Annotated in this window: 51 protein-coding genes and 1 tRNA gene (2 of these 52 running past the window's edge); 21 read left to right on the top strand and 31 right to left on the bottom strand. The window is 72.5% G+C overall.

The features are described 5' to 3' along the window. The 6 genes from ABH941_RS02545 to ABH941_RS02520 all read left to right on the top strand — a co-directional run. Positions 1–324, top strand: the final stretch of a protein-coding gene (locus ABH941_RS02545) for an ArnT family glycosyltransferase (RefSeq protein ID WP_370126866.1). It extends 1,647 nt beyond the left edge of the window; the window shows 324 of its 1,971 coding nt (coding positions 1,648–1,971); its start codon lies beyond the left edge, outside the window; its stop codon occupies positions 322–324. Between the two features lie 78 nt (positions 325–402). Further along, the gene (locus tag ABH941_RS02540; RefSeq protein ID WP_370126865.1) at positions 403–1,713 is read left to right on the top strand and encodes a DUF6716 putative glycosyltransferase; all 1,311 of its coding nucleotides are present in this window, start codon (positions 403–405) and stop codon (positions 1,711–1,713) included. Continuing rightward, on the top strand, positions 1,710–2,996 hold the full coding sequence (locus ABH941_RS02535; protein ID WP_370126864.1) for a cytidylyltransferase domain-containing protein: 1,287 nt from the start codon (positions 1,710–1,712) through the stop codon (positions 2,994–2,996). The genes ABH941_RS02540 and ABH941_RS02535 overlap by 4 nt, the downstream gene beginning before the upstream one ends. After that, positions 2,993–4,015, top strand: coding sequence for an N-acetylneuraminate synthase family protein (locus ABH941_RS02530; protein WP_370126863.1), 1,023 nt, complete (start codon positions 2,993–2,995; stop codon positions 4,013–4,015). Before ABH941_RS02535 ends, ABH941_RS02530 begins: the two co-directional genes overlap by 4 nt. After that, positions 4,012–5,058, top strand: a complete 1,047-nt coding sequence (locus tag ABH941_RS02525; RefSeq protein ID WP_370126862.1) for a hypothetical protein — start codon at positions 4,012–4,014, stop codon at positions 5,056–5,058. Before ABH941_RS02530 ends, ABH941_RS02525 begins: the two co-directional genes overlap by 4 nt. A gap of 1 nt (position 5,059) precedes the next feature. Then, positions 5,060–5,971, top strand: a complete 912-nt coding sequence (locus ABH941_RS02520) for an ABC transporter permease (RefSeq protein WP_370126861.1) — start codon at positions 5,060–5,062, stop codon at positions 5,969–5,971. 152 nt (positions 5,972–6,123) lie between these two features. Here ABH941_RS02520 and ABH941_RS02515 read toward each other — a convergent pair whose 3' ends face one another. The 4 genes from ABH941_RS02515 to ABH941_RS02500 form a co-directional block, all read right to left on the bottom strand. Continuing rightward, positions 6,124–6,789 (bottom strand): response regulator, encoded by a 666-nt coding sequence (locus tag ABH941_RS02515; RefSeq protein WP_370126860.1) that lies wholly within the window; start codon positions 6,787–6,789, stop codon positions 6,124–6,126. Then, the gene (locus ABH941_RS02510; protein WP_370126859.1) at positions 6,786–7,982 is read right to left on the bottom strand and encodes a sensor histidine kinase; all 1,197 of its coding nucleotides are present in this window, start codon (positions 7,980–7,982) and stop codon (positions 6,786–6,788) included. Before ABH941_RS02510 ends, ABH941_RS02515 begins: the two co-directional genes overlap by 4 nt. Positions 7,983–8,075: 93 nt before the next feature. After that, entirely contained in the window at positions 8,076–9,335 is a 1,260-nt protein-coding gene (locus tag ABH941_RS02505; protein WP_370126858.1) for a geranylgeranyl reductase family protein, read from the bottom strand. Positions 9,336–9,346: 11 nt separating this feature from the next. Beyond that, positions 9,347–10,192: a DUF4184 family protein gene (locus tag ABH941_RS02500; protein WP_370126857.1), complete on the bottom strand. Its 846-nt coding sequence runs from the start codon at positions 10,190–10,192 to the stop codon at positions 9,347–9,349. A 316-nt stretch (positions 10,193–10,508) separates the two neighbouring features. On the opposite strand from ABH941_RS02500, the gene ABH941_RS02495 reads away from it, so the two are divergent. From ABH941_RS02495 to ABH941_RS02485, 3 genes are all read left to right on the top strand, one after another. Next, a complete protein-coding gene (locus ABH941_RS02495) occupies positions 10,509–11,030 on the top strand; it encodes a DUF1990 family protein (RefSeq protein ID WP_370126856.1) in 522 nt (173 codons plus the stop codon). Between the two features lie 71 nt (positions 11,031–11,101). Beyond that, positions 11,102–11,686 carry an RNA polymerase sigma factor gene (locus tag ABH941_RS02490; RefSeq protein ID WP_370126855.1) on the top strand — a complete coding sequence of 195 codons (585 nt, stop codon included), beginning with the start codon at positions 11,102–11,104 and terminating at the stop codon, positions 11,684–11,686. Next, positions 11,683–12,309: a hypothetical protein gene (locus ABH941_RS02485; protein WP_370126854.1), complete on the top strand. Its 627-nt coding sequence runs from the start codon at positions 11,683–11,685 to the stop codon at positions 12,307–12,309. The genes ABH941_RS02490 and ABH941_RS02485 overlap by 4 nt, the downstream gene beginning before the upstream one ends. Here the strand turns inward: ABH941_RS02485 and ABH941_RS02480 are convergent. The 6 genes from ABH941_RS02480 to ABH941_RS02455 form a co-directional block, all read right to left on the bottom strand. After that, positions 12,273–13,295: an NUDIX domain-containing protein gene (locus tag ABH941_RS02480; RefSeq protein ID WP_370126853.1), complete on the bottom strand. Its 1,023-nt coding sequence runs from the start codon at positions 13,293–13,295 to the stop codon at positions 12,273–12,275. The two genes, ABH941_RS02485 and ABH941_RS02480, sit on opposite strands and share 37 nt — an antisense overlap. A 74-nt stretch (positions 13,296–13,369) precedes the next feature. Next, positions 13,370–14,314, bottom strand: coding sequence for an ROK family protein (locus tag ABH941_RS02475; protein ID WP_370126852.1), 945 nt, complete (start codon positions 14,312–14,314; stop codon positions 13,370–13,372). 53 nt (positions 14,315–14,367) lie between these two features. Further along, positions 14,368–15,771: an acyl-CoA synthetase gene (locus ABH941_RS02470; RefSeq protein ID WP_370126851.1), complete on the bottom strand. Its 1,404-nt coding sequence runs from the start codon at positions 15,769–15,771 to the stop codon at positions 14,368–14,370. Between the two features lie 114 nt (positions 15,772–15,885). Then, positions 15,886–16,857 carry an electron transfer flavoprotein subunit alpha/FixB family protein gene (locus ABH941_RS02465; RefSeq protein WP_370126850.1) on the bottom strand — a complete coding sequence of 324 codons (972 nt, stop codon included), beginning with the start codon at positions 16,855–16,857 and terminating at the stop codon, positions 15,886–15,888. A 53-nt stretch (positions 16,858–16,910) separates the two neighbouring features. Next, complete coding sequence (locus tag ABH941_RS02460) at positions 16,911–17,696, bottom strand: electron transfer flavoprotein subunit beta (protein WP_370126849.1); 786 nt, start codon at positions 17,694–17,696, stop codon at positions 16,911–16,913. 257 nt (positions 17,697–17,953) lie between these two features. Then, the gene (locus tag ABH941_RS02455; protein ID WP_370126848.1) at positions 17,954–18,370 is read right to left on the bottom strand and encodes a TlpA family protein disulfide reductase; all 417 of its coding nucleotides are present in this window, start codon (positions 18,368–18,370) and stop codon (positions 17,954–17,956) included. Positions 18,371–18,572: 202 nt separating this feature from the next. Between ABH941_RS02455 and ABH941_RS02450 the strand changes: the two genes are divergently transcribed. The 3 genes from ABH941_RS02450 to ABH941_RS02440 all read left to right on the top strand — a co-directional run bounded on the left by ABH941_RS02450 (position 18,573) and on the right by ABH941_RS02440 (position 21,046). Next, positions 18,573–19,046 carry a DUF4395 domain-containing protein gene (locus ABH941_RS02450; protein WP_370126847.1) on the top strand — a complete coding sequence of 158 codons (474 nt, stop codon included), beginning with the start codon at positions 18,573–18,575 and terminating at the stop codon, positions 19,044–19,046. Between the two features lie 150 nt (positions 19,047–19,196). Further along, entirely contained in the window at positions 19,197–19,970 is a 774-nt protein-coding gene (locus tag ABH941_RS02445) for a lysophospholipid acyltransferase family protein (protein WP_370126846.1), read from the top strand. 77 nt (positions 19,971–20,047) lie between these two features. After that, positions 20,048–21,046: a YbhN family protein gene (locus ABH941_RS02440; protein ID WP_370126845.1), complete on the top strand. Its 999-nt coding sequence runs from the start codon at positions 20,048–20,050 to the stop codon at positions 21,044–21,046. Positions 21,047–21,068: 22 nt separating this feature from the next. On the opposite strand, the gene ABH941_RS02435 is transcribed toward ABH941_RS02440, so the two are convergent. The 6 genes from ABH941_RS02435 to ABH941_RS02410 form a co-directional block, all read right to left on the bottom strand. Beyond that, a complete protein-coding gene (locus ABH941_RS02435) occupies positions 21,069–21,359 on the bottom strand; it encodes a YiaA/YiaB family inner membrane protein (RefSeq protein WP_370126844.1) in 291 nt (96 codons plus the stop codon). Between the two features lie 84 nt (positions 21,360–21,443). Further along, positions 21,444–22,037 carry an ATP/GTP-binding protein gene (locus ABH941_RS02430; protein ID WP_243876015.1) on the bottom strand — a complete coding sequence of 198 codons (594 nt, stop codon included), beginning with the start codon at positions 22,035–22,037 and terminating at the stop codon, positions 21,444–21,446. A gap of 40 nt (positions 22,038–22,077) precedes the next feature. After that, on the bottom strand, positions 22,078–22,584 hold the full coding sequence (locus ABH941_RS02425; RefSeq protein WP_370126843.1) for a DUF742 domain-containing protein: 507 nt from the start codon (positions 22,582–22,584) through the stop codon (positions 22,078–22,080). A 19-nt stretch (positions 22,585–22,603) separates the two neighbouring features. Continuing rightward, positions 22,604–23,035 carry a roadblock/LC7 domain-containing protein gene (locus ABH941_RS02420; RefSeq protein ID WP_133997865.1) on the bottom strand — a complete coding sequence of 144 codons (432 nt, stop codon included), beginning with the start codon at positions 23,033–23,035 and terminating at the stop codon, positions 22,604–22,606. After that, positions 23,007–25,742 carry a nitrate- and nitrite sensing domain-containing protein gene (locus tag ABH941_RS02415; protein ID WP_370126842.1) on the bottom strand — a complete coding sequence of 912 codons (2,736 nt, stop codon included), beginning with the start codon at positions 25,740–25,742 and terminating at the stop codon, positions 23,007–23,009. Before ABH941_RS02415 ends, ABH941_RS02420 begins: the two co-directional genes overlap by 29 nt. Positions 25,743–25,815: 73 nt before the next feature. Continuing rightward, a complete protein-coding gene (locus tag ABH941_RS02410; RefSeq protein ID WP_370127065.1) occupies positions 25,816–26,616 on the bottom strand; it encodes an MHYT domain-containing protein in 801 nt (266 codons plus the stop codon). A 206-nt stretch (positions 26,617–26,822) separates the two neighbouring features. Between ABH941_RS02410 and ABH941_RS02405 the strand changes: the two genes are divergently transcribed. Next, positions 26,823–27,584: a MerR family transcriptional regulator gene (locus tag ABH941_RS02405; protein WP_370126841.1), complete on the top strand. Its 762-nt coding sequence runs from the start codon at positions 26,823–26,825 to the stop codon at positions 27,582–27,584. A 67-nt stretch (positions 27,585–27,651) separates the two neighbouring features. Here the strand turns inward: ABH941_RS02405 and ABH941_RS02400 are convergent, their stop codons facing one another. Next, positions 27,652–28,521: a hypothetical protein gene (locus tag ABH941_RS02400; protein WP_370126840.1), complete on the bottom strand. Its 870-nt coding sequence runs from the start codon at positions 28,519–28,521 to the stop codon at positions 27,652–27,654. Positions 28,522–28,676: 155 nt separating this feature from the next. Here ABH941_RS02400 and ABH941_RS02395 point away from each other — a divergent pair, with 155 nt between their 5' ends. Beyond that, the gene (locus ABH941_RS02395) at positions 28,677–30,245 is read left to right on the top strand and encodes an MFS transporter (RefSeq protein WP_370126839.1); all 1,569 of its coding nucleotides are present in this window, start codon (positions 28,677–28,679) and stop codon (positions 30,243–30,245) included. An 84-nt stretch (positions 30,246–30,329) separates the two neighbouring features. Here ABH941_RS02395 and ABH941_RS02390 read toward each other — a convergent pair whose 3' ends face one another. Both ABH941_RS02390 and ABH941_RS02385 read right to left on the bottom strand, forming a co-directional pair. Beyond that, positions 30,330–30,794 carry a phage tail protein gene (locus ABH941_RS02390; RefSeq protein ID WP_370126838.1) on the bottom strand — a complete coding sequence of 155 codons (465 nt, stop codon included), beginning with the start codon at positions 30,792–30,794 and terminating at the stop codon, positions 30,330–30,332. A gap of 33 nt (positions 30,795–30,827) precedes the next feature. Then, positions 30,828–32,255: an ATP-binding protein gene (locus ABH941_RS02385; RefSeq protein ID WP_370126837.1), complete on the bottom strand. Its 1,428-nt coding sequence runs from the start codon at positions 32,253–32,255 to the stop codon at positions 30,828–30,830. An 85-nt stretch (positions 32,256–32,340) separates the two neighbouring features. On the opposite strand from ABH941_RS02385, the gene ABH941_RS02380 reads away from it, so the two are divergent. From ABH941_RS02380 to ABH941_RS02365, 4 genes are read left to right on the top strand one after another with little or no spacing between them, the layout of a single operon-like run. Further along, the gene (locus ABH941_RS02380; protein ID WP_370126836.1) at positions 32,341–32,982 is read left to right on the top strand and encodes a maleylpyruvate isomerase N-terminal domain-containing protein; all 642 of its coding nucleotides are present in this window, start codon (positions 32,341–32,343) and stop codon (positions 32,980–32,982) included. Between the two features lie 46 nt (positions 32,983–33,028). Continuing rightward, positions 33,029–34,192, top strand: coding sequence for an exonuclease SbcCD subunit D (locus ABH941_RS02375; RefSeq protein ID WP_370126835.1), 1,164 nt, complete (start codon positions 33,029–33,031; stop codon positions 34,190–34,192). Beyond that, positions 34,192–37,179: an AAA family ATPase gene (locus ABH941_RS02370; RefSeq protein WP_370126834.1), complete on the top strand. Its 2,988-nt coding sequence runs from the start codon at positions 34,192–34,194 to the stop codon at positions 37,177–37,179. Before ABH941_RS02375 ends, ABH941_RS02370 begins: the two co-directional genes overlap by 1 nt. A 35-nt stretch (positions 37,180–37,214) precedes the next feature. Then, positions 37,215–38,882, top strand: coding sequence for a glycoside hydrolase family 13 protein (locus ABH941_RS02365; protein ID WP_370126833.1), 1,668 nt, complete (start codon positions 37,215–37,217; stop codon positions 38,880–38,882). A 159-nt stretch (positions 38,883–39,041) separates the two neighbouring features. Here the strand turns inward: ABH941_RS02365 and ABH941_RS02360 are convergent, their stop codons facing one another. Next, positions 39,042–41,459, bottom strand: coding sequence for a Tex family protein (locus ABH941_RS02360; protein ID WP_370126832.1), 2,418 nt, complete (start codon positions 41,457–41,459; stop codon positions 39,042–39,044). Positions 41,460–41,764: 305 nt separating this feature from the next. Here ABH941_RS02360 and ABH941_RS02355 point away from each other — a divergent pair, with 305 nt between their 5' ends. Continuing rightward, positions 41,765–43,033 (top strand): peptidase S8, encoded by a 1,269-nt coding sequence (locus tag ABH941_RS02355; protein WP_370126831.1) that lies wholly within the window; start codon positions 41,765–41,767, stop codon positions 43,031–43,033. Positions 43,034–43,094: 61 nt separating this feature from the next. Here ABH941_RS02355 and ABH941_RS02350 read toward each other — a convergent pair whose 3' ends face one another. Beyond that, positions 43,095–43,949 (bottom strand): thioesterase family protein, encoded by an 855-nt coding sequence (locus ABH941_RS02350; RefSeq protein ID WP_370126830.1) that lies wholly within the window; start codon positions 43,947–43,949, stop codon positions 43,095–43,097. Positions 43,950–44,036: 87 nt separating this feature from the next. Between ABH941_RS02350 and ABH941_RS02345 the strand changes: the two genes are divergently transcribed. Beyond that, a complete protein-coding gene (locus tag ABH941_RS02345; protein WP_370126829.1) occupies positions 44,037–44,849 on the top strand; it encodes an SDR family NAD(P)-dependent oxidoreductase in 813 nt (270 codons plus the stop codon). Between the two features lie 12 nt (positions 44,850–44,861). On the opposite strand, the gene pgi is transcribed toward ABH941_RS02345, so the two are convergent. Genes pgi through ABH941_RS02330 form a run of 3 tightly spaced genes read right to left on the bottom strand, consistent with a single transcriptional unit; the run spans position 44,862 to position 48,443 of the window. Then, a complete protein-coding gene (pgi, locus tag ABH941_RS02340; protein ID WP_370126828.1) occupies positions 44,862–46,523 on the bottom strand; it encodes a glucose-6-phosphate isomerase in 1,662 nt (553 codons plus the stop codon). 43 nt (positions 46,524–46,566) lie between these two features. After that, a complete protein-coding gene (locus ABH941_RS02335) occupies positions 46,567–47,787 on the bottom strand; it encodes a sensor histidine kinase (RefSeq protein ID WP_370126827.1) in 1,221 nt (406 codons plus the stop codon). Further along, entirely contained in the window at positions 47,784–48,443 is a 660-nt protein-coding gene (locus tag ABH941_RS02330; RefSeq protein ID WP_370126825.1) for a response regulator transcription factor, read from the bottom strand. Before ABH941_RS02330 ends, ABH941_RS02335 begins: the two co-directional genes overlap by 4 nt. Before the next feature lie 424 nt (positions 48,444–48,867). Here ABH941_RS02330 and ABH941_RS02325 point away from each other — a divergent pair, with 424 nt between their 5' ends. After that, complete coding sequence (locus tag ABH941_RS02325) at positions 48,868–49,707, top strand: SigB/SigF/SigG family RNA polymerase sigma factor (RefSeq protein ID WP_370126824.1); 840 nt, start codon at positions 48,868–48,870, stop codon at positions 49,705–49,707. A gap of 87 nt (positions 49,708–49,794) precedes the next feature. On the opposite strand, the gene ABH941_RS02320 is transcribed toward ABH941_RS02325, so the two are convergent. The 7 genes from ABH941_RS02320 to ABH941_RS02290 all read right to left on the bottom strand — a co-directional run. After that, positions 49,795–51,321, bottom strand: coding sequence for a DEAD/DEAH box helicase (locus ABH941_RS02320; RefSeq protein ID WP_370126823.1), 1,527 nt, complete (start codon positions 51,319–51,321; stop codon positions 49,795–49,797). Between the two features lie 170 nt (positions 51,322–51,491). Beyond that, positions 51,492–51,565: transfer RNA gene (locus tag ABH941_RS02315), tRNA-Met, on the bottom strand. A 47-nt stretch (positions 51,566–51,612) separates the two neighbouring features. Then, complete coding sequence (locus ABH941_RS02310; RefSeq protein WP_370126822.1) at positions 51,613–52,470, bottom strand: MerR family transcriptional regulator; 858 nt, start codon at positions 52,468–52,470, stop codon at positions 51,613–51,615. A gap of 95 nt (positions 52,471–52,565) precedes the next feature. Next, positions 52,566–53,810 carry a Dyp-type peroxidase gene (locus tag ABH941_RS02305; RefSeq protein WP_370126821.1) on the bottom strand — a complete coding sequence of 415 codons (1,245 nt, stop codon included), beginning with the start codon at positions 53,808–53,810 and terminating at the stop codon, positions 52,566–52,568. Continuing rightward, positions 53,807–54,988 (bottom strand): EfeM/EfeO family lipoprotein, encoded by a 1,182-nt coding sequence (locus ABH941_RS02300; RefSeq protein WP_370126820.1) that lies wholly within the window; start codon positions 54,986–54,988, stop codon positions 53,807–53,809. The genes ABH941_RS02305 and ABH941_RS02300 overlap by 4 nt, the downstream gene beginning before the upstream one ends. 48 nt (positions 54,989–55,036) lie before the next feature. After that, entirely contained in the window at positions 55,037–55,933 is an 897-nt protein-coding gene (locus ABH941_RS02295) for an alkaline phosphatase family protein (RefSeq protein WP_370126819.1), read from the bottom strand. A 208-nt stretch (positions 55,934–56,141) separates the two neighbouring features. Next, on the bottom strand, positions 56,142–56,578 hold the 3' portion of the coding sequence (locus tag ABH941_RS02290; RefSeq protein ID WP_370126818.1) for a hypothetical protein. 178 nt of this gene lie beyond the right edge of the window; only the last 437 of its 615 coding nucleotides appear in the window; the start codon falls outside the window, past its right edge — the gene reads right to left on this strand; it ends in the stop codon at positions 56,142–56,144.

Genomic DNA, 56,578 nt, shown 5'->3' with positions numbered 1-56,578 from the left:
CACCGCAACGGCGCCGAGTACCTGATGGCCGTGTGGAGCTGGGAGCAGGCCACCCCCTACATCCTCGCCAAGGACGCGCCCGTGCTCGCCGTGGGCGGGTACACCGGCCTGGCTCCCACGCCCACCACCATCGAGCTGGCCAAGCTGGTCGACGCTGGAAAGCTCCGCTACGTGCTGCTGAAGCACAGCGGCCACGAAACCGCCCCGCGAGCCGCCGTCAGTACCTGGGTGCACACGAATTGCACACTTGTCCCGGCTGTCAACTACGGCGGGCGTTCCACAGCGAGTTCAACGGATCTGTACAGCTGCACAAACAGGATCTAGGCGTATCCACAGACTTGGAAATGCCCCTGCCAGCCGTTCTTAACAATTTATAAAGAATGCATCCATACCTTCATGGGCATGCCGATGATCAATCCGCCGCGGCGCGTCGCCGTACTGGCCGACTCGGACAGCCGTTGGAAGTGGGGGGCCGCTCTGGCCCGCAGAATCGCCGCTGAGGCGACGCTGGACGCCTACTTCCTGAACGGCCGTGCCACGCCCACCGAACGGCAGCTCGCCGAGGTCGGCGTCGTCCCCGACTCGTCCTGCGAGGTGACCATCGCCGAGTTCCTCGCCGACCCCCGGGTCGGCGAGGCGGACGTCCTGATCCTCGCCCTGGTCGGCGGGGGCGCGCAGGCGCTGCTGCACGGGACGGCGCGGGCCTGGTCCGCACTCCCCAGACGGCCCGTCGTGATCACCGGCTACGTCGGTGTCGTCTACGAGAAGCTCACCGACGGGCTGCTGCTCAGGGCCGGGTCGGACATCGTGCTCGCCAACACCACCGCGGACGCCGAACGCTTCCGGGAGGTACTGGCGGGCGTCGGCGCCGATCCAGGCAGCGTGGTGGAGACCGCCCTGCCGTTCCTCGGCGGTGCACAGTACGTACCGGCCCCCGAGGAGCGCCGGTTCACGGTGTGCTTCGCCGCGCAGCCCTCGGCGCCGCGCAGCCGGTCGGCCCGGCGGCAGCTGCTGGAACGCGCCGCCCAGCACGCCCGGCGCTACCCGGACCGCGACGTCCTGGTGAAACTGCGCAGCCTACCCGGTGAGCAGACCACCCACGTCGAAGACTTTCCTTACCAACGGCTGCTGCATGAACTCACCATCCCGGCGCCGTTCAACCTCGACCTGGTGTACGGACACATGAGCGAGGTGCTGGACCGCACCGACCTGTTGGTCACGGTGAGCTCCACAGCCGCGCTGGAGTCCCTGCACCGCTCCATCCCCACCGCGGTGCTCACCGACTTCGGCGTCCGCGAGCCGCTGGGCAACCACTACTTCATCGGTTCCGGCTGCCTCGCCTCCTGGGACGAGCTGGACACCGGGATCGTCCCGGTCCCCGACCAGCGGTGGCTGCGGCGGCACGGCGTGCTGTCCGACGAGCCCTACCGGGCCCTGCGGGAACGGATCAGCGAACTCCGCGGCCTCCCGGAGATGCCCTCGCTCGTCCCCTACTACTCCGAGTCACGGGCCAGCGGTTACCAGCCGGCCCTGCTGCGGCGCTACGGCCTGGATCCCAAGGGCGCACCGCTGGTCGAGGCGCCCGCACCGGACCAGCGCGCCGGCGCGCTCAACCGAATCGTCCGCCGCACCGTCCGCCGTTCCGCCCGCAGCTGCTACCGGCTGGGCGCACAGCGGGTGGCGCCCGTCATCCGCCGCTGGGGGCAGCTGTGACTCCTGATCAGCCCGACAAGCAGCCCGAGGGCCGACGCGACGTCCGGCCCGACGTCCTGGTGGTGATCCCCGCCCGCGGGGGCTCCAAGGGCGTCCCGGGGAAGAACCTCGCGCCGGTCGGCGGCGAGCCGCTGGTGGTCCGCGCGGTCCGGGCCTCGCTGCGGGCGCACCGCACCACCCGGGTCGTGGTCTCCACGGACGACGTCGGGATCATGACCGCCGTTGGGGCCGCCGGAGCCCAGGTGGTCCGGCGCCCGGCCGACATCGCCGGCGACACCTCCAGCAGCGAGAGCGCGGTGCTGCACGTCCTGGACGAGCTGGCCCGCGCGGAGGTCCCGGACCCGGAGGTGGTGGTGCTGGTGCAGTGCACCAGCCCGTTCCTGACGCCGGAGGAGATCGACGGCGTGGTCGCGGCCGTGCTGGACGACGGGGCCGACTCCGCCCTGACGGCAGCGCCGTTCCACGGCTTCCTCTGGCGGACCGACGGCGCGGGCTCCGGTTCGCGGCGGTCCAGTCACGGCGTGAACCACGACCAGGCCCACCGGCCCCGACGGCAGGACCGCCCGGAGGACCTGTTGGAGACCGGAGCCGCCTACGCGATGCGCACCGACGGCTTCCGGGCCGCCGGCCACCGCTTCTTCGGCAGCGTCGCGCTGGTGCGCACCGATCCCGCCCGGGTGCTGGAGATCGACGAACCCGACGACCTGGCCCGGGCCCGGGCACTGGCCCCGCTGTTCACCGCCGCGACCGCCGCCGACCCGACCGTCCAGGAACAGGAGTTGGCCGCCCCCGTGCGGCTGCCCGGCCGGGAGGACATCGACGCCGTGGTGCTGGACTTCGACGGCACCCAGACCGACGACCGGGTCTGGATCGACGCCGACGGCCGGGAGACCGTGGCCGTGCACCGCGGCGACGGTCTGGGCGTGGCCCGGCTGGTACGCGCCGGGCTGACCGTGCTGATCCTCTCCACCGAGGCCAACCCGGTGGTGTCGACCCGGGCCCGCAAGCTCAATGTCCCCGTCCTGCAGGGCATCGCCCGGAAGGACCAAGCCCTCGCCCTGTGGGCCGAGACCCATTCGATCGACCTCAGAAGGGTCCTCTACCTGGGCAACGACGTGAACGACCTGTCCTGCTTCAGCCTTGTCGGCTGGCCCACCGCCGTCGCCGACGCACAACCGGAAGTGCTCGACCGCGCCCGCTCCGTGACGGAACGTCGCGGCGGCCATGGCGCCGTGCGCGAAATAGCCTCCTGGCTCCTTGGAAAGGAACTACTCCACCCATGATCACCAACCGCACCGACGCCAAGCCCGCAGCCTTCGAGACACCGCAGACCAAGCTCGCGGACACCACCCGGCTGCGTCCCCTCGGCGACAAACTGGCCGGCCCCGGCCAGCCCGTCTACGTGGTCGGCGAGATCGGCATCAACCACAACGGCGAGCTGGACAACGCCTTCGCACTGATCGACGCCGCCGCCGACGCCGGCTGCGACGCGGTCAAGTTCCAGAAGCGCACCCCGGAGATCTGCACCCCGCGCGACCAGTGGGACATCGAGCGGGACACCCCCTGGGGCCGGATGACCTACATCGACTACCGCCACCGGGTGGAGTTCGGCGAGGACGAGTACCGCGCCATCGACGCGCACTGCAAGAAGCGCGGCATCGCCTGGTTCGCCTCCCCGTGGGACGTCCCCAGCGTCGACTTCCTGGAGCAGTTCGACCAGCCCGCGTTCAAGGTCGCCTCGGCCAGCCTCACCGACGACGACCTGCTGCGCCGGCTGCGCGAGACCGGCCGGACGGTCATCATCTCCACCGGGATGTCGACGCCCCGTCAGATCCGGCACGCGGTCGAGGTCCTGGGCAGCGAGCGCATCCTGATGTGCCACACCACCAGCACCTACCCGGCCCCCACCGACCAGCTCAACCTGCGCATGCTGGAGACCCTGCGCCGCGAGTACCCCAATGTGCCGATCGGCTACTCCGGCCACGAGATCGGCCTGCAGACCACCCTCGCCGCAGTGGCGCTGGGCGCCGTCTTCGTCGAGCGGCACATCACCCTGGACCGCGCCATGTGGGGCTCCGACCAGAGCGCCTCGGTGGAGCCCGGCGGCCTGGAGCGCCTGGTGCGCGACATCCGGGTGGTCGAGGCGGCCCTGGGCGACGGGGTCAAGAAGGTCTACGACGCCGAGCGCGCCGCCATGGCCAAGCTGCGCCGGGTGCCGGGCAACCTCAGCACCCTGCCCCAGCAGCGCAACGGCGAGGGCAGCACCGGCCCGCAGAGCACCGAGTCGGCAGTCGCCTCGTGACCTCACCCGCGCTCGCGCTGGTGGAGAGCCCGGCCCAGCTGCTGAACGTGCTGGAGTGGGCTCTCGGCGACCGCCGCGGGGCGGACGAGGGGCCGGTGTCGGTCGCCGTCCTGCTGCCCCAGGACGAGCCGACCCGGCGTCAACTCGCCGCCGTGTCGGCGCTGGCCCGCTCCGCCGGGCTGCGGGTGAGCGCGTACGAGGTGCGCGGCCGTGCCGCCGCCCTGGCCGGCTGCTGCGCCCTGCTGGCGCCGCGGCTGGCCGGGGCCCGCCGGCTGATCCTCGGCGACCCCTTCTCCCGGCTGGTCCAGCTGCTGCTGCCGCTGTCCCCGGCCGGGGAGCTGGTCCTGGTCGACGACGGGACGGCGACCCTGGAACTGTCCGAACTGCTCCTGGCCGGGCGCCCGCTGGTCCGCTGGCACCGCAGCGGGACCGGACCTGCCTCCGGGGCGGCCGGTCGGACCACCCGCCGACTCACTCCGCGCCAGGGGCACCGGCTGGAACTCTTCACCGCGATGGGCGGTCCGCTGGCGCTCCCCCCGGGCACCGTCGCGAGCACCAACCAGTACAGCTGGGCCCGCGGCCGGTTCGGACCTCCCACCGTGGTCCCCCTGGTGGACCTGGCCGGCTGCTCACTGGTGGAGACCGGCCTGGTCACCGCCGCGCGCTATGTCGAGGGAGTGGCCGAACTGGCCCGCCGCCGAGGCGTATCCCGCTATCTGGCGCACCGCCGGGAGGCGCCGGAGAAACTGCGGCAGCTGGAGCTGGCTGCGCAGGTCGAGATCGTCCAGCCGCAGCTGCCGCTGGAGCTCGCCGTACTGACCGAGCCGATCGGCGGCACAGTGCTGAGCTTCCCGTCCACGGTCCTGCACACCCTCCCCCGGATCCTGCGGGACCACCCGGTCGAGATCACCGCCTGCGAGTCCATCCGCAGCTGGCTGCGCCCGGACGCCCCCGCGCACGCCTCGGTCTTCCTCCGGCGGGTCACCGGCGGCGCCGGGGCACCGGCAGTCAGCCCCACCGCAGCGGTCAGGAGGCCGCACTGACATGAGCAGCCAGACTCTCGACGCGGGCCCGGCCCGCCCCGAACAGCTCGCCGAGCCGACCGCCGCCGAGCTCGCCGCCCGGTACGGGCTGACCGTTCCCGGGCGGCGACCGCCGTTCCGGGAGTACGTGGCCTCCCTGATGGCCTACCGCAGTTTCACCTTCGCCTACGCCCGGGCCCGGGTGGCCAGCGTCTACTCCTCGGCGCGGCTGGGGCCGGTGTGGAACGTGCTGACGCCGCTGCTCCACATCGGGGTCTACTACTTCGTGTTCGGCTGGATGATGGACCGCAAGGCCGGGTCGGGCGAGAGCTACATCGGCTTCCTCTCCATCGGCGTGTTCGTCTTCAGCTTCACCCGCGAGGCCTTCGCGGTCGGCAGCAAGTCGGTGGCCGACCGGCTGACACTGATCCGGGCGGTGTCCTTCCCGCGGGCGCTGCTGCCGCTGGCCACGGTGGTGCAGCAGCTCATCATCCTGGGCTTCTCACTGGGGATCGTGGTCTGGATCCTGGTGGCCGTGGGTCAGATCCCCTCGTTCCGATGGCTGCAGATCCTGCCGGCCCTGATCCTGCAGACCCTGTTCAACATCGGAGCGGCACTGGTCATGGCCAGGATCGGCGCGGTGCTGCGGGATGTGCGCGAGCTGGTCCCCTGGGTGCTCCGGGTCTGGATGTACACCTGCGGTGTGATGTACAGCCTCAACAAACTGACCGCGCATGCGCCGGACTGGGTCCGGCTGATGCTGGAGTTCAACCCCGGCGCGATCTACATCGAGCTGTGCAGGCACGCGCTGCTGGACGGCTACGGGCAGACCACGCCGCACGCGTGGTCTGCGGGGCTGTTCTGGGCGCTGCTGTCGCTGGGTTCGGGGTTGGTCTTCTTCTGGCGGGCTGAGCATCGGTATGGACGGGGGTAGGTTCGGTTTTCGGGTGCGGACCGTAGCTGGCTGGTCGCGCAGTTCCCCGCGCCCCTAGGGGACTGCAACTTACCCACTGTGGATCAGTTGCAGCTACATAGGGGCGCGGGGAACTGCGCGACCAGCCAGCTACGGTCCGCACCATGGTTCCGTCACCCCAGCCACCCCGGACGGACCAACCCCGACTCATAGGCCAGCACCACCAGTTGGGCCCGGTCCCGCGCTCCGAGCTTCACCATCGCCCGGCTGACATGCGTTTTGGCAGTCAGCGGACTGACCACCAGCCGTCCGGCGATCTCGTCGTTGGACAGGCCCAGGCCGACCAGCGCGACGACCTCGCGCTCACGTTCCGTCAGCCGTGCGAGTGGCGCGGACTTCTCAGGCTCCTTGGAGCGTGCCGCGAACTCCGAGATCAGCCGGCGGGTCACCCCCGGCGACAGCAGTCCGTCACCGCCGTGGACCGCCCGCACCGCGCGGACCAGCTCGGCCGGCTCGGTGTCCTTGACCAGGAACCCGGCCGCACCGGAGCGCAGCGCCTCGAACACGTACTCGTCCAGCTCGAAGGTGGTCAGCACGACCACCTTGACCTGGGCCAGCGCCGGATCGCCGGAGATGATCCGGGTCGCGGCCAGGCCGTCCTGCCCGGGCATCCGGATGTCCATCAGCACCACGTCGGGCAGTAGTTCACGGGTCAGCCGGGTCGCGGCGAGGCCGTCGTCGGCCTCGGCCACCACCTCGATGTCGGGCTGGGCGTCCAGCAGCGAGCGGAAACCGGCCCGGACCAGCACTTGGTCGTCGGCGAGCAGAACACGGATCATGGCATCTCCAACGGCAGCTCGGCGTGGACGCGGAAGCCTGTTCCCGACGCGGCGGCGCTGACACTGCCGCCCAGCGCGGCGACCCGCTCCCGCATCCCGGTCAGCCCGCTGCCGGACCCTCCGGCCCGGGGGCCGCCGGTGGTGGAGAGCGGTCCGGGGTCCTCGATGTCGACGGTCAGCACCTCGTCGGCGAAGGCGAGTCCTACCGTCGCGGTGCGGGCCGAGGAATGGCGGATGACGTTGGTCAGCGCCTCCTGGACGATGCGGAAGGCGGCGAGCTCGACTCCCTGCGGCAGCGTCCTGGGGGTGCCGGTGGTGTTCAGGGCGACGTCCAGTCCCGCAGTACGGGCCTGCGCGACCAGCTCGTCGAGCCGGTTCAGGCCGGGCGCCGGGGTGCGTGGTGCGGCGTCGGCCCGGCCCGGGGCGCGCAGGGTGCCGAGGACCTGGCGGACCTCGCCCAGGGCCTCCTTGCTGGTCTGCTTGATCGTGGTGAGCGCGGTCCTGGCCTGCTCGGGGTCGCCGTCCAGCAGTTCCAGCGCCACCCCGGCCTGGATGTTGATCAGTGAGATGCTGTGCGCCAGCACGTCGTGCAGCTCGCGGGCGATGGCGAGGCGCTGCTCGTCCGCGATCCGCTGCTCGCGCTCGGCCCGGACCTGGCGCCGCTGCTCGCGCTGGTCGACCCGGCTCCGGATCACCTCGGCGGCCAGCACCACCAGCAGCAGCCAGGCGATGGTGCCCAGTTCCCGGGCCCAGTTGCTGCCGTGGTCCCACCGCAGCTTCCCGGTCGCCAGTGACAGCGTCAGATGGGCGAGGTAGAGCCCGGCGATGGAGATCCAGGCGGCCCTGCGGTGCCCGGCGAGGATCGCGTTGACGAAGCCGACCACGACGCTGAGGAAGATCGGCCCGTACGGGTAGCCGATCAGCAGGTAGACCACCGCGACGGCGGCGGTGCCGGCACAGGCGACGACCGGCATGCGGTTGCGCAGCAGCAGGATCAGCGGTCCGAGCAGCAGCAGCGCATAGCCGAGGTGGTCCAGCCGGTGCGCCTCCGACTGACCGTTCTGGGCCGCGCGGGTGCCGGCCACCTGGATCAGGGCCAGCCCGGCGCTGCTGAACAGCACGGCGCGGGAGGGCCGGCGGCGCCCTTCGGCGCTCCACCTGCTGCTCTCTCCACGGGCTCGGGGACGGTCCATGCCGTCACCGTAGGTCATCACCGGGCCCGGCGGCGTCACCCCCGGGCGGACAGCGGCGCTACTCCCCGGGAAGTACGCGGCACTCTCCTGGCCTCAGGAGCGGGTGAGCAGGTCGATCGTCGGGCGGCCCAGGCCGTGCGAGCGGGCCAGGCCGGCGAAGGTGGTGTGGCCCTGGGTGACCCGGGCGAAGGCCCGCCAGGCCGGGCGCAGCCCCAGCGCGGCGAAGTGGAAGGCCCGGGGGCGGCTCTCGAACGCGGTCATCAGCTTGCGGCCGATGCGCATCTCCTCACCCAGGTCCGCCTTGATGGCGAAGGCGTAGTTGAGGGCCTGCCGGCGTACGTCCACGGCGTCCGGGGCGGCGGCCAGCTTCGCGGCCCACTGTCCGGCCAGCCGTCCGGAGCGCAGCGCGTAGGAGATGCCCTCGCGGGTCCACGGCTCCAGCAGTCCGGCGGCGTCACCGGCGACCAGGATCCGCCCCTTGGCCAGCGGCGAGCCCTCGGAACGGCAGCGGGTGAGGTGGCCCGACTCGATGGACGGGGTGAAGCCGGACAGGCCCAGCCGGGCGATGAACTCCTTGAGGTAGGCGCGGGTCTCCGCGCCCTGCCCCCGGGCGGCGATGACGCCGACGGTGAGGCTGTCGCCCTTGGGGAAGACCCAGCCGTACGAGCCGGGGACGGCGCCGCCCCAGTCGAGCAGCACCCGGCCGCGCCAGACCGCGGCGACCTCGGGCGGGACCGGGATCTCGGCCTCCAGGCCCAGGTCGACCTGGTCGAAGCTGACACCGACGTGGGCGCCGATCCGTCCGGCGCTGCCGTCGGCGCCGACGACGGCCAGGGCCCGCACCGCGCGGCCGTCCTGCAGGGTGAGCACGACGCTCGCGTCGTCGTTCTGCCGCACCCCGGTGACGGTCACTCCGGTGGCGAGCACCGCGCCGGCCTTCTCCGCGCACTGCACCAGCCGCTGGTCGAACTCGTCCCGGTTGACCAGCCCGAACAGCATCCGCTTGGAGCGGCGGGTGCGCTGGTAGCGGCCGTCCAGAGCAAAGGTGATGGCATGGACGCGGTCCTTGAGCGGCAGCACGAAGCCGGGCGGCAGCGCGTCGCGGGAGGGGCCGATGATGCCGCCGCCGCAGGTCTTGTAGCGGGGCGGGGCGGCCTTGTCGAGCAGCAGCACCCGCGGCGAACGGCCGTTCCCGTCGGTGGACGACGCGGCCTCGTAGGCGGCGGAGGCGCCGGCCGGACCCGCGCCGACGACCACGACGTCCCACACTCCGCCGAGTTCTCCGGCGTCCTGTTCGCCGCTGCCTTGCTCACCCATGCCCTGGTCGCCGCTGGGGCGCTGCGTCTGCGTCACACTTCCTCATATTAGAGGGCATCGTCGCGGTGGCCCGCACCAGCCAGCCGTGCCTGCTCCGGACGGGTCGTCAGCCGGACGGCCAGTGCCACGGCGGCGGCCCCGACGGCCGCTCCGGCGCCGCCGCCGAAGGAGGCGGCGGCGACCAGGTGGGCCGGGGAGAGCCGGCCTCCGGACTTCGGCCGCTCCCTGGCGGTCCGGTGCACCGCGCCGAGGACCGCGCTCGCCGCGACGGCGGCGACCGCGCACCTTCTGACGCCGGGTCGCAGGGCGATCCTGCGCGGCTGCGGCAGCTGCTGCCGCCGCAGTGCGGCGGACCCGGACGCGGCGATCAGGCCCAGCCCGGCGGCGGAGGTGCCCCACTGGAGCGCGTGGTAGACCGGCATGCCGCCGATCTCCCGGCGCAGCGCCGGGACCAGCCGCACCCCGGCCCGTCCGTGGTGGGTGAAGGCGTCCCAGCCGACATGGCTGAATGCGCCCAGGGCCGCCGACGCGGCGAACCAGGCGGCGTCCGCCGCGTCAGTGGAGCCGGGTCCGCGCTTGCGCCGGGGGGCGGTGAGCGCGTCGGCGCGGTCGGCCCAGGGGTCGGGCAGCAGCGCGACCATCGGTTCGCGCAGCAGCCCGTGCCAGCCGGCGACCAGCCCGGCGGCGATGGCGACGTTCAGGGTGGGCACGGCCCACGGGCGGTGGGCGACATCGCCCAGGCCGTAGCTGCCGGGCAGCACGGTCTCCAGGAAGAAGGGGACGTCCGGTGCGAGCGATCCGGCGACCAGGGCCGAGGCGATCAGCGGCCCGCGACCGCGGCCTTGGCCGATGAGGGGCAGGACGGCTGCGGGATGGCTGAAGGTGAAGGGCACGGGGCCATCCTGCCGGGCCCGGACCCTTTCGTCACAATGGCACGGGGAGCGGCCAGGGCTCCCAGCAGCGTCCCGGCCACCCCGAACCTCCGCCGCCGGCCTGGTCCGCCGCAACCCGGATCCCACCGACCGCAGAGGCCTCCGCATCTCCCTGACCGTCCCCGGACTGCGCCTGATCGACGAGGCAGTGGGTACAGGACTGGCGATCCAGACAGCAGCACTGGCTACGCTGGAACCGGCCGACGCCGCAGAGCTCGACCGGCTGCTGCGGCTGCTGTTGCCCGCGTGCGAGGACTGAAGCGGAGGCCCAGGCCCGATGAGCGACTTCACCTATCCCGAGGTCGGAGCGACCCTGGAGGGCCCGCCCCTGCCCGACGGCTACGCCCTGCTGGGGCACCGCACCCCGCTGGGCACCGGACCCGAGGCCTTCGCCGCCGCCGGCGAGGCCGTGCTGAGCTGGCGGCTGCACCGCGCCGCAGGGGTGGGCATCGGTGCCACAGCCGACCGGGCCGCGCCCGGCGTCCGGGTCAGGGTGCTGCTCGGCGTCGGCCGGGTGGGGCTCGCCGCCCCCTGCGAGGTGGTGTGGACGCTGGAGGAGCCCACCCGGATCGGCTTCGGCTACGGCACCCTGGACGGCCACCCGGAGCGCGGCGAGGAGTCCTTCCTGGTCGAACTCGCCGACGACGGCGCGGTCTGGTTCACCGTCACCGCCTTCAGCCGCCCGGCCGCCTGGTACACCCGCGCGGCCGGCCCCCTGGTACCGATGTTCCAGCACCTCTACGCCCGCCGCCTCGGCCAGGTGCTGCGCCGGATCGCCGGGCAGGCGGAACGGAAGTAACGCGGTCGGGCCGGGGAGCCAAGTAGGGGTGTAGACACTCCGTCAGCCCCTACCGCTCCGAGGAGTTGCTTGTGCCCCCGGATCCGTCCCAGGCACCACCCCTGCGCGACCCCGTCGGCTTCTCCGCCTTCTACGCGGCCCACTTCGACACCGTGCTGGGCTTCGTCACCAGGCGCACCGACGACCCGCACCTGGCGGCCGACCTCACCGCCGACATCTTCGTCACCGCGCTCGAACACGTCGCCGGCTACGACCCGCGCCGCGGCGCGCCGGTCGCCTGGCTCTACGGCATAGCCCGCAATGTCCTCGCCGCGCACTTCCGCGGCAACGCCCGTGAGTCGCGGGCGGTGGCCAGGATCAACGGCCGACGGCTGCTGGACGACCAGGACATCGCCGCACTGGAGGAGCGGATCGACGCCTCCCGGGCGGCCCGGCAACTGCTCGCCGCCCATGCCGCCCTGTCCGAACCGCTGCGTGCCGTCCTCGATCTGGTCGCCGTCGACGGCCTCACCCCGGGCGAGGCCGCGCAGGCCCTCGGCATCAGCCCCACCGCCGTCCGGGTCCGCCTGCACCGGGCCCGACGGCTGTTGCGGCACGAGGCCGCGACCCTCCCCATGTTCTCCCCCGACCACCATGTCCTGGAGGCCGCACCGTGAACACCCTGACGCACTTTCAGCAGAGCCTGGACACCGAACTCCGGGAGCGCGCGGCGCTACTGCCTGCGGCGCCCGCCCCCGCCCGCCGGGCCCGCCCGCCCCGCCGGGTGCTGCTAGCGGCGGGAACGGCCGCAGCCGCCGTCGCCGTGGCGGTGGCCGTCCCGCTGACCACAGGCGGCGGCGCCGACCCCGCCTTCGCGGTCACCCAGCGCGCCGACGGGACGGTCGCCATCCGGCTGTTCAGCCCCAGCGGCATCTCCGGGCTGCAGGCGGAGCTGCGCAGGCTGGGCATTCACGCAGTGGCGCTGGAGGCCACCAGGGGCTGCAAGGAGAAGGACCCCGTGAACACTGCCGCCATGCAGAACGTGATCGTCGACCGCGTCGACCGCACCAGTCCGCTGACAATCATCCGACCGAGCGCCATCCCCCCCGACCAGACCCTGCTGATCTCCGTCTATGAAGTGGGCCCGGCCGACAAGCCTGCCGGCGTGGCCGTCAGGCTGGAGACGGTACGGCAGGTCCCGCACTGCATCCCCTGGACGGTGTCCGCGAAAGTCGGCCCGGCGACCGCGCCCCATCCACTCACTCAACCCGCCGCGGTTGGCTCCCCCGCCTCCAAATAGCCGACCCTGCACTCCCGGCGACAGCGCAGGGCTGCGTCCAGGCGGTCGCGCTTGTTCTCCGGGAGCAGCGCCGTCCATTCCTCCCGGTCCATGAACCGCCAGCCGCGCAGCTCGTCCTCGGGGAGGGCGAGCTGCTCGCGCTGCTCCGCGCTGAGCGTCCCGCCGTCGAAGACCAGCCGCAGGCCGCCCGAGCGCGGCCCCCGGTGCGGCTCCCAGTCGGTGAGCAGCAGCCGCAGCCGTGTCGCCGGGACGGCGAGTCCCAGCTCCTCGGCGACCTCGCGGACCGCGGCGTCCCGGGGCGACTCGCCCTCCTCGACCACGCCGCCGGGGAACTCCCAGCCGGGCTTGTAGACCGGGTCGACCAGCAGCACCCGGCCCCGGTCGTCGAAGAACAGCACCGCCGCTGCCACGGTGTCGCGGCTGCCGGCCACCTGCTCGACGATCCGGCAGCGGGCGGCGCCCGACCGCACCAGCTCCTGGATCCGCTCGGCCGCCTGACGTGGCGTCAGCTCCGTGGTGTCCACGGTCGCGGCGTCCTGCTCCAGCCAGGCCCTGGCCTGCCGGTAGTCCTCGATGTGGTCCAGCCGCCACTGCCGGGACTGCCGTTCGACCTCGTCACCTTCGATCCGCTTCCGCAGGATCGTTTCCTCAGCTTGGAGCAGCAGATGGTGCACCGGGATACGCCGCGCGGCCAGCGCGCCGAAGATCTCGTCGCGATAGTCCTGCCGCAGCAGGGTCATCGGCACGATCAGCGCCCCCGGCTGCTGGGCCAGCAGCGCGGCCGCGACATCGGGGACGAGGCTGCGCCAGGCGGGGAGGTCCTGGAAGTCGGAGACCGAGGCGAAGGGCTCCTCGCCCAGCACCCGGCGCAGATACACAGCCACCGTCTCCGGATCGAACACCGTGCTGTCGGGGAGGAGTTCCTGCAGCTCCCGCGCCGTACTGGTCTTCCCCGCGCCAAAAGTGCCGTTGACCCAGACGATCACTCTGCCCCCGTTCGTGGACTGCTCGGAGCATCGTACGCAGAGCCCACGGGCCGCCGTCGAGGGTGCGGGACCCGTCAGAGCCAGCCGTCCAGCCCCAGTTCCTGGGCCGCCGCGGCGGCGGCGCCCACCAGGCCCGCGTCCGTGCCCAACTCGGCCGGGCGCAGCTCCAGATGCCGGACGAAGGGCAGCGTCGCATAGTCGTGCAGGGCTTCGCGCAGTGGCGCGAACAAGGTCTCGCCGGATTTGGCGACCCCGCCGCCGATGACCACCACGTCCAGCTCGACCAGGGTCGCGGTGGCGGCGATCCCGGCCGCCAGGGCCTGCGCGGCGCGGGCGAAGGCGGCGAGCGCGATCGGGTCGCCCTCGGCGGCGGAGGCTGCGACGGCCCCGGCTGACGCGTCGTCACCGCGCGGCAGCCAGCCGTCCCGCAACGCGCGCCGGGCGATGGACGTGCCCGAGGCGATGATCTCCACGCAGCCGCGCGAACCGCAGGGGCACGGGTCGCCGTCCAGGTCGACGCTGATGTGGCCGATGTGTCCGGCGTTGCCGGTCGGGCCGGGGTAGAGCGAGCCGTCCAGGACCAGGCCGCCGCCGACGCCGGTGGACACCACCATGCACAGCGCGTTGCGGAAGCCCCGGGCGGCGCCCTGCCAGTGCTCGGCCGCGGTCATCGCCGGGCCGTCCCCGGTGAGCACCACCGGAAGGTCGCCGGCGAGGTGCTCGCGCACCGCGTCCACCAGCGGAAACCCGCGCCAGGCCGGGATGTTGACCGGGCTGACCGCGCCCTTGGGCGCGTCCACCGGCCCGGCGCTGCCGATGCCGACGCAGCGTACGGCGGACCACTCGGGGGCGGCGGCAAGCTCGTCGAGCACCTCGGTGACCGCGGCCAGCACCCGCGCCGCGTCCTCCTTGGCGGGGGTCGGCCGCTGGCACTGGGCGAGCATCCGCCCGCCGCGGTCCACCAGAGCGCCTGCGATCTTCGTTCCGCCGATGTCGACGGCTGCCACCATCTCGTCCATGCCGGGAAGTCTCTGCGGACGCGACGGCGTTTGTCCAGTTCAGCCCAGCCGGGTCAGCCCAGCTTCGCCTTGACGACCTTGCCCATCGCGTTCCGAGGCAGGTCGTCCACCAGCACCACCCGGCGCGGCCGCTTGTGGACCGAGAGCCGCTCGGCGACGAAGGCGGTCAGCTGCTCGCCCGTCACCGGCCCGGCCGGGATCACATAGGCGACGACGACCTGCCCCAGGTCGGGATCGGGCACGCCGACGACGGCCGCGTCGGCGACGGCGGGGTGGTCCCGCAGCGCCGCCTCGACCTCGCCGGCGCCGATCCGGAAGCCACCGCTCTTGATCAGGTCCACCGAGGCGCGGCCGACGATCCGGTGGAAGCCGTCCGGCCCGATCACCGCGACGTCGCCGGTGCGGAACCAGCCGTCGGCGGTGCGCGACTCCGCGTCCGCGTCGGGCCGGCCGAGGTAGCCGTCGCTCAGCATGGGTCCGCTGACCTGCAGCTCGCCCAGCGTCTCGCCGTCCTGCGGCACCGGTCCGCCGTCCTCGCCGACCAGCCGGGTACGCACCCCGGTCACCGGCACGCCGACGCTGCCGGGACGGCGCTCGCCGTCGGCCCGGGTGCTCAGCGTGATCAGCGTCTCGGTCATGCCGTAGCGCTCGACCGGGGCGTGGCCGCTGAGCGCCCGCAGCCGCTCGAACACGGTCACCGGGAGCGGCGCGCTGCCCGACACCAGCAGCCGCGCCCCGGCCAGCGCCTTGGCACTCGCCTCGTCGGCGGCCACCCGCGACCACACCGTGGGCACCCCGAAGTACAGCGAGCCCCCGGCCTCGGCGTACGCCTGCGGGGTGGGACGGCCGGTGTGGACCAGGCGGCCCCCGGTGCGCAGCGGGCCGAGCACGCCCAGGATCAGGCCGTGGACGTGGAACAGCGGAAGCCCGTGAACCAGGGTGTCCTCGGGGGTCCAGGCCCAGGCCTCGGCCAGGGCGTCCAGCCCGGCGGCGACGGCGCTCCGGCCGATGACGACGCCCTTGGGCGCCCCGGTGGTGCCGGAGGTGTAGAGAACGAAGGCCGCACCGCCCGCCGGCTCCTCCGGAGCGTCGCCGCGCTCGCCCGGATCCACCGTCAGCACCCGCGCCCCGTAAGCCTCCGTGTCGCGGTCGGCAGCGGCCACGGCGAGCAGCGGCGCCCCGGAGTCACGCAGGATGTGCTCCCGCTCCTTGGGCCCGGCATCCGGCGGCACCGGCACGACGGGCACTCCGGCCAGGAGCCCCCCGACAGTGGCGACCACGGTCTCGACCCCGGGCCGCGCCAGCACCGCGAGCGCGGGCGCGCCCGAGATCCGCGACGCGACAGCGCCTGCGGCACCGAGCAGTTGCTCCCGCGAGAGCGCCACCCCGTCGATGACCAGCGCATCCGCGCTGTCCCCGAACCGTCCGCCAAGAGCCTCAAGCAGCACTTCGCCCACCTCCCGAACCATGCAACACATAGGGGCGCGGGGAACTGCGCGACCAGCCCACTACCTGCGTAGATGGTTGGCAGCGCAGTTCCCCGCGCCCCTAAAGACCTAAAGACGAAAAGCCTAGCCCTTGCGGGACTTGATCTCCGCGGTCAGCTGCGGCACCACATTGAACAGGTCACCGACCACGCCGTAGTCCGCCAGCTCAAAGATGGGCGCCTCGGCGTCCTTGTTGACGGCGACGATGGTCTTGGAGGTCTGCATCCCGGCGCGGTGCTGGATCGCGCCGGAGATCCCGTTGGCAATGTACAGCTGCGGCGACACCTGCTTGCCGGTCTGCCCGACCTGGTTGCTGTGCGGGTACCACCCGGCGTCGACGGCCGCCCGGCTCGCCCCCACCGCCGCGCCGAGCGAGTCGGCCAGCTCCTCGACCACGCCGAAGCCCTCGGCCGCGCCGACCCCGCGGCCGCCGGAGACCACGATCGCGGCCTCGGTCAGCTCGGGGCGGCCGGTGGAGACCCGCGCCGTGCGCGAGGTGACCTTGGTGCCGGTCGCGCCCGCGCCGAAGGCGACGGTCACGGCCTCGACCGCGCCCGCGGCCGCCGCGGCCTCGGGGCTGGTCGCGTTGGGCTTGACGGTGATCACCGGCACCCCGCGGGAGACCCGCGAGGTGGTGGTGAAGGAGGCGGCGAACGCCGACTGGGTGGCGACCGGGCCGCTGTCGCCGGCGTTGACGTCCACGGCGTCGGTGATCACACCGGAACCGAGGCGCAGCGCGAGGCGGGCGGCGATCTCCTTGCCCTCACCGGAGGAGGTGACCAGCACGGCGGCGGGCTCGCCGACAGCCTTGGCGATCTGCTCCAGCGCGTCCACCTTGGGGACGACCAGGTAGTCGTTGAACTCGGCGGCGTCGGCGCTGTACACCTTCGCGGCGCCGTACTCGCCGAGCTTGGCGGCGATGTCGGCGGCGGCGGAACCGGCGCCGAGGAGAACGGCCGAGGGCTCGCCGATACGGCGGGCCAGCGTCAGCAGTTCGAGGGTCGGCTTGCGGACGGCACCGTCCACGTGGTCGACGAGGACGAGGACTTCACCCATTGCTCAGCTCTCCAGAGGAAATTCAGACGTGAAGGATGTGGTGAGCGCCGGGCTCAGATGAACTTCTGCGAGGCGAGGAACTCGGCGAGCTGCTTGCCGCCCTCACCCTCGTCCTTGACGATCGTTCCGGCGGTGCGGGCCGGACGCGCGGTGGCGCTGTCGACCGCGGTCCAGGCGCCGGCCAGGCCGACCTCGTCCGCCTCGATGCCCAGGTCGTCCAGGTCGTAGGACTGCACCGGCTTCTTCTTGGCGGCCATGATGCCCTTGAAGGAGGGGTAGCGCGCCTCGCCGGACTGGTCGGTGACGGAGACCACGGCCGGGAGGGATGCCTCCAGCAGCTCGGTGGCGGCGTCGCCGTCGCGGCGGCCCTTGACGGTGCCGCCCTCGACGCTGACCTCGGAGAGCAGGGTGACCTGCGGGACGCCCAGGCGCTCGGAGAGCAGCGCGGGGATGACGCCCATGGTGCCGTCGGTCGAGGCCATGCCGCAGACCACGAGGTCGTAGCCGGTCTTCTCGATCGCCTTGGCGAGGATCGCCGAGGTGCCGATGGCGTCGGTGCCGTGGATGTCGTCGTCGTTGACATGGACGGCCTTGTCGGCGCCCATGGACAGCGCCTTGCGCAGCGCGTCCTTGGCGTCGTCCGGGCCGACGGTGAGCACGGTGACCTCGGCGTCGCCGGAGGCCTCCGCGATCTTCAGCGCCTGCTCGACGCCGTACTCGTCCAGCTCCGAGAGGAGCCCGTCCACCGAATCCCGGTCGGTCGTGTTGTCATCCGCGAAGCGACGGTCACCGGTCGCATCGGGCACGTACTTCACACAGACAACGATCCTCAAGCTCACGGCCTGTCTCCTGTACTGGTACTGGTCACGTCGGTCTCGCAGGGAAATATTGTGGAGCACAGGTAGCCGCGTTCTTGCTACCCGCCAGTAGCTTACGCCCTGACTCGGGTCCCTTTGCCGCTCCGGCATGCTCCCAAACCAGTGGTGCACCGCCGTCGCCCCATACTCCCCCACGCAAGAGCATCAGGAGCCGCACCGCAACGCGGAGTCACTGTGACGTTGCACCTATTGACCACGGGCCCGGCAGGCCCGGACAGTCAGGCGACGGCCTCGCCCAGGGCGGCGATCACGTCCGCCCGGCGCGGCTGGCCGACCGCACGCCGTACCAGTGCGCCGTCCGCGTCCAGCACCAGCACTGTCGGGGTGCTCAGGATGCCCAGTTGCCGCACCAGCTCCAGCCGGGACTCGGCGTCGATCTCGATGTGTGCCACGCCGTCGACCATCCCGGCGACCTCGCCCAGCACCCGCTTGGTCGCCCGGCACGGCTGACAGAAGGCCGAGGAGAACTGCACCAGCGTCGCCCGCTCACCGAGCTCCGCGCCCAGCTCCACGGCGTCCAGCCGCACCCCGCCGTCCCGCCCGCGCATCCGCAGCCTTCCCCGCCCACGCATGCGCAGCAGCCCGAAGGCGCCCGAGAGCGCCAGCACCGCCAAGCACACCACCAGTCCTGTCATGCCTCCAAGCATGCCTGCTCACCACCCCGAAGTGCGCGTAGCATCTCGAAGCATGGACCCCAACGGACGGAACGAGGCCGCAGGCCTCACCCGGCGCCTGGTCATCGACCTGTGCCGGGCCGCCGCATCGCGCTGTCGCTGACCCTTCGCGACCGCCCGCCCCGGCCTGTTCCCGTCCTCGCACATCCCCCTGGAGTCCGCCATGCCCAGTCCCGCGCCCACCCCTGCCCGCATCGATCCACGCGGCCCCCGCTTCGCCGCCTCGCTCACCACCGTGGTCCTCGCCGTCGTCCTGATCACCGGCAGCGGCTGGCTGCTGGCCGCGCAGGCGGTCGTGTTCGCCCTCGGCGCCCTGGCCGGGCTCGGCCGCTCGCCGTACGGATGGCTTTTCCGGACCTTCGTCCGCCCCCGGCTCGGCCCCCCGACCGAGCTGGAGGACGCCGCCCCGCCGCGCTTCGCACAGGGCGTCGGACTGGTGTTCGCCCTGGTCGGAACGGTCGGCTACCTCTCCGGCGCGACCTGGCTGGGGCTGGCGGCCACCGGCTGCGCGCTGGCCGCGGCCTTCCTCAACGCCGCCTTCGGCTACTGCCTCGGCTGCGAGGGCTACCTGCTGCTGCGTCGCGGCCAGGACCGACTTCGGACCGTCACCGCAGGTGGGAGCGGTACTGAACAATAGAGTCGCAGAACGTAGGGTTGGAGACGGCGATGTGACCGCCGTCTCCTCAAGTGCTGGTGCTCCCCGGAGTGACACGGTGCAGTCGGGCGGGGGACGATACATCGACATACCGTCGGACCGGGCGCCAGCCCTTGGGAAGTAGGACAAACCGTGGCTGATCTCGTGTACCCGCCGATCATCGGGGCGGCGCTCACGCTTTTCCGGGCGCTCGACCTCAAGATCGACATCATCGGGGCGGAGAACGTGCCGCGGACCGGCGGGGCCGTTCTGGTCAGCAACCACGTCAGCTACCTCGACTTCATCTTCGCCGGATGGGGCGCGCTGAAGGCCGGCAAGCGCAAGACCCGCTTCATGGCCAAGGACGACGTCTTCCGGCACCGGATCTCCGGCCCGCTGATGCGCGGGATGAAGCACATCGCGGTGGACCGCTTCGACGGCCAGCCCGCCTACGAGGCCGCGGTGCAGGCGCTGAAGTCCGGCGAGGTCGTCGGCGTCTTCCCGGAGGCGACGATCAGCCGCTCCTTCGTGCTGAAGAAGTTCAAGACCGGCGCGGCCCGGATGGCCGCCGACGCGGGTGTGCCGCTGCTGCCCGTCGCCGTCTGGGGCACCCAGCGGCTGTGGACCAAGGGCCGCCCCAAGACGCTGACCCGCCGTCACACCCCGATCACCATCATCATCGGCGAGCCGATCGTGCTCACCCCCGACGACAAGCCGGTGATGGTGACCCGGCGGCTGCGCGCCGCCATGACCGAGCTGCTGGACCGCGCCCAGACCACCTACCCGGACGCCCCCAGCGGCCCCGAGGACACCTGGTGGCTGCCGGCCCACCTCGGCGGCAGCGCCCCGACCCTGGAGGTCGCCGAGGCCGAGGACGAGAAGGAGACCGCGGAGAAGGCCGCCCGCCGCGCCGCCCGCCTGGCCTGAGAACGCCGCAGAACGGTTGGGGACGGGCCTCGGACGGGTAGCTGGTAGACGCGGTCGAGGCACGGGGGACTGTTCGCATGACGGAAGCAGTGCAGCAGCAGGACACGCCGGAATCCGCCGAACCGCGGCGGCCCCGGCGGCGGTTCCGGGCGCTGCTCGCACTGTTCGGCGGGGCCGGGGCCGGCTATCTGCTGGTGCTCCAGCTCACCAGCCCCAACAACAACCCGCTGGCCGCACTGGTCCGGGCCGAGCCCGAGTGGTTCGCGCTCGCGCTGCTCTGCGCCGTCGGCGGTCTGGTCGCCGCCACCATGAGCTATGTCGGCTTCGTCCCCGAGCGGCTCGATCCGTGGCGGGCCTTCCTGCTCCAGGTCGCCGGGGGGTTCGCCAATGTGGTCACGCCCAGCGGCCTGGGCGGACTGGCCATCAGCACCCGCTTCCTGCAGCGGATCGGGATCTCATCGGGGCAGGCCGTGTCCAGCATCGGCGTCTCCCAGGCCGTGGGCCTGGCGCTGCACCTGCTGCTCACCGCGGTCTTCGGATATCTGACCAGCGTGCACTACCAGGCTTCGACGCAGGTGTCCCCGCTGCTGGTCGACGTCGTCCTCGGTGTGCTGGGCGCCGCGGCCCTGGTCGTCCTGGTCGCGCTCGCCGTGCCCCGGCTGCGGCACTGGCTGCTCGCCCGGACCGCACCGCTGCTCAGCGGCGTGCTGCCCCGGCTGCGCGATCTGCTGCACCAGCCGGGGAAGCTGGCCGTCGGCGTCGGCGGCCAGCTGCTGGTGTCGCTCGCCGCATCCGGCTGCCTCTACTGCTGCATCGTCGCGCTCGGCCACCGTGCCGACTTCGCCGCCGTCGCCCTGGCCACCCTGGTCGGCGGCGCCCTGGGCTCGGCCGTCCCCACGCCGGGCGGGATCGGCGGAGTGGAAGTCGTGCTCGCGGGGGCAGTGGCGCAGACCGCCGGGCTCTCCTACGACAACGCCCTGGTGGCCGTGCTGCTCTACCGGCTGCTGACGCTCTGGCTGCCGGTGCTCCCCGGCTGGCTGGCCTTCGTCTGGCTGCAGCGGCACGAGGGGCTCTGAGCCGGAGCTCGACGGTTGCTCGTCAGGGCGTGTCGACCCGGAACGGATCGTGTTCGGCGAGGAGCTTGTCGAGGCGGGCCCGGTCGACCCGGGAGACGACCTGGTCCTCGTCCAGCCGGTCCCGGATCACCTTGGCCAGGGTGAAGGCCGAGGTGACGACATAGAGCAGGCCGAGGGCCAGGAACGCACGGATCCAGGCGCCGGCCGACAGGTAGGCGATCCCGATCCCCATCGCGAGGACCGAGACGCCGAACGAGATGACCGCCTGCGCGTAGTAGGCGGCGGTGGTGCTGCGTCTGACGGGAGCAGTCATGCCGCCATCGTCCCCGCCGCGCTCCGTGCCGGGCATGAGTACGGATACTCAGATCTGCTTCCCGGTCCGGGATCTGATATCCGGTCAGGCCAGCAGCCGGGCCGTGTGCAGCCGGCTGGCGTGCTCCACCAGCTCGACCAGCACCCGTTTCCCGGACTCCCGCTCCCGGGCGTCGCACAGCAGCACCGGGGTCCCCGGGTCCAGGTCCAGCGCCCGGGCCACCTTCTCCCTGGCGTGCTGCCGCGAGCCCTGGAAGCAGTTGACGGCGACCACGAACGGGATGGCCCGGCGCTCGAAGTAGTCCACCGAGGGGAAGCAGTCCTCCAGCCGGCGGGTGTCGGCGAGCACCACGGCGCCGAGCGCACCGAGCGCCAGCTCGTCCCAGAGGAACCAGAACCGGTCCTGCCCGGGGGTGCCGAAGAGGTAGAGCGACAGGCCCTCGCGGATGGTGATCCGGCCGAAGTCCATCGCCACCGTGGTGGTGGTCTTCTGCTCCACTCCCCCGGTGTCGTCCACGCTGCGGCCCGCCTCGGTGAGGCGTTCCTCGGTGCGCAGCGGGCGGATCTCGCTGACCGAGCCGACCAGCGTGGTCTTGCCCACCCCGAAACCGCCCGCCACCAGGATCTTCAGGGCGAGCGGCGGTTCGCCGCCGTCGACGGTTCCGGGGGCGCGCCGCACCGGGACCTTGTCGCTGGGCTTCTGGTCGTCGGGTGTCTGGTCAGAGTGCACGGAGGCCATTGATCACTTCTCGCAGGATGCGCTCGTCGGGGAGCAGGGCGGGGGAAACCGGACGGCTGACGCGGATCAGTCCCGCGTCCAGCAGGTCGCCGAGGAAGACCCGGACGACTCCAACGGGCAGGTCGAACTCGGCGGCGATCTCGGCGACGGACTGGGTCCGGCGGCGGCACAGCTCCAGGGCGGCGGCGGGCTCGGGGGTGAGCCCGGGGACCGCGCCGTAGGGGCCCGTCCCGGCGTGGGCGGGGTGGGTCGGGTCCGCGGTGATCAGCGCGATCAGGTCGAACGGCTCACCCGCGGTCCTGGTCCGCCCCCGGGTGAGGGCATAGGGGCGCACCACCGGCCCGGCGTCGTCGTCGTACCAGCGGCTGTCGTCGCCGTGCTCGACCGGCTCCTGCTGCTCCCACCCGTGCAGCGGCTCCCAGCCGGGAGCCGGGTCCCACCCCTGCGGCGGATCCCAGCCCTGTGGGGGGAGCGGATAGTCGTCCATGTCCAGGTACCGTTCCGGGTCAGCCCGCTGCGGGGTCGTCGGCCGCGTCGGGGCCCGATCGCGGCGGGGTGTGCAGGTGCTCGCCGACCCGGCGGACCATGCGTGCCATCTCGTAGGCGACCAGGCCGATGTCGGCGTCGGCGCCGCTGAAGACGGCCAGGCAGGTGCCGGACCCGGCGGCGACGACGAAGAGGAAGCCGCTGTCGAACTCGATCATCGTCTGGTGGACGTCACCGGCCTCGAAGTGCCGGCCGGCCCCCTTCGCCAGGCTGTGGAAGCCCGAGGCGACGGCCGCCAGGTGCTCGCCGTCCTCGCGGGTCATTCCGGCCGAGAGGCCCAGCGCCAGGCCGTCCCCGGAGAGCACCACGGCGTGCCGGATCTGGCCGACCCGGGACACCAGCTCGTCCAGGAGCCAGTTGAGCTCACCGGAGTAGTTCATCGTCACGGGCATCGGTTGTCTCGCTCTCCTGCTGGATTCTCAGATGGCGCCGGGGCGGCGCGACATGGTGCGGCATCGGGGAGTTCCGGCCCCTGGTCCAGCCCTCGGCGAGGGCCGTCATGGTGGCCCGGGCGCCTTCGGGGCTGCGGGTCGTCCCGGTCGCGTCGGCGTTCCGGGCCGGACGGTCCTTGGGGGCCTCGCGCAGCTGGCTCGCCAGGCTGGCCTGGCGGACCCGGTGCGGCAGTTCGTCCTCCCCGGTGGGGGCGGCGGCCGCCGCGGGGTGGGAGGCCGGCGGCCGGGCCGGGACGGTGGCGGGACCGCGCACCTCGGCCGGACGTGGAGCCGGCTCGGCCACCGGGTCCGGCACCGGCCGCGGCACGGGACCGCCTCCGGGCCCCGCCCGACCGGGCCCACGGCCGCCCGGCACGGAACCGCTCGGCGCCGGGGCGCCCTGCGCGGACTCACGCCGCGGGGGGCCGCCCGCCGAGACCCGGCCCGGGCCGCCCTTCGCGGTCCGACCCGGCACGGAGCCGGCCGGCACCGGGCCGCTCGGCCCGGTGTGGCCCGGGTGCGAACCGCCCGGCACGGAGCCGCCGACCACCGGCGCCGGCTCGGACCGCTCGCGCGTCCGCTGCGGTGGCCGCTGCTCGGGCGTGGCGCGCCGACTCGGCCCCACCTCCTCCAGCAGGGCGTTCGGCAGCAGCACCACCGCCGTGGTCCCGCCGTAGGCGGAGGTCCGCAGCGAGACCTGGATGTCATGGCGTTTCGCCAGCCGGCTGACCACGAAGAGTCCGAACTGGTCGGTGTCGAACAGGTCGGCCTGCCGTGCGTCGGCGATCCTGCGGTTGGCCTCGGCCACCGCCTCCCGGCCCATGCCCAGCCCCCGGTCCTCGATCTCCAGCACATAGCCGGTGCCCACCTGCTCGCCGCCGAGGACCACCTTGGTGTGCGGGGGCGAGAAGCTGGTCGCGTTCTCGACCAGCTCGGCCACCAGGTGGGTGAGGTCGGCCACGGCCTTGCCGACCACCGAGGCCCCCGGCAGGTCGCGCACCTCCACCCGGGCGAAGTCCTCGACCTCGGAGACCGCCGAACGGACCACGTCCAGCAGCGGGACCGACCGGCGCCAGGCCCGTCCGGGGACCGCGCCGGACAGGATGATCACGCCTTCGGCGTGCCGGCGCATCTGGGTGGTGAGGTGGTCCAGCCGGAACAGCCCCTCCAGCTCGGCCGGGTCGTCGGCCGCCCGCTCCATCCCGTCCAGCAGCGACAGCTGACGGTGCACCAGCACCTGGCTGCGCCGGGCCAGATTGACCAGCACCCTGGCCACCCCGGCGCGTTCGATCGCGGCCCGGAGCGCGGCCCGGTGAACCGTGCTGAGCGCCTCGCCGACCTGGCCCAGCTCGTCGCTGCCAGCCCGGACCTGCGGCGCCTCGGCCTCGACGTCCACCTCGCCGCCCGCGCGCAGCCTGCCCAGCGCCTCCGGCAGCCTGCGCAGGGCCAGGTCGAGCGCGGAGTTGCGCAGCCCGACCAGCTCCTGCACCAGGTCGCGTCCGATCCGCACCGACACCACCAGCGAGACGATCACCGCCAGCAGCCCCAGCAGCATGGCCGCGCCGTTCCTGCTGAGGAAGACGATGCGGTACGGGTCGGCGCTCGCGGTGGCGCTGGCGCCCGCCGCGGTCTCGACGGCCGCCAGCTGCTGCCGGATCGAGTGCGCGGCGGCGGACCAGCTGCCCGCCGGGACCTGCCGCACCGCTCCGGTGCCGGCTCCCTGCGTCTTGACGGTGGCCTCCAGCTGGGCCAGGGCCTTGGCCTGACTGCCGTTCAGCACCGCCAGACAGGCGTCCCGGTCGGCCGGACGCAGATCGGCCACGGCGCCGCCGAGCAGGGCCTGCCGGGCGTAGAGCGCGCCGGTGAACTCCGCGTACTGGTCCTGGCTCATCCGCCCGGCCGCCTGGGCCGCCTGCACGGCGGTGTCCTCGCGGGCCAGCAGTTCATCGGCCCTGGCGAGCTGCAGCAGCACCCGGGCGTCCGAGGCGATCGCGGTGTCCTGCGCGGTCCCCTGCTGGGCCTCGGCGAGCGCGCCGTCGACGCCGAAGGCGGCCTCGATCACCGTCCCGTAGCCGGTGATGACGGACTGCCAGCCGACGATGCGGCCGGTGACCTGGTGCCGCAGCTCGGCGAGCCCGTCGCTCGCCGTGCCCAGGGCATCCAGCCTGGACGGCAGCGCGGCGCTGAGCCCGGCGCTGGCGGCGGCGCCGACCCGGACGTCGCCGTCCAGCACCGCCATCGTGCGGTCGGTGGCGCCGGAGGCCGCCGCGAGCGCCGAGGCGCGGGCCTGATCGGGGTCGGCGACGTAGGCGGCGGCCGCGGTGCGCTCGCCCTGGAGCGCGCCGACGGTGGCGGCGACCGGCGTGAGCAGGGTCGCGTCCACCTGCTTCAGCCGCACCAGGGCGTCGACGTTCTGAGCCGTGGTGACGGTGGCGAAGCCCCACAGCGCGATCAGCGACACGACCGGGACCATCAGCAGGCAGATCACCCGGGCGCGGACGGACCTGGGCGCCAGCGAACGGCCCGGACCGTCGTCGCCGGGCTCCGGGGAGCGGGTCGGCAGCGGCGGCTCGTCGGCGGCGGGCGGACCGGCGTGGGCGGGGCGGGGACGACCTGCACGGTCACGGCCCGCGTCGGTGACCGGGGCAGCCCCCCGTGGTCGGCGCATACGATCCTCATTCCGCTTCATCGGCTGGTCTGCCGGCTTTCCCTCGGATGGCTTTCGCTCGGACGGCTTTGGCTCAGAGCGACGGCGAGGCCGGGGCGGCCGCGGGCGCGGCCTGCGCCCGCAGCTGCTCGGCGCCGACCGCGGCGGCCCGCTCCTGGGCGGTGGGTGACAGTGCGACGAACGCCGCGGTCAGGAACAGGAACGAGCCCAGTCCCACCACCAGCGGGAAGACGAACTGCATCACCGTCGCCCCGGGCAGCGTGGCCTGGTCGGGACGGACCGCGACGGTGACCGCGGCCATCCCCGTGTAGTGCATGGAACTGACGGCGACGCCCATCACCAGCGCCGCCGCGCCGGCGGCCACCGGGCCGCGGATGTTCAGCCCGGCCCAGAGCGCGGCCGTCGCGGCCACTACCGCGATCAGCACGGAGACCGCGACCGTCGCCGGGCGGTAGCCGACGGCGCCGTGCAGGCGCAGCGCGTACATGCCCAGGTAGTGCATGGCGGCGACGCCGAGCCCGGTGGTGAACCCGCCCACCAGCAGCGCCCGACCCCGGTGCCGGCCATAACCGACGGCGAAGACGCCCAGGGCCACGAAGAACACCGCCACCAGCAGGCTGAGCACGGTGAGCGGGACGTCGTAGCGGATCTCCGAGCCGGTGACGGTGAAGCCGAGCATGGCGACGAAGTGCATGGTCCAGATCCCCGACCCGATCGCCGCGGCGGCGGTCAGCAGCCAGTTGCGTTTGGATCGGCCCTCCGCGGTCAGCGCCCGGACCGTGCAGCGCAGGCCGAGGGCGGAGCCGAGGACGGCCATCGCATAGGACAGGATCGGGGTGAGCCAGCCGTAGCCGAGCTCGGTCATGCTTCCCATTCCAGGCATTCCGGGCATGGCACCTCCCTGTGTCGTGGGCGTGCGCCGGTTCAGCAATCCGCTCACCGGGCGCCGGGGACGCTACTCGCTGTGTTCGCCCGATTACCTGAATTCCTGCGAAAGTTCGGCACTCCCGCGCCATATGTGCTGCACTGGTCTGCTTCCGTCCGCCTCGCCCCGGAAGCGGTGCCACTAGGCTCGTGAAGGTGAGCGACAGACCGGCGCACCCCCAGCGTGAGTTCCGCACCGAGGACCTGGCCAGGGAGGCCGGAATCCCGGTACGCACCCTGCGCTTCTACCGCGAGAAGCGGCTGCTGCCCCCGCCCCGGCGCGAGGGCCGGATCGCCTGGTACTCCGAGGACCATCTGGCCCGGCTGCGGATCATCGCCGATCTGCTGGAGCGCGGCCACACCCTCGGCGGGATCGCCGAACTGCTCGCGGCCTGGGAGAGCGGCCGCGACGTGGCCGAACTGCTGGGCCTGGAAGCGGCGATAGCGACTCCGTGGTCGGAGGAGACCCCGGTGCCGATGACACGCACCGAGCTGGACCGGGCCTACTCGGGCCAGGCCGACGCCGAGGCCCTGGCCGAGGCGGTCGCGCTCGGCTACCTGACCGTGGACGGCGACCGGGTCAGCCACATCAGCCGCCGGCTCCTGGACGCGTCCGCCGAACTGGTCGCCGAGGGCATCCCGCTGGTCGCGGTGCTGGAGGCCGCGCACGGCGTCAGGGCCAGCGCGGACGCCCTCGCCGACCTCTTCGTCGACCTGGTGAACAAGCAGCTGCTGGGAAAGCTGGGTTCACGGCTGACGACGGGTGAGACGGCACGCCTCGCCGACACCCTGGCCCGGCTGCGGCCGGTGGCCCGGACCGTGGTCGACGTGGAGTTCGCACTGGCGATGGACCGCAGGGTGCAGGGCGAGCTGGGCGCGGTGCTGAGCCGCGCGGCCCGTGAGGATCCGTCGCACTGAGCCCCGGCGTACCCGGTCCAGCCCTGGGGACGGTCAGGTCCTGGGGACGGTCAGGTCCTGGGGACGGTCAGGCCTCGGGGAAGTCGCCGACCGGCATCCGCAGCCCCATCGACTCGGCCACCCGCGCGCTCAGCGGCGCGGCCAGCTCGTGCAGCCGGCGGCAGCGCTCCGGGCCCAGGGCCCGCCAGGGCGCGGCGGCCAGACGGTCCGTCATCGACTCGACCTGCTCGCGCAGGGCGGCGCCGGCCGGCGTCAGTTCGCCCTCCGCGGTGAGCAGCCCGCGCGCGGCCAGCCGCTCGATCCCGGCCTGCCAGGCGGCGTCGTCCCAGCCGCGCCGGGGCTGCAGGCTCCTCCTGCGCTCGGCTCCGGTGGCGACGATGCTGGTCAGCGCCTCGACCGCGTCCAGTTCGGCAGCGAGCAGCGCGGCGTTGTGGCCGTCACCGCGCCACTCGCGCAGGGTGGTCGCCGCCTGCCACAGCGCCAGATGCGGCTGGTCCGGCACCGGGAGCGCCGCGTTGGCCGCGCCGAGCGGCCGTCCGTAGGGCGCGGCGGCGCAGGCCGCCGCGGCCTCGACGGCGAGCTCCGCCGCCTCGGCCAGCTCCGGCGAGGCGAGCAGCTCCGCCCCGAGGGAGTCACGAAGCCCCGCGTCCACGGCTTCGAGACGCAGTCCGAGCAGCTTCTCGGCACCGCAGTCGCGCACGAAGGACAGCTCCAGCGCCGTCAGCGCGGGGGCGAAGTGGTAGAAGATCGCGTCGACCACAGGGGTGCCGGCCTCGCCCAGGGGCGCGATCCGCCCGGCGAAGTAGGGGCTCCAGGGGCGGTCCAGGCCGGCCTCCTTGAAGACGGCGAGCGCGGCGGGCGCGAAGACCACGGCCAGGTGGTAGGGCTCCAGCAGGTCGCGCATCGAGCGGGTGATCCGCAGCTCCAGGGGTCGCATGCGCTCAGCGTAGGACAGGTGCTTCGGTGTGTGAACACTTGCTGCACTGAACCTTTTAACTTGACTACCTAAAGCATTGGGCCTAAGGTCCTCATTATTGCTTGATGAACTAAAGCATCCAGTACCTGAACCTTTCGAAGGACCGCTGCCACACCATGAGCCACGCCGTCTCCCCCTCAACCGCCCCAGCGCCGGCGTCCGCGTCCGCGCGGCGCGGCAGCACCCCGCTGATCGCCGCGCTCGGGCTGGCGGCTGTGGTCGTCGCCATGGCGCAGACCCAGGTCATCCCGATCCTGACGCTGCTCGGCACCGACCTGCACGCCAGCGCCGCCGGCGTCAGCTGGGTCACCACCGCCACGCTGCTCTCGGCCGCCGTGTTCACCCCGCTGCTGGGCCGCGTCGGCGACCAGTACGGCAAGAAGCGCACCCTGCTGGCCGTCCTGGTGGTCATGGTGATCGGCTCGGTACTGGCGGCGGCCACCACCTCGCTGGCGCTGCTGATCGTCGCCCGGGTGCTTCAGGGCTCGGCCACCGCGATCTTCCCGCTGGCGCTGTCGATCATCCGTGACGAGGTCCCGCGCGAGAAGCTGCACGGCGCGATGGCGCTGGTCAGCAGCACCCTCGCCTTCGGCAGCGGGCTGTCCCTGGTCGTCACCGGGCTGCTCACCCAGGGCGCCCACCCCGACTACCACTCGGTGTTCTGGTTCTCCACCGGCGTCTCGGCGCTGGCCCTGATCGCCGTCGCCTTCCTGGTCCCCGACGGCGGCGTCCGCACCGGCGGCCGCATCGACTTCCTGGGCGCGAGCACGCTGGCCGTCTTCCTGGTCCTGCTGCTGCTGGGCATCTCCCAGGGCCACACCTGGGGCTGGTCCTCCGGCCGGATCATCGGCTGCTTCGTCGGCGCGGTGGTGATGGCGGCGGTCTGGGTCCTGGTCGAGCGCAAGGTCGCCAACCCGCTGGTCGACATGAAGATGTTCGTCCACCGCCAGGTCGCCTTCACCAACGTCGCCGGACTGTTCGTCGGCTTCGCCTCCTTCGCGATGTTCATCGGCGTCTCCTACCTGGTGCAGATGCCGGCGCAGCTGGCCGGATACGGCTTCACCGCCTCCGTGCTGCGCGCCTCCACCGAGTACCTGCTGCCCAGCACCCTGGTCTCGCTGGTCGCCGCACCCGTCGGCGGCATCCTGGTCCGCCGCATCGGCGCCCGCTACACCCTCGCCATCGGCTCGCTGGTCGGCGTCGCCGGCTTCGCCTGGCTCGCCTGGGGCCACGGCTCCACTCCGAACGTGATCGCCGCCGGCATCCTCGCCGGTATCGCCATCGCCTTCGGCTACGCCTCGATGCCGGCCCTGATCGCGGCCAGCGTCCCGGTCGAGCAGACCGGGATCGCCAACGGCATCAACTCCATCTCCCGGTCCGTCGGCAGCTCCATCGCCTCCGCCGTGGTCACCTCGCTGCTGGCCTCCAAGCTGATCAGCGGCCTCCCGGCCGGCGTCCCCCCGCTGCCCGCCGAGAGCCAGTTCACCACCGGCTTCGTCCTCGCCGCCGGAGCCCTGCTGCTCACCATCGCCGTGGCCCTCTTCGGCCTCACCCGCCACAGCCGCCCCATGGCCACCACCCCGGTCGCCACCGCGGTCCTCGCCGAGGCCAAGGCCGAACTCAAGGCCGAGGCCCAGGCGGAAGCCCTGGAAGACGCCCGGGTCCAGGCCGACGCCAAGGCCTGACCCCGCGACACCTCCACGAGCCACTGCCCGCCCCGGTCCTGCAGGGACCCGGGCGGGCAGTGGCTCCGTACCCAGGCACGCAGCTCAGTACTGCCCCTTGATCACAAAGTAGGAGCCGCGGATCACGCCGGCCAGCTTTGACTTCTGACGCGCGAACTTGAAGCGCGTGGCCAACTCCTCGGGAACGTCCATGCCCTCCGAGAGCTTGAACCCGACTGCGCGCTTCGCTCCTTCTTCGATGCCGTACATCACGTTGATCGACAGGCCGGACTCGTAGAACACATAGTCCATCCGCAGACCGTCCACGTCGAAGGAAGTCGCCTCCAGCGGGCGGGCGGAGATGACGATCTCGCGCTCCTGGGCGAGAATGCGGTTCACCCGGTCGAGCGTCTCGGGTGCCTCGCTTGCCGGGCTGACGGTGAAGACGTGATCGTACTTGTTCTTGAAATAGCGCGCCTCGTTGGCGCGCAGTCCGGCGAGGGACTTCGCGACCGGGGACGATTCCAAGCCGACGGTGGACACATTCACAAAGTCGACGACGTACGGCATGGATCCTCCTGAAGACGATCTGTCAAGGCGACTTTAGTGCCACTCCCGGCGCCACGCACCGAGCAGAACCTCCGGGCCGTAGCTCGCCTGAAGCCCGGAGCAGCTGACGCCGCTTCTGGAGACCGCGACGAGTGGGACGGGATCGTCGGTGAGCGCGGCTCGGTGCTTGTGCAGTGCGGCCAGGTCATGGGCATCGAACGTCGACGTCTCCAGCCACTTGACCGAGCCCACGAACAGCAGCCGTCTGGCCACCGGCTGACGGTCGGCGCCCACGAGATCGATCTCGACGTCATTGCTGCGGGTCCAGTAGCCGCCGACGACAGGTGCAGCCGGGAGATCGCCGTCCGGCAGGACACGGGCGAGCGACTCGCGGATCAGTGGTTCGACGGCGCGGCCTCGCCAGCTTGTCCACTGTTCCCTTATGCGGGCCAGGGTGAGATCCCCTCGCATGCGTTCGATCTCCGCCATGTGCGGGCCGAGGAATGCCAGCCAGAAGCGCAGATAAGGATCCGCCACTCGGTAACGGCGCTCCTTGGAGGGGTGCAGGGAGATCGGGAGTTCTGCCGCGACGACGCGTTTGTCGATCAGCATGTCGGCGGCTCGAGTGAGGGTGCTGTGGGAGATGCCACCGGCGGCCCGGGCGATATTGGTGAAAGTCCGCTCACCCGACCCGATCGCCCGCAGCACCTCCCTGCTCATCGCCTGCGGGGGGAATTCCGCCGCCAGCGACCGTTCCGCCGAGACCAGCAGGGCCGAGATCGGATTCTGCAAGGCCGTGTCAAGGAAGTCCCACATGGACGTCCCGGCCTGCCATTCACGGCAGACCAGTGGAAGCCCTCCTGTGATCAGCGCGGCGTCGAAGGCGTCGGCGGGCTCAAGATCAAGCATCTCTGCGATGTCAGCCGGACTGAGCGGGCCCACGACCATCTCACGCCCTCGCTGATGGAACGGACGGTCGTAGCTGTTGAGGGCTTCCATCATCGACAGGTCCGAGCCGACCAGCAGCAGCAGGACGGGCTTGCGGCTGAACAGCCGATCCCAGGCCCGCTGCAGCATGCCCTCAAAGGCGTCGATGCGCTCCATGAGATAGGGCACCTCGTCGATCACCACCACACTCGGGGTGTCGTCGGGAAGGATCTCCGCCAGCAGCCGGAAGGCCGCGTTCCACTGGCTCGGCGTCTCCTCGGCGAACAGGGCACGATCCGGCAGGGTGGAACCGAGGACGGCATCGAGCAGCTCTGCCAGTTCATCCTCGGTGGAGCCGCCGGCAGCGGTGAAGAACAGGTTGGGCACCGCCTCCTGCCGGAGGAACTCCTCGACCAGCGTCGACTTGCCGACACGCCGCCGACCACGCATCAGCACGCACTGGCCGGGCTGGGCATCGCCCATGGCTCCGCGAACCTCACCGAGCGCAGCACGCAGCGTACGCAGCTCGCGATCCCGACCGATGAAGCGTTGCATGAGACGAGATCCTGTCGTAGTCGTCCAAAACTCTAGCCTCAGAGATAGTATCGCAAGAGATACTATCTCTAGAGGAAGCATTATCATGACTCGATCATCAGTCGGCCCGGTGACCCCGGACGACCTCGACCTTGCGGTGCGGCTCTCGGTGGACCTCCTCGGCCAGGCGTCGGCTGATGCGTGGGACCGCGACGCCGGGTCGTTGGAGTGGACCTGCTGGGAGACGGTCGAGCATCTGGCGGACGATCTCTTCGCGTACGCGGCACAACTCGGGCTCCGTACGCCGCCGTCGGAGCGGGAGGTGCCGTTCGTGTGGGAGCGGAGGCGGGCGGCGGGGCCGGCGAATGTCGTGTTCGCGGACCGTGCGGCGGGGCCGGACGGGCTGATGCAGGTGCTGGAGGCGAGCGGGGCGCTGCTTGTCGCCATGGTGCGGACGACGCCTGCCACAGTGCGCGCCCACCATGTCTTCGGCAACGCGGACCCCGAGGGCTTCGCCGCGATGGGGATCGTGGAGACCCTGGTGCACACGCACGACCTGGCGGCCGGGCTCGACCTGGACTGGAAGCCTCCGGCGGAGCTCTGCGCACGCGCACTGGCCAGACTCTTCCCCGACGCCCCCGAGGACACCGACCCCTGGACCGCCCTGCTCTGGTGCACCGGGCGCGCCGAACTCCCCGGCCGCCCCCGGCTCAGCACCTGGCGCTGGTACGGGGAGCCCAGGGACTGAACGGTACGGGGCCCGTTGTCAGTGGCGGTTGTTACTGTCGTTGACCATGCGACTGCTGCACACCTCCGACTGGCATCTGGGGCGGACCCTCCATCGGGAGGACCTGCTTCCGGCGCAGCGTGCCTTCCTCGATCACCTGGTCGCCACGGTGCGGGCCGAGGAGGTCGACGCCGTGCTGGTGGCCGGGGATGTGTACGACCGGGCCATCCCTGGGCTGGGGGCGGTGGAGCTGTTCGACCGGGTGCTGCGGGAGTTGGCCGGGCTGGGGGTGCCGGTGGTGCTGATCGCCGGAAACCACGACTCGGCGCGGCGGCTGGGGGTGGCCGCCCGGCTGATCGAGCGGGCCGGGGTGCATCTGCGGACCGAGCCGGAGCGGTGCGGGGAGCCGGTGCTGCTCGCCGACGCGCACGGTCCGGTGGCGGTGTACGGGCTGCCGTATCTGGAACCCGCGCTGGTGGGGGCCGGGCTCGGGGCCGAGAGGGTGAGCCATGCGGCGGTGCTGGCGGCGGCCATGGGGAGGGTCCGCGCGGATCTGGCGGCCCGTCCCGAGGTGACGCGCTCCGTGGTGCTCGCGCATGCCTTCGTGGTGGGCGGTGAGGTGAGCGACAGCGAGCGGGACATCGCCGTGGGCGGGGTGCCCAGCGTCCCCGCGTCGGTGTTCGACGGGGTCGACTACGCGGCGCTGGGGCATCTGCACGGGTGTCAGACCATCAGCGAGCGAGTGCGCTACAGCGGTTCCCCGCTCGCCTACTCCTTCTCCGAGGCGGCGCAGCGCAAGAGCATGTGGCTGGTCGATCTCGGCCCGGAGGGCGAGGTCGCGGCCCGACGGATCGACTGCCCGGTGCCGCGGGCCCTCGCCTGCCTGCGCGGGCGGCTGGACGGGCTGCTGGAGGATCCGGAGCTGGCCCGGCACGAACAGTCCTGGGTCCAGGCCGTGCTGACCGACCCCGGGCGCCCCGACCGGGCCATGGAGCGATTGCGGGCCCGGTTCCCGTACGCGCTGCAGCTGGCGTTCGAGCCCGAGGGCGAGCTCGCCGACGGGCTGCCCTCCTATGCCGCGCGGACCCGGGGGCGCAGCGACACCGAGATCGCGCTCGGCTTCGTCCGGCATGTCCGGGGCAGCGGCCCGGGACCGGACGAGGAGCTGCTGCTGCGCGAGGCGACCGAAGCCGCTGGTGCGGCCGCGCTCGCCGAGGGGGGTGGGCGCTGATGCGGTTGCACCGGATGGCCGTCACCGCGTTCGGCCCGTTCGCCGACACCCAGACCGTGGACTTCGACGCCCTGGCGGCCGGGGGCCTGTTCCTGCTGCGCGGTGCGACCGGCGCGGGCAAGAGCAGCGTCCTCGACGCGGTCTGCTACGCCCTGTACGGGACGCTGCCCGGCAGCCGCCCCCGTACCAGGCTGCGCAGCGACCACGCCGCGCCGGACGTACGCACCGAGGTGGTGCTGGAACTCACCCTGGGGGGCCGCCGGTTGGAGCTCACCCGGAGCCCCGAGCAGGTGCGGGCCAAGAAGCGCGGCCAGGGGGTGACCACCGACAAGGCACAGACGCTGCTGCGGGAGTGGACGGTCGACAGCGGGGATGCGGACGGGGGTTCCTGGCGGGCGAGCAGCAGCGCGCATCAGGAGATCGGCGCCGAGATCCAGCAGCTGCTGGGTATGAGCCGGGAGCAGTTCTGCCAGGTGGTGCTGCTCCCCCAGGGCGGCTTCGCCCGTTTTCTGCACGCCGGCGCCCCCGAGCGGGCCGAGCTGCTCGGGCGGCTGTTCGACACCGCGCGCTTCGGCGCGGTGGAGGGCTGGCTGACGGAGCGTCGCCAGCAGGCGGAGAAGGCCTGCCAGGCGGTGCGCGGGGAGATCGGCTCCCGGCTGGAGCGGCTGCGTGAGGCGGCCGGCACCGACGACCCGGCGCCGGTGGACGTGGATGCGGACGGCCTCGGCTGGGCCGCCCAGCTCCGGGTGGAGGCCCGGGAGCAGCTGGCGGCCGCCGAGTCCTGGCACCGGCTCGCTGTCGACCGCCGCGACCTGGCCGCCGAACGGGCCCGCGCGGTGGAGGTGCTGGCGGACCGTCAGCAGCGGCACCGGCGCGCGGTCCGGCAGGCGCACGAGCTGGAGGCGCGGTCCGGGGAGCGGTCGGCGGCAGAGGCCCGGCTGGAGCGGGCCCGCCGCGCCGAGGCCGTGGCCCCGCTGCTGACGCTGCATCAGCAGGCGCTGCTGACCCAGCGTCGCCTGGAGGCGGCCGAGCAGCAGGCCCGGGCCGCACTGCCTCCCGCCATCGGCGACCCGCCCGGCGCCGAGCAGCTGGCGGCGGCCGAGCACGCGACCCGCGAGGAGCTCGGTGGTCTGCGGGCGCTGCTGCCGGCCGAGGAGCAGTTCCACGGCAATGAGCGTTCCCGCCTGCGCCTGGAGGCCGAGCGCGACGACGCGGAGGCCCGGCGGACCGACGCCGTGGAGTGGTTGGAGCAGTGGCCCGGGCTCCGGGAGCAGGCCACCGCGTCGCTGGACCGGGCGAAGCTGGCCACGGCGCGGGCCGAGCAACTCGACGGCCGACTCGCCGAGCTGCGGCAGCGCTGCGAGGCCGCCGAGCGCGCCGAGTCGCTGGGAAACCGGCTGTCGGCCTTCGAGCAGCGCGAACTGACCCTGCGGGAGAGCGCCGCGCAGGCCCACGAACGCTGGCTGGACCTGCGCGAACGGCGGCTGCAGGGCATGGCGGCCGAGCTGGCGGCGCGGCTGGCCGAGGGCGGGCCCTGCCCGGTGTGCGGCTCCGCCGAGCACCCCGCGCCCGCCCGGCCCGGGCCCGGACAGGTCACCCGGGAGCAGGAGCACCAGGCCGAGCAGGCCCACCGGGACGCGGTGGCCCGCGTCGAGACCGCCCGCGAGGACGTCCAGGAGCTGCGTCGGCAGATCGGTTCCCTGGCCGCCGTCGCCGGTGACCGACCGGTCGCCGAACTGCGCGCGGCCGCCGAGCAGGTGAGCGCCGAGCACGCCGAGGCTCAGCGGGAGGCGGCGGCCGGGCTCCGGGCCCAGGAGGAGCTGGACCGGCTGCAGCACGAGCAGGCCCTGCGCAGCGAGGCCGCCGTTCAGGCCGCCTCGATGCTGGCCGCCCGCACCGCCGGTCTGGACGCCCTGGCCGTGGAACAGGCCCGGCTGGCGGCCGAGTTGGAGCGCGGCCGCTCCGGCGCGGTGTCGGTGGCCGCGCGGGTGGCCGAGCTGGAGCCGCGCGTCGAGCTGCTGAACCAGGCGGTGGCCGCCGTACGGGAGGCGGCGGCCGGGGCGGCAGCGCTGGCCCGGGCCGAGGCCTCGGCCCGGGCCGCGGCCGAGCGGGAGGGCTTCGCCGATCCGGGCGAGGCCGAGCGGGCGGCGCTCCCCGCCGCCGAGGCGCTGCGGCTGCGCAGCGAGGTCGAGCAGCACCGCGCCGAGCTGGCGCGGGTCCGTACCGAGCTGGCCGACGCGGACCTGCTGGCCGCCGTACGGCTGCCGGCGGCCGACCCCGGGGCCGAGCAGGCCGCCGACCGCGCCGCCGAGCAGCAGCTGCGCCAGGCCTACGCCCGGGTGCGGGCCGCCGGCGACCGCCGCGCCGCGCTGGACCGGCTCAGCGGCGGGCTCGCCGACGAGCTGCGGCGGCTGGGGCCGCTGGCCGCCGAGCACGCCACCGTCGCCGGTCTGGCCGGGCTCGCCGCCGGGACCAGCAGCGGCAACCGCTTCCGGATGTCGCTGGAGACCTATGTGCTGGCGGCCCGTCTGGAACAGGTCGCCGCGGCGGCCGGGGCGCGGTTGGCGGTGATGTCCCAGGGCCGCTACTCGCTGGCGCACACGGATCTGCGGGCCAGGGGCGGCGGCCGTTCCGGTCTGGGCCTCAGCGTCCTGGACGCCTGGACCGGCCAGGAACGGGACACCTCCACGCTCTCCGGCGGCGAGAGTTTCTTCGCCTCGCTGGCCCTGGCCCTGGGCCTGGCGGACGTGGTGACCGACGAGGCGGGCGGCATGCCGCTGGACACCCTGTTCATCGACGAGGGCTTCGGCTCCCTGGACGAGGACACCCTGGAGGACGTCCTGGACGTGCTGGACCGGCTGCGCGAGCGGGACCGGGCCGTGGGCATCGTCAGCCATGTCGCGGACCTGCGCGGGCGCATCCCCACCCAGCTGGAGGTCCGCAAGGGACGCGACGGTTCGACGTTGCGGCAGCATGTCCCCGGGTAAGGGGGACAGCAGGATCCCGACCTCGGGCATGGAGGATGACGAAATTGACGGAGCAGGCGACGGAGCAGTCGACGGGGAGTCAGCCGTGGTGGCGCGGGGCGGCCATCTTCCAGGTGTACCCACGCAGCTTCATGGACGGCGACGGCGACGGCACCGGTGATGTCGCCGGCATCCGCAGCCGGCTCCCCTACCTGGTGGAGCTGGGCGTGGACGCCCTGTGGATCTCGCCCTGGTACGTCTCACCGCTCGCGGACGGCGGCTACGACATCGCCGACTACCGCGACATCGACCCGGCCTTCGGCACCCTCGCCGAGGCCGAGGCGCTGATAGCCGAGGGCCATGAGCTGGGGCTGCGGACCATCGTCGACCTGGTCCCCAACCACTGCTCGGACCAGCACCCCTGGTTCCGGGCGGCGCTGGCGGCGGCCCCCGGCTCCCCCGAGCGCGCGCTGTTCCACTTCCGCCCCGGACGCGGCCCCGGCGGGGACCTGCCGCCCAACGACTGGCAGGCCCACTTCGGCGGCTCCGCCTGGCAGCGCACCGCCGACGCCGAGGGCCGGCCCGGCGAGTGGTACCTGCACATGTTCGCGCCCGAGCAGCCGGACTGGAACTGGGACAATCCGGCGGTCCGCGCCGAGTTCGAGTCCATCCTGCGGTTCTGGCTGGACCGCGGCGTCGACGGCTTCCGCATCGACGTCACCGACCACCTGGTCAAGGAGCAGGGCCTGCCCGACTCCGCCGGGCACCACGGCCGCCCCGACCCCTGGCGGGACCAGGAGGGGGTGCACGAGATCTACCGCAGCTGGCGCGCCATCATCGACTCCTACCCCGGGGAGCGCGTGTTCGTCGCCGAGCTGTGGGAGAACAACCCGGCCCGATTCGCCCGCTACCTGCGCCCCGACGAGCTGCAGACCGCCTTCAACTTCCCGCTGCTGAAGTCCGCCTGGGATGCGGCCGAGCTGCGCGACGTGATCGACGACACGCTGTCCTCGCACGCGCTGGTGGGCGCCCCGCCGACCTGGGTGTTGTCCAACCACGACACCACCCGCCATGTCACCCGCTACGGCCGCGCCGACACCACCTACGACTTCGACCGGGCCGGACGCTTCGGCCGCCCGGTCGACCTGGACCTGGGCACCCGCCGGGCCCGCGCCGCCGCGCTGCTGACCTTCGCCCTCCCCGGGGGCGTCTACGTCTACCAGGGCGACGAGCTGGGCCTGTGGGAGGTCGAGGACATCCCGGACGAGCTGCGCCAGGACCCGACCTGGGTGCGCTCCGGCCATGTCGACCGGGGCAGGGACGGCTGCCGGGTCCCGCTGCCGTGGAGCGGCACCGAGCGCCCGTTCGGCTTCAGTGCTGGCGACGGGGACGCGCCGCCATGGCTGGACGTCCAGCCGGCCGCCTGGAAGGACCGCACCGCGGCGGCCGAGTCCGGGGCGCCCGGATCGCACCTGGAGCTCTACCGGACCGGCCTGCGGCTGCGCCGCGCGGAGCCCGGGCTCGGCGACGGACCGATGGAGTGGCAGCCGTCCGCGCCGGACGTGCTGGACTTCACCCGCCCCGGCGGCTTCCGCTGCATGGTGAACCTGGGGGCGACCCCGGTCGCCCTGCCCGGGCAGTCCGAACTGCTGCTGGCGAGCGGGCCGCTGGACGGGGGCCTGCTGCCCACGGACACGGCCGTCTGGCTGCGCCGGACCGAATAGCCCTCGGTCGATCTCGGCTACAAACAGCGGAAGCCCCCTTCCGCACGGGGGAGCGGATGGGGACTTCCTTGGATCATCGTACGAGTGCGGAACCGGACGTCCGGACCATTGGCGCACCAGGATCCACTGTGCCATCAGTTGATGGCACAGTGGCCCCGGTCAGCGGGTCAGACCCGCCCTGCGCAGGGCGTCCGCCATGGCGCTGTTGGCCGCCGGCGCCGGGGCGCCGCCACCGCGCGGGTTCTCCCGCCGGGGCTGCGGCGCCCTGCGGTCCTGGCCCTGCCCCTGACCCTGCTGCCGCTGGCCCTGTCCCTGACCCTGCTGCCGCTGGCCCTGACCTTGGCCCTGTCCCTGCGCCTGCTGCTGGCCGCGAGGGCCGCGCTCCTGCTTGGGCTTGGCCTCGTCGTCCAGACGCAGCGTCAGCGAGATCCGCTTGCGCGGGATGTCCACCTCCAGCACCTTCACCCGGACGATGTCCCCGGACTTCACCACCTCGCGCGGGTCCTTGACGAAGGTCCTGGACAGCGCCGAGACATGGACCAGGCCGTCCTGGTGGACGCCGATGTCGACGAAGGCGCCGAAGGCCGCGACATTGGTGACGGTGCCCTCCAGCAGCATCCCCGGCTCCAGGTCGGAGAGCTTCTCCACGCCCTCCTTGAACGCCGCCGTACGGAACGCCGGCCGCGGGTCGCGGCCCGGCTTCTCCAGCTCGCGCAGGATGTCGGTGACCGTCGGCACACCGAACTGCTCGTCCGCGAAGTCCGACGGACGCAGCCCGCGCAGCACCGTGCCGTTGCCGATCAGTGTCTTCAGCTCCCCGCCGGTGGCGGTGAGGATCTTCCGCACCACCGGGTACGCCTCGGGGTGCACGCTGGAGCCGTCCAGCGGGTCGTCGCCGCCGGGGATCCGCAGGAAGCCCGCGCACTGCTCGAACGCCTTCGGGCCGAGCCGGGCCACCTCCTTGATCGCCTCGCGGCTGCGGAACGGGCCGTTGGCGTCACGGTGCGCCACGATGTTGTCGGCCAGGGTCGCGCCGATGCCGGACACCCGGGTCAGCAGCGGCGCGGAGGCCGTGTTGACGTCCACGCCGACGCCGTTGACGCAGTCCTCGACCACCGCGTCCAGCGAGCGGGACAGCTTGGCCTCGGAGAGGTCGTGCTGGTACTGGCCGACGCCGATCGACTTGGGGTCGATCTTGACCAGCTCCGCCAGCGGGTCCTGGAGCCGCCGGGCGATGGAGACCGCACCGCGGATCGAAACATTGAGCTCGGGCAGTTCCTGCGAGGCGAATGCCGAGGCCGAGTAGACCGAGGCGCCCGCCTCGGAGACCACGGCCTTGGTGAGCTTCAGCTCGGGGTGACGCTTGATCAGGTCCCCGGCCAGCTTGTCCGTCTCCCGCGAGGCCGTGCCGTTGCCGATCGCGATCAGCTCGACCCGGTGCGCCGCGCACAGCTTGGCCAGCGAGTGGATGGACTCGTCCCAGCGGTTGGCGGGAACGTGCGGGTGGATGGTGTCATGGGCGACGACCTTGCCGGTGGCGTCCACCACGGCGACCTTCACCCCGGTGCGGAAGCCCGGGTCCAGGCCGAGGGTGGCCCGGGTGCCGGCCGGGGCGGCGAGCAGCAGGTCGCGCAGGTTGGCGGCGAAGACCCGGACCGCCTCGTCCTCGGCCTCGGTGCGCAGCCGCAGCCGCAGGTCGATGCCCAGGTGCACCAGCAGCCGGGTGCGCCACGCCCAGCGGACGGTGTCCAGCAGCCAGCGGTCGGCGGGCCGGCCGCGGTCGCTGATCTCGAACTTCTGGGCGATCCGGGACTCGTAGCCGCCGGGGGCCTCGGCGTCGGCCTCGTCGGCGTAGGGCTCCATGGTGAGGTCGAGGACGTCCTCCTTCTCGCCGCGCAGCATCGCCAGCACCCGGTGCGAGGGCAGCTTGACGAAGGGCTCGGCGAAGTCGAAGTAGTCGGAGAACTTGGCCCCGGCCTCCTCCTTGCCGTCGCGGACCTTCGCCGAGAGCCGGCCCCGGCCCCACATCCGCTCGCGCAACTCGCCCAGCAGGTCGGCGTCCTCGCCGAAGCGCTCGACCAGGATCGACCTGGCCCCCTCCAGCGCCGCCGCGGTGTCGGCGACGTTCTCGCCGAGGTACCCGGCCGCCTCGGTCTGCGGGTCCCGGGTCGGGTCGGCGAGCAGCAGCTCGGCCAGCGGCTCCAGCCCGTTCTCGCGGGCGATCTGGGCCTTGGTCCGGCGCTTGGGCTTGTAGGGGAGGTAGATGTCCTCCAGCCGGGCCTTGGAGTCGGCGGCGCGGATCTGCGCCTCCAGGGCCTCGTCCAGTTTGCCCTGGCTGCGGATCGACTCCAGGACCGCGGCCCGGCGCTCCTCCAGCTCGCGCAGGTAGCGCAGCCGCTCCTCCAGGGTGCGCAGCTGGGCGTCGTCGAGCTCGCCGGTGGCCTCCTTGCGGTAGCGGGCGATGAAGGGCACGGTCGCCCCGCCGTCGAGCAGGTCGACCGCCGCCTGAACCTGCCCGGCCCGTACACCGAGCTCCTCGGCGATGGTCTGCTGGATGGACGCTGTCTGAAGGGTCACGCGCGGTTACCACTCTCTCGCAGGGATGCCACCTGCATTCTGCCGCGCCGGGCGCACCGGGGAAAACCACCGGCCCCGGCGGGTTGTCGGCACCCCGAAGGTGACCGAGTAGAGGGTTTCCCCTTGCCCGCAGCCTGTGAACCAGCTGTCATCCCAGGGAGAAATCGTCAAGAACGCCGCACATTTGTGACGCGCAGGTAAATCCCGGTGAACCCACCTTGTTGTTGGTGCTTCGTCAACCTTAGCTTCAGGGCGATTCAGCACGGCCCCCGGTTCCCCCGAGCACAACTCCTGGAGGCAGCGCCTTGCGCAAGCTACTGACCACGCTGATCGGCGCGGTGGCTCTCACCGTGTCCGCTCTCGCGGTGTCGGCCCCCGCCGACGCCGGCACGATCGCCGCAACTCCCAAGATCGGCGTCAGCTGGACCAACGTCTGTGCCGCCACCCCGGCGGCCGGGTACGCGTCCTGCAACGCCAAGCGCGTCACCGGCGGCACCACCGCCTACATGGCAGCCAAGGCCGCCAGCCAGGGCAAGAGCGTCGCGCCCCTGGCCAGCACCTCCAGCCCGTCCGGCTTCGGCCCGACCGACCTGCGCAGCGCCTACGGCCTCACCTCCGCCTCGGCCAGCAACGGCTCCGGCGAGACCGTGGCCATCGTGGACGCCTACAACGACCCCAACGCCGCGTCCGACCTGGCCGCCTACCGCTCCTACTACGGCCTGTCCGCCTGCACCGTGGCCAGCGGCTGCTTCAAGCAGGTCAGCCAGACCGGCAGCACCACCTCCCTGCCCAGCGGCAACACCGGCTGGGCCGAGGAGATATCGCTCGACCTGGACATGGTCAGCGCCGCCTGCCCGAACTGCAACATCCTGCTGGTCGAGGCCAAGTCGGCCTCGTACGTCAACCTGGGCACCGCGGTGAACGAGGCCGTCAAGCTCGGCGCCAAGTACGTCTCCAACAGCTACGGCGGCTCCGAGTCCTCCTCCGAGACCAGCTACGACACCTCCTACTACAAGCACGCCGGTGTCGCGATCACCGTCAGCTCCGGTGACTCCGGCTACGGCGTCGAGTACCCGGCCGCCTCCCAGTACGTCACCGCCGTCGGCGGCACCAGCCTGGTCAAGGCCACCTCCACCACCCGCGGCTGGACCGAGAGCGTCTGGTCCACCAGTAGCACCGAGGGCGCCGGCTCCGGCTGCTCCTCCTACGAGACCAAGCCCACCTGGCAGACCGACACCGGCTGCACCAAGCGCACCGTCGCCGACGTGTCCGCCGTCGCCGACCCGGCGACCGGCGTCTCCGTCTACGACACCTACGGCGTCAGCGGCTGGTACACCTTCGGTGGCACCAGCGTCGCCTCGCCGTTCATCGCCGCCGTCTACGCGCTGGCCGGCACCCCGTCCACCAGCTCCTACCCGGCGTCCTTCCCCTACGCCCACACGTCCTCGCTCAACGACGTGACCACCGGCTCGACCTCCACCTGCTCCCCGGCGTACCTGTGCACCGCGGAGACCGGCTACGACGGCCCGACCGGCCTCGGCACCCCGAGCGGGACCACCGCCTTCGCGGGCTGACGTTCCGTCACGAACGGGGGAGGGCGCCGACCGCCGGGTCGGCGCCCTCCCCCACGGCATGTCAGGCCGGGCGCGGCACGACCGCCAGTTGCCGAGACTGGGCGACCAGTCGGCCCGAGGCGTCCCAGACCTCGGCGTCCTCCTCCAGCAGTCCCCCGGCCAGGTTCCGGGTGGAGTGGACCACCCGCAGCCAGCCGGGAACGGGACGGGCCCGGACGTGGGCGGTCAGTTCCAGGGTCGGGGTCCAGCCGTACAGGCCGAGGTCGAAGGTGACCGGCGGGAGCGCGTCCACGGCGAACAGCAGCATCAGCGGGTCGGGCTCGCGGCCGTCCGCGAGCCGCAGCCAGCCCTGGATCCGGCCCTCCCCGGAGGGCTGCCCCAGCGCCCAGCCGACGCAGGCCGGGTCGAGCCGCAGCTCCAGGCGTTCCAGCAGCGCGGCCTGGGTGAGGAAGTCCGGCGGGGCGTGCTCGGAGCTGATGCACTCCTCCGGCGGGGGCATCACCGGCGGGGTGGCGCTGGTGCGGATCTCGCCCTTGGCGGCGTCGAGGTCGCCGTAGGAGGCGAGCACCCGCAGCCGCTCCACGGTGGCGCCCTCGTCGTCCTGCTGCAGCAGGGTGGCCGCGGCCGTGGTGAAGGTGCGTCCGCGGCGGACCGCCTCGGTGCGGATCTCGCCGGGGCCGGGACGGGTGGCGGAGATGTAGTAGGCGCTGATCGAGAAGGGGTCGCCGTGGTTGTTCACGGTGCCCAGCTCCTGCCGCAGGGCGTTGCCGACCAGGGCGAGCAGCAGGCCGCCGTTGATGCCGCCGCCGATGCGCCAGCCCGGGTCCAACGCGGCGTCGTACACCGAGGGCACACCGGGGCGGGCCGTGACGGCGATCCCCCGGTCGAACTCGGACACCTGTTCCGCTGCCGTCATGCCGGTCACCCCTCCATAAGTTACTTGTCAGTAGCTAACTGCACTGTCGCTTCCAAAGTCAAGGTGACGCTGGTAGTCATCGATGCCATGACGGTTAGTGAGACCGGTACCGACAATTCTGACCCCTTCGGCCTGGCCGACCGGGTCGCCGTGGTCACCGGCGCGGGCAGCGGCATCGGCCGGGCCACCGCCCGGGTGCTGGCCGCCGCGGGCGCGTATGTGGTGTGCTCCGACGTGAACGGGGCGGCGGCCGAGGCCACCGCCGAGGGCATCGGCAAGTCGGCCACCGGGGCGGCCCTGGACGTCACCGACCGGGCGGCGGTCTTCGCCCTGATCGAGAACACGGCCGCCGAGCACGGCCGGCTGGACATCCTCTGCAACATCGCCGGGATCATCCGCACCGGTCGGGTGGTGGACGTGCCCGAGGCCGACCTGGACGCGGTGCTCGCGGTCAACTTCAAGGGCACCTTCCACGCCTGCCAGGCAGCGGCACGGGTGATGTGCGCCAACGGCGGCGGCTCCATCGTCAACACCGCCTCGGGCGCGATCGACACCGCTCAGCCCGAGATCATGAGCTACTCGGTGTCCAAGGCCGCCGTGGTCCAGCTGACCCGCAACCTCGCCGCCGAGGTGGGCCGCTACGGCGTACGGGTGAACGCGGTGGCACCCGGCCTGGTGCGCACCGCGATGACCGGACGGCACTATCTGCGGCCCGACGGCAGCGTGGACGAGGCCGCCCGCGCCGCCGCCGAGAAGCCTCTGCGCCGACTCTCCCCGCTGGGGATGATCGGCGAACCCGAGGACATCGCCTACGCCATCCGCTACCTGGTCAGCGATGCCGCCCGGTTCGTCACCGGACAGATCCTGCGTCCCAACGGCGGCGTGGCGATGCCCTGGTGAGGACGGACGGGGCTAGCGTCCGCGCAGGGTGCGGTAGCGGGTGGCCAGGGCGGCGGTGGAGGAGTCCAGGGCGTCGAAGCCCTGGCCGTCGACCAGGACCGGCTCGATCTTCTTGGCCAGCACCTTGCCGAGCTCCACGCCCCACTGGTCGAAGGAGTCGATGTTCCACACCGCGCCCTGCACGAACACCTTGTGCTCGTACAACGCGATCAACTGCCCCAGCACGCCCGGCGTCAGCTCCTGCGCCAGGATGGTGGTGGTGGGGTGGTTGCCCTTGAACGTCTTGTGCGGCACCAGCTCCTCGGCCACACCTTCGGCGCGCACCTCGTCGGGGGTCTTGCCGAAGGCCAGCGCCTGGCCCTGCGCGAACAGGTTCGCCATCAGCAGGTCGTGCTGCGCCACCAGCCCCGGCGCCAGATCCGCCACCGGTTTGGCGAAGCCCAGCAGGTCCGCCGGGATCACCTTGGTGCCCTGGTGGATCAGCTGGTAGTAGGCGTGCTGCCCGTTGGTGCCCGGCGTGCCCCACACCACCGGACCGGTCTGCCAGCGCACCGGCTGCCCGTCGCGGTCCACCGACTTGCCGTTGGACTCCATGTCCAACTGCTGCAGATACGCGGTGAACTTGGACAGGTAGTGCGAGTACGGCAGCACCGCGTGCGACTGCGCGTCGAAGAACGCCCCGTACCAGACCCCGAGCAGGCCCAGCAGCAGCGGCACGTTCTGCTCGGGCGGCGCGGTCCGGAAGTGCTCGTCGACCAGGTGGAACCCGGCCAGCATCTCCCGGAACGCGTCCGGGCCGATCGCGATCATCAGCGACAGGCCGATCGCCGAGTCGTAGGAGTAGCGGCCGCCCACCCAGTCCCAGAACTCGAACATGTTGGCCACGTCGATGCCGAAGTCGGCCACGCCGGCGCCGTTGGTCGACAGCGCCACGAAGTGCTTGGCGACCGCGTCCTTGCCGGCGCCCAGCTCGGTCAGCAGCCAGGTGCGCGCCGAGGTGGCGTTGGTGATGGTCTCGATGGTGGTGAAGGTCTTGGACGCGACAATGAACAGCGTCTCGGCCGCGTCCAGGTCCCGCACCGCCTCGTGCAGGTCGGCGCCGTCGACGTTGGACACGAAGCGGACCGTCAGGTCCCGGTCGGTGAACGAGCGCAGGGCCTCGTAGGCCATGGCCGGGCCCAGGTCCGAGCCGCCGATGCCGATGTTGACGACGTTGCGAATGCGCTTGCCGGTGTGGCCGGTCCACTCACCCGAGCGGATCCGGTCGGCGAAGGACGCCATCTTGTCCAGCACCGCGTGCACGGCGGGCACCACGTTCTCGCCGTCGACCTCGACCACCGCGTCACGCGGGGCCCGCAGCGCGGTGTGCAGCACCGCCCGGTTCTCGGTGATGTTGATCTTCTCGCCGCGGAACATCGCATCCCGAAGCTCGAACACCCCGCGGGCGGCGGCCAACTGCCGCAGCAGCCCCAGGGTCTCGTCGGTCACCAGGTGCTTGGAGTAGTCCAGGTACAGATCCCCCACCCGCAGCGCATAGCGCTCCCCGCGCTCCGCGTCATCGGCGAACAGCTCCCGCAGATGCACCTCACCCAACTCGGCCCGGTGCTTTCCCAGCTCCGCCCACTCCGGCGACCGATCCAGCGGCAGCCGGTCGGAACGGGTTCCCTCGGACATCGCGTTGACTCCATTCCTGCTGAGGTTCGGTACGCGCCCGAGCCTATCCCGCGCGCCCCTCATCGGACGGACCGGCGATCGGCAGGCTGAGCCGTACGGCGAAGCCCCCGTCCGCCGTGGCGCCGCTGGTGAAGCTGCCGCCGAGCAGGGTGGCCCGCTCCCGAAGGCCGATCAGACCGTGTCCGCCGCGCGGCAGGTCGGACAGGTCGGTGCCGTCCCGGACCAGCGCGGGCGGGCCGTTCACGACCGAGACCAGCAGCCGTTCCGCGACCGGGGGATCATTGGTCGGGCGGACGCAGTCCAGCTCGACCTCGGTGCGCGCGCCGGGAGCGTGCTTGCGGACATTGGTCAGCGCCTCCTGGACCGTCCGGTAGGCCGCGCGTTCCACCGGTTCGGGCAGCGCGGGCGGCGCCGGGACCGGCATCCGCAGCTCCGCGTCCACCTCCGACTCGGCCACCAGCCGGGCCAGGTCGGCCAGCCGGGGCTGCGGCGCCAGCTCGGTGGGCCCGGCGCCGGCGGCCCGCAGCACCAGGATCATGCTGCGCAGTTCCTCCAGGGTGGCCACCGCCAGGCCGCGCAGAGTGCCCGCGGTCGCGCGGACCTCCGGGTCCTTCGCGGTGACCTGGAGCGCGCCGGCCTGCACCGCGATCAGCCCGGCCTGGTGCGAGACCACGTCGTGCATCTCCCTGGCGATCCTGGCCCGCTCCCGGGCCAGCACCGTCTCTGCGTGCAGCTCGCGCTCCTGGTCCCGCAGCGTCGCCAGCTCGGCGACCCGCTCGGACAGCGCCTCCCGGGTCCGCGCCAGCAGGCCCAGCGCCGCTGGTCCGGCTGCCAGCATCACCGCGTAGATGAGGTCCTGGGTGTGGTCGCTCAGCGTCTCCACCGCGAACTGGTGCAGCGGCCAGGGGACGAACAGACCCAGCCCGACCAGCCCCCCGCCGAGGTACACCTCCCAGCGCGGACGGCTGGTCCGGGCCAGGCTGTAGAGGGCGGCCATGGCCGCCAGCACGGCCGTACCGGCGTAGAGGCCGGGCAGGACCACCAGCAGCACCAGCCGCGGGAACCGGCGCCAGAACAGCAGCGAGACGGCCGACACGATGGAGACGGTGAAGGTCCAGTCACGCGGCGGCGGGAAGTTCAGCAGGGCGTCGACGGTGGACGCGGCCACCAGGCCGAGGGTCACCACGGCGTGGCGCACCCGCTGCGGCAGCCGGCGCCAGAGCGTGGGCAGGCCGCTGAGCCGCGGACGTCTGCGGCCGCTCATTCGAGCAGCCCGGCCCGCTCGGCCAGGACGGCCGCCTGGATCCGGTTCGCCACGCCGAGCTTGGTGAGCACCGCGCTGACGTAGTCCTTGACCGTCGCCGCACCCAGATGCATACGCGCGCCTATCTCGATGTTGGACAACCCTTGTCCCAGGAAACCGAGCACCTGCAGCTCCCGCTCGCTCAGATTGCCGAGGATCTCGGCACCCCGCGCGGCGCCCCGCCGTTCGGCCGCGCGCAGCCGCCGCAGCAGCGGCGCCGACAGGCATCCCGCCCCGGTGGCCACCGCCCGGACCGAGCGGGCCAGCACGTCCGGCTCGGTGTCCTTCAGCAGGAAGCCGCTCGCGCCGAGCCGCAGCGCCTCGTCGAGGTGCTCGTCGGTGTCGAAGGTGGTGAGCATGGCGACCTCCGGCGGCTCGGGCAGCGCCCGCAGCCGGCGCAGCAGGGTCAGCCCGTCCACGTCGGGCATCCGGATGTCCAGCAGGACCACGTCCGGGCTCAGCTCCCTGACCACGTTCAGGGCGTCCGTCCCCGGGCAGGTCGCCACCACCTCGATGTCCGGGGCGGATCCCAGGATCATGGCGAGGCCGGACCGGATCAGCGCCTCGTCGTCGACGATGGCGATCCGGAGGGGGCTGCTGGCTGGCTGTAGGGGCAAGGGGACCTGTCCTGGACGTCGCTCTGGCTTGTTCCACGGGGCGCACCGGTCCGGTGTCGCTTCAACAGCACGTTGACCAGGGAACACCGCGTGACCGTACCCCAGGCTCCAGCGCTGGGCGAATCCGCGGCGCCCGGAGCCGGTCCCCGAGCCGGCACCTGACCCGACCCCCGTTCGGAGGGCGGACAACCCCTGGTCGGGGGTGGTTCGGAGGTTCGAGTACGACCAGGATGGGCCCCTGGCGCCGGAAACGGCGTGTCGGCGGGCACCACGGGGGGGGGTGCCCGCCTTTGGCGCGGGCCCGGGCCGTGCCATGCTGGGCTTGGGCTCGGTGGAACCCGGGTACGGCACGACGAACAGCTCATCACACGGCCGGAGCATGGCAGCCAGTCATGCGGACCGAACCCCGAAGAAGGAGCTTGGTATGCGGCAGACGACACGCACGGTGGCGCCGAGGATCCCCGCCGCTGCGGAACTGCCCGAGATCCCCGCACCGTCCACGGTCTCGCCCGAGAACGCGAAGGCCCTGTCAAAGCTGCTCTTCCGCCGGCTGGAACAGCTGGAGGAGGGCACTCCGCAGTACGCCTACGTCCGGAACACCCTGGTCGAGCTGAACATGGCGCTGGTGAAGTACGCCGCGGCGCGGTTCCGTACCCGCAGCGAGCCGATGGCGGACATCGTCCAGGTCGGCACCATCGGACTGATCAAGGCCATCAACCGGTTCGAGCCCGGCCGCGGCCTGGAGTTCCCCACCTTCGCGCTGCCCACCATCACCGGTGAGATCAAACGCTTCTTCCGTGACACCAGCTGGGCCGTACGGGTCCCGCGGCGGCTCCAGGAGCTGCGCCTGGCCCTGGCCAGGGCCACCGACGCGCTGCAGCAGGAGCTGGACCGGACGCCGACCACCGCCGAACTGGCGGTGCGCCTGGGTTTGACCGAGGCCGAGGTGGAGGAGGGGCTGCGGGCGGGCATGGCCTACACGGCCGGTTCGCTGGACGCCCCGGCCGAGGACGGCGCCGAGGCCCGGGCCGAGCGGATCGGCTACGAGGACGCCGCCATCGCCCGGGTCGACGACTGCGAATCGCTCCGGCCGCTGATCGCGGAGCTGTCGCCGCGCGACCGGAAGATCCTGTCGCTGCGCTTCGGCGCCGAGCTGACCCAGTCGGAGATCGGCGCCGAGCTGGGGCTTTCGCAGATGCACGTCTCCCGGCTGCTGACCCGGGTCCTGGGGAGGCTGCGGGCGGAGCTGCTGGCCGAGGACTGACGCCGCCGGCCCCCGGACATGCCGACATGCCGACATGCCGAGGGCCCCGAACCGCTTGATGCGGTTCGGGGCCCTCGCTGTACTCTCCTAGGCCGCGCGGCTGGGGCGCTGGCCCTGGCCGGAGGGACGGCGCGGGCGGCGACCGCCGTTGCCGCCGTTGCCGCCGCCACCGCTGCGGCCGGAGCCGCCGCGGGGACCGCGCTGGCCCTGGGCCGGCACAGCGGGTGCGGGCGCGGTGATGACCACCGGCACGCCGCTGGGCTTGCGGGCGCCGGTGATCCGGGCCAGCTCGGCGTCGCCGGCCCGGACCCGGTCGTTGTTGGGGGTGATCCCGGCGTCGGCCATCAGCCGCGCCATCTCCCGGCGCTGGTTGGACAGCACCAGGGTGACCACGGTGCCGGACTCCCCCGCGCGGGCGGTGCGCCCGCCGCGGTGCAGGTAGTCCTTGTGGTCGGTCGGCGGGTCGACGTTGACGACCAGGTCGAGGTTGTCCACGTGGATGCCGCGGGCGGCGACGTTGGTGGCGACCAGGGCGGTGATGTGGCCGTCCTTGAACTGCTCCAGCACCCGGTTGCGCTGCGGCTGGGACTTGCCGCCGTGCAGCGAGGCCGCGCGCACGCCGTTGGCGAGCAGCTCCTTGGCCAGCTTGTCGGTGGCGTGCTTGGTGTCCATGAACATGATCACCCTGCCCTCGCGGGCGGCGATCTCCACGGTCACGGCCCGCTTGTCGGTGTCCGCGACGTAGAGCACATGGTGCTCCATGGTGGTGACGGCGCCGGCCGAGGGGTCCACCGAGTGGGTGACCGGGTCGCTGAGGAAGCGGCGGACCAGGCGGTCCACATTGCGGTCCAGGGTGGCCGAGAACAGCATCGTCTGGCCGTCCGGGCGGACCTGCTCCAGCAGGTTGGTGACCTGCGGCAGGAAGCCCATGTCGGCCATCTGGTCGGCCTCGTCCAGGACGCTGATCGCGACCCGGTCGAGCCGGGCGTCACCGCGGTCGATGAGGTCCTTGAGCCGGCCGGGGGTGGCGATCAGCACCTCGACGCCCCGGCGCAGCGAACCGGCCTGGCGGCCGATGGACATGCCGCCGACGACCGTGGTGAGCCGCAGGTTCACGGCGGTGGCGTAGGGGGTGAGCGCGTCGGCGACCTGCTGGGCCAGCTCGCGGGTCGGCACCAGCACCAGGGCCAGCGGGGCCTTGGGCTCGGCGCGGCGGCCCGCAGTGCGGGCCAGCAGGGCCAGGCCGAAGGCCAGGGTCTTGCCGGAGCCGGTGCGGCCGCGGCCGAGGACGTCCCGTCCGGCCAGGGCGTTGGGCAGGGTCGCAGCCTGGATCGGGAACGGCTCGGTGACGCCCTCACGGGTCAGCGTCGCCAGCAGGCCGCTGGGCATGTCCAGCTCGCCGAAGGTGGCGACCGGCGGAAGTGAAGGAGTGGTGCTGACCGGCATCTCGAACTCGCCCTGCGGGGCGGTGCTCTGACGGCGGCGCGGGGCGCCCTGCTGCGGGCGGCCACGGAACTGCCCGCCGCCGCCACCGCTGCGGGTGCTCGCCCCGGTGGGACGGCCGAAGCGGGTGGCGGGACGCTGGTCATTGGTACGGCTGGTGCGATGGTTCACAGAGAACCTTCCTCGTAGCGGCACGCTTCGAGGAGAGCTCCGCAGCGCTGGGCGCGGAGGATCGCAAGAACGAGCCAGGGGGCGGCGGAGAGTTCTCCGCAGGGGCGTGATCTGAGTCACACGCAAAACTCTGCAGGCCCAGCGAGAACGCCGGGCCTACAGAGTTCAAGTAGCGGGGACAGGATTTGAACCTGCGACCTCTGGGTTATGAGCCCAGCGAGCTACCGAGCTGCTCCACCCCGCGTCGGTAACTCAACTGTACCAGAGTGGGACGATCAGCTCGGAGCAGGCTCACTTCACGTCGGCTTCGAGTGCGGGCAGCGGCGGCAGCGGCGCGATCACGTCGCTGACCGGTGTGTCCGGCGCCACACCCCGGGGGTCGGCGAAGAAGACCTGTCGGAGCGGGCCGAGCGGGGTCGTCGCGTCGGCCTGGGCGTTCATCCAGGCTTCCAGGGTCTCCCCGGCCCGCATCCCGTCGGCGGGCGACAGCTCCCTGCGGGTGAGCCGGACATAGGCCTCCCGGTGCGCCGGGTCCTGGCGGATCGTCAGGTCGGGGAAGCGGGCGGCCATCGCCTCGGCCGCCTCGTCCGGGATGGGACGGCACCACTCGACCGGGCCGTCCGAGTCCTCGTCCACCTCACCGTGGTAGATGAAGAAGGGCGCGCCCTCCATTCCGGTGAGCGACGGGACGGTGCCGTCGCCGAGGCGGACCACCATCCCGACGGTGAACGCGTTGATCTCGGCCGAGGTGACATGGCGCAGCGCGCAGACCAGGGTGCGCGCCGGCATCTCGCGTACCGCGACAGGCAGCATGGTGGATCCCTCCGAAAGTGTGTCGACGAGGAAGCGGACGATGTCGCGGCGCTCGCGCTGTCCCGCTTCGACCTCGTCCCAGTAGGCGGCCACGGCCTTGGCCGCCTCGCCGCGCGGCAGATCGCAGACCTCGCGGATGCGGGCCAGCGGCATGCCGATCCGGCGCAGCCTGGCCACCAGCCGGGCCCGGGCCAACTGGTCCTGGCTGTAGCGGCGGTAGCCGGACACCGGGTCGGTGTGCGCCGGGACGAGCAGCTCCAGCTCGTCGTACAGCCGCAGCGCCTTCGGTGACAGGCGGGCCGCCTTGGCGAAGGCGCCGATGGTCCAGAGCTCCATGGCCGTCCAAACTCCTCGTCCCGGGCGTTCTGCCCGGTCACCACGATGCTGGGCCTTCCCCCTGGGACAAGGTCAAGCAGGTCGCGGGGAGGCCGTCAGGACAGCATGCTCGCACCGAGGAAGTCGGTCGGGCCCTGCACTCCGGGCAGGGCGAAGAAGTAGCCGCCGCCGGTGGGCCGGATGTAGTCCACCAGCGGCTCGTCGGCGAGCCTGGCCTGGACCGCTTCGAACTGGCGGACCACGTCCTGCTGGTAGCTGCAGAAGAGCAGGCCGACGTCCAGGTTGCCGTTGACGTCCACGCCGCGGTCGTAGTTGTAGCCTCGGCGCAGGATCTGCTGGGCGGCGGTGGCCCGGGTCCGGGGGTTGGCCAGCCGGATGTGCGCTGTCATCGGGACGGCGATGCCGTGGGGGTCGGCGGCGTAGTCGGGGAGGTCGGTCTCCCGGTTGCCGTCGAGCGGGGCGCCGGTGTCGCGGCGGCGGCCGATCATGGTCTCCTGCTCGTGCAGCGAGACCCGGTCCCAGAACTCCACCAGCATCCGGATGATCCTGACGACCTGGTAGCTGCCGCCCTCGGTCCAGGCGGGTTCGCCGCCGGCGCCGCCCCTGGTCCAGAGCAGGGCGTCGGCCACGGCGGCCTTGGCCACGTCCGGGTTGGCGATGCCGTCCTTGAAGCCGAGCTGGTTGCGCTGCGCGCCGGTGGGGCGCGGGGCGGCGTGGAAACCGTCGGCCTTCCAGGTGAGCTGCATGCCGGAGCGGGTGTGCCTGGCGATGTCGCGCAGGGCGTGCATCACGGTGTCCCGGGAGTCGCCACAGAGCTGGATCGACAGATCGCCATGGAGCTCTGTCGACCCGGCCAGATGGTCGTTGGGGAACACCGGCATCGTCTTGAGCCGGGCCGGCCTGCGGGCCGCGAGGCCGTAGCGGGCGTCGAAGAGCGAGGAGCCGACGCCGACGGTGACGGTCAGTCCGTCGGCCGGGACGGCGGGGCCGAGGGTGGCGCTGTCCGGGGGCACCGAGGCGACGCTCACAGGGCGGGGTTCGCCTCCCTGGGTGAGGAAACGGATCCGGTCGGTGATGGTACGGAACAGCTCGCGCAGGGCGGTCCGGTCGGCGGCGGTGACGCCGAAGGAGGCGAAGGTGGCGGCGGCCTGCTGCGGGGTGGCGATGCCGGCCTGGTGCGGCCCCTCGAAGGGGATGCGGCGTCCGGCCGGATCCCCGCCGCCGTCGGACCCGGCCGCGGCTGCTTGCTCCACGCCCAGCGCGCCGACCCCGACGGCGGTGCCGACGGCCGCACCGCGCAGGAACGACCGGCGTCGCAACGGCTCGGCGGAGGGGCTCATGCGGACGGCCTTCCCTGCAACAGGTCGGGGACGGTGGACAGCTGCTCCAACAACCCGCCCAACGCGCTGTCGAGCTGCTGACGCCGGGTCAGAGGCAGTGCGGTGGGGGCGATCCAGCCACCGGGCGTCCGGCAGGCGGCGAGGTCGGCGTCCAGCGCGGACAGGCCGGAGTCCAGGGCGGGCAGCAGGGCCGGGTCGCGCGGGGTGATCAGCGCGGCGAGGGTGCCGAGCACCGTCCTGGTCCCCTGCACATTGGCCTGGAGCGTCGCCAGGGCGGTGCCGCTGCCGTAGTCGGACTCGCCGGTGAGCTGGAACTGAAGCGCGTTCTCCAGGATCTCGTGGCTGCGCAGCGGCAGGTCGCCCGGATCGGTGTCGGCGCTGGGGAAGTCCGCGATCATGTCCTGGACGTCCTTGACCAACTCGCTGCCCAGCGGGCGCAGTTCGGTGGCGCTCTGGCCGTGCCACAGGCCGTACTCGATCCGGTGGAAGCCGGTCCAGGAGGGGTCCGCGGTGCCGCCGGGCAGACCGTCGGCGGTGCCGTCGACGGCGGCGTCGAAGTCGCCGAAGGAGTTGTAGGCGGCGCCCAGCCGCTCGTAGTCCAGATGCGCGGGCAGCCAGTCGGCGCGGGCCCGGACCAGGTCGCCGGCGGCGAGGTCGGCATCGAGCCTGCGGCTGTCGGCGAGCAGCCCGGGCAACGCGGCGGTGACGTAGGAACGGTAGGCCGTGACGGGGGCGCCGAGGTCCAGGTCCGGCAGCGGCAGGACGCCGGCCACCGCCTCGGCGGCGGTGCCGCTGAGCGTCCGCGTCGGGGAGGTCCGCACCTGGCCGTCGGTGAACACACAGCGCAGCGCGTAGCTGCCGCCGTCCAGGGTGGTGGACAGCGTCCTGGGCACCCCGGGCAGCAGCGACAGCACCTCGGCGTAGACCTCGCCGTTGCCGGGGGCGATCAGATAGACCTCTGCCGGATCTCTGGCGGTGTCGCTGAGGCGCAGCACCAACTGCCCGGCGTGCCTGATCGCGGACGCGGTCCACCCCGCGCCGCAGCCGTTCTCACTGACGGTGATCACGGGTGCGGCGGGGCGGCCGTCCGGGGCGTCGGAGACGGCAACGCCGAGCAGGGCGATCACCGTCGCCGCGGTCAGGGCGGCCGCTGCGGCGCGGAGTGGCGGTCGGCGCATGGTCAGGTGCTGTTCCCGTTCTGGGTGCGGTTCTCGGTGCCGGCCGGTTCAGTTCCAGATGTCGGTGATGGCGGTGGCGGAGGCGCTGTTGCCCACCGCCGTCAGCCCGTACATCTGCTCAAGGGTGGCCAGCAGGTTGTAGTGGTCGACGGTCTCGTCGTAGGTCCCGGCAGCGACCGACTGGCCGACGACGATGGTGGGGATCTGGTTGCTCTCGGTGTAGTCGTCCTCGTCCCATGTGACGATCAGCAGGCTGTTGTTGGCCTGGGCCCAGGTCGCGTAGGCGGACAGGTTGCTGTTCAGCCAGGTGTCGGCGGTGGCGATGGTGCCGTCGTGCATGTCGTTGTTGAGATTGGGGATCACGAACGACAGCGTGGGCAGGCTCGCGTAGCCGGAGGTGGTGGTGGGAAAGGAGCTGAACGGCAGCGAGTCGGCGGCGGGAACGTTGCTGAAGTTGACCCAGGGCGAGTGCTTCCGGGCGTACTTGCCGGAGGTGCAGGCGGTCGAGCCGGTGGAGGGCAGGCCCTCGGAGTAGCCCTTGAAGGTGTAGCCCGCGGCGAGCAGCTCGGAGCCGAGGTTCGCCGTGGTGCCCTCGCTGACCGGGCACTTGTCGCTGCTCAGGCCGAAGGTGCTGCCGGCGAACAGCGCCAGGTAGTTGGGCTCGCTGGGGTGGGTCACCGCGTACGAGGAGGTGAGCAACGCGCCCTGGCCGGCCAGGGAGTTGATGTACGGAGCGTCGCTGTTGCCGATGATGTCGTCGTAGGAGTGGTTCTCCTCCATCACCACCACGACATGGGCCGGGGTGGGCACGGTGCCGGCGACGGCCTTGGCGGCGATCGGGGTGGCGGCGGGCCTGGCGTGGGTCTGGACGGCTGCCACGCCGAAGGCGACGGCTGCCGCGGTCGCAGCGGCGAGCGGGGCGAGCGTGCGGGACCTCAGACGCATGACGGACTCCACAGTGAGGGGCTGGGTGGCGGCAGGGCGCTGCTTCGCGGATCAGCGTAGGAATGCGGGATGACCGGTAGCGGTACGAACAATTCGAGCAAGATGAATTGAGCATGTCATCTTGGGGCGACAGTCGCAACGGGATCGGTGGCGCCGAGGAGCCGGTGTCGACCTCGCGGGTCACCGACAGGTCTGCCTGGTGGCGCTGTCAGCGGGCCGTCTGCAGGTTCTCGAAACTGGAGTGCAGCTGCGCCCCGGCGGCGCCCTCGGCGGTGTAGCGGGCCACGGTGCCGTCGGTCTGACGGATCGTCACCCGGCAACCGCCGTCCGGGTCCACCTGCTCGTACCAGACGCCGTCGAGCTGGGCGAGGGACAGCCAGCCGGGGCGGACGCCGGGGACGGCGCCGGCGCCGCCCCTGGGCCGGTGGAGCAGCCGGACCAGCAGTCGGCGGAAGGCCGGGATCAGCAGGAAGGGCAGCGTGAGCAGGCCGATGACCAGTATCGGGACGAGTAGCAGGCCGCCGAGCCACTCCTCCGGGTAGGTGAACATCGAGGCGACCGCCGCATAGAGCAGGGCGGCGAGCGCGGTCCAGCCGAAGGCCGCCGTCACGGCGTAGGGGACGTGCATTTTGGCGACGGTCAGCC

This window comes from Streptacidiphilus sp. EB103A, assembly GCF_041261405.1.
GTDB lineage: Bacteria > Actinomycetota > Actinomycetes > Streptomycetales > Streptomycetaceae > Streptacidiphilus.
Note: the sequence above shows the minus strand (reverse complement) of the source record. Positions and strands in the feature narration are given on the sequence as shown.

Coding starts and splice junctions, on each gene's coding strand:
- ABH941_RS02325 (WP_370126824.1), top strand. CDS start 48,868: ATGCGGCAGACGACACGCACGGTGGCGCCGAGGATCCCCGCCGCTGCG.
- ABH941_RS02365 (WP_370126833.1), top strand. CDS start 37,215: ATGACGAAATTGACGGAGCAGGCGACGGAGCAGTCGACGGGGAGTCAG.
- ABH941_RS02350 (WP_370126830.1), bottom strand. CDS start 43,949: ATGACGGCAGCGGAACAGGTGTCCGAGTTCGACCGGGGGATCGCCGTC.
- ABH941_RS02305 (WP_370126821.1), bottom strand. CDS start 53,810: ATGAGCCCCTCCGCCGAGCCGTTGCGACGCCGGTCGTTCCTGCGCGGT.
- ABH941_RS02440 (WP_370126845.1), top strand. CDS start 20,048: ATGACGGAAGCAGTGCAGCAGCAGGACACGCCGGAATCCGCCGAACCG.
- ABH941_RS02385 (WP_370126837.1), bottom strand. CDS start 32,255: ATGCAACGCTTCATCGGTCGGGATCGCGAGCTGCGTACGCTGCGTGCT.
- ABH941_RS02335 (WP_370126827.1), bottom strand. CDS start 47,787: ATGAGCGGCCGCAGACGTCCGCGGCTCAGCGGCCTGCCCACGCTCTGG.
- ABH941_RS02295 (WP_370126819.1), bottom strand. CDS start 55,933: ATGCGTCTGAGGTCCCGCACGCTCGCCCCGCTCGCCGCTGCGACCGCG.
- ABH941_RS02400 (WP_370126840.1), bottom strand. CDS start 28,521: ATGCGACCCCTGGAGCTGCGGATCACCCGCTCGATGCGCGACCTGCTG.
- ABH941_RS02520 (WP_370126861.1), top strand. CDS start 5,060: ATGAGCAGCCAGACTCTCGACGCGGGCCCGGCCCGCCCCGAACAGCTC.
- ABH941_RS02510 (WP_370126859.1), bottom strand. CDS start 7,982: ATGGACCGTCCCCGAGCCCGTGGAGAGAGCAGCAGGTGGAGCGCCGAA.
- ABH941_RS02310 (WP_370126822.1), bottom strand. CDS start 52,470: ATGGAGCTCTGGACCATCGGCGCCTTCGCCAAGGCGGCCCGCCTGTCA.
- ABH941_RS02530 (WP_370126863.1), top strand. CDS start 2,993: ATGATCACCAACCGCACCGACGCCAAGCCCGCAGCCTTCGAGACACCG.
- pgi (WP_370126828.1), bottom strand. CDS start 46,523: ATGTCCGAGGGAACCCGTTCCGACCGGCTGCCGCTGGATCGGTCGCCG.
- ABH941_RS02540 (WP_370126865.1), top strand. CDS start 403: ATGCCGATGATCAATCCGCCGCGGCGCGTCGCCGTACTGGCCGACTCG.
- ABH941_RS02425 (WP_370126843.1), bottom strand. CDS start 22,584: ATGGACGACTATCCGCTCCCCCCACAGGGCTGGGATCCGCCGCAGGGG.
- ABH941_RS02515 (WP_370126860.1), bottom strand. CDS start 6,789: ATGATCCGTGTTCTGCTCGCCGACGACCAAGTGCTGGTCCGGGCCGGT.
- ABH941_RS02370 (WP_370126834.1), top strand. CDS start 34,192: ATGCGGTTGCACCGGATGGCCGTCACCGCGTTCGGCCCGTTCGCCGAC.
- ABH941_RS02435 (WP_370126844.1), bottom strand. CDS start 21,359: ATGACTGCTCCCGTCAGACGCAGCACCACCGCCGCCTACTACGCGCAG.
- ABH941_RS02345 (WP_370126829.1), top strand. CDS start 44,037: ATGACGGTTAGTGAGACCGGTACCGACAATTCTGACCCCTTCGGCCTG.
- ABH941_RS02395 (WP_370126839.1), top strand. CDS start 28,677: ATGAGCCACGCCGTCTCCCCCTCAACCGCCCCAGCGCCGGCGTCCGCG.
- ABH941_RS02415 (WP_370126842.1), bottom strand. CDS start 25,742: ATGCGCCGACCACGGGGGGCTGCCCCGGTCACCGACGCGGGCCGTGAC.
- ABH941_RS02465 (WP_370126850.1), bottom strand. CDS start 16,857: ATGGGTGAAGTCCTCGTCCTCGTCGACCACGTGGACGGTGCCGTCCGC.
- ABH941_RS02420 (WP_133997865.1), bottom strand. CDS start 23,035: ATGCCCGTGACGATGAACTACTCCGGTGAGCTCAACTGGCTCCTGGAC.
- ABH941_RS02495 (WP_370126856.1), top strand. CDS start 10,509: ATGAGCGACTTCACCTATCCCGAGGTCGGAGCGACCCTGGAGGGCCCG.
- ABH941_RS02475 (WP_370126852.1), bottom strand. CDS start 14,314: ATGGACGAGATGGTGGCAGCCGTCGACATCGGCGGAACGAAGATCGCA.
- ABH941_RS02300 (WP_370126820.1), bottom strand. CDS start 54,988: ATGCGCCGACCGCCACTCCGCGCCGCAGCGGCCGCCCTGACCGCGGCG.
- ABH941_RS02375 (WP_370126835.1), top strand. CDS start 33,029: ATGCGACTGCTGCACACCTCCGACTGGCATCTGGGGCGGACCCTCCAT.
- ABH941_RS02410 (WP_370127065.1), bottom strand. CDS start 26,616: ATGGGAAGCATGACCGAGCTCGGCTACGGCTGGCTCACCCCGATCCTG.
- ABH941_RS02380 (WP_370126836.1), top strand. CDS start 32,341: ATGACTCGATCATCAGTCGGCCCGGTGACCCCGGACGACCTCGACCTT.
- ABH941_RS02450 (WP_370126847.1), top strand. CDS start 18,573: ATGCCCAGTCCCGCGCCCACCCCTGCCCGCATCGATCCACGCGGCCCC.
- ABH941_RS02390 (WP_370126838.1), bottom strand. CDS start 30,794: ATGCCGTACGTCGTCGACTTTGTGAATGTGTCCACCGTCGGCTTGGAA.
- ABH941_RS02455 (WP_370126848.1), bottom strand. CDS start 18,370: ATGACAGGACTGGTGGTGTGCTTGGCGGTGCTGGCGCTCTCGGGCGCC.